General features: G+C 71.8%; 55 protein-coding genes (1 of these 55 only partly in view). 28 read left to right on the plus strand and 27 right to left on the minus strand.

Annotation, left to right across the window (positions count from 1 at the left end):
- The 7 genes from glmS to Bra3105_RS16230 all read left to right on the plus strand — a co-directional run.
- On the plus strand, nucleotides 1-1,701 hold the 3' portion of the coding sequence (glmS, locus tag Bra3105_RS16200) for a glutamine--fructose-6-phosphate transaminase (isomerizing) (RefSeq protein WP_228357699.1). The gene continues 168 nt to the left of window position 1, outside the view; 1,701 of the gene's 1,869 nt are visible here — the last part of the coding sequence; its start codon lies beyond the left edge, outside the window; it ends in the stop codon at nucleotides 1,699-1,701.
- A gap of 91 nt (nucleotides 1,702-1,792) precedes the next feature.
- Entirely contained in the window at nucleotides 1,793-2,227 is a 435-nt protein-coding gene (locus Bra3105_RS16205) for a holo-ACP synthase (RefSeq protein WP_228357700.1), read from the plus strand.
- Nucleotides 2,224-3,786, plus strand: a complete 1,563-nt coding sequence (locus Bra3105_RS16210) for an NAD(P)H-hydrate epimerase (RefSeq protein ID WP_228357701.1) — start codon at nucleotides 2,224-2,226, stop codon at nucleotides 3,784-3,786. The genes Bra3105_RS16205 and Bra3105_RS16210 overlap by 4 nt, the downstream gene beginning before the upstream one ends.
- Nucleotides 3,783-5,210, plus strand: coding sequence for an alanine racemase (gene alr, locus Bra3105_RS16215; protein ID WP_228357702.1), 1,428 nt, complete (start codon nucleotides 3,783-3,785; stop codon nucleotides 5,208-5,210). The genes Bra3105_RS16210 and alr overlap by 4 nt, the downstream gene beginning before the upstream one ends.
- Complete coding sequence (gene tsaE / locus Bra3105_RS16220) at nucleotides 5,210-5,812, plus strand: tRNA (adenosine(37)-N6)-threonylcarbamoyltransferase complex ATPase subunit type 1 TsaE (protein WP_228357703.1); 603 nt, start codon at nucleotides 5,210-5,212, stop codon at nucleotides 5,810-5,812. The genes alr and tsaE overlap by 1 nt, the downstream gene beginning before the upstream one ends.
- Nucleotides 5,809-6,516: a tRNA (adenosine(37)-N6)-threonylcarbamoyltransferase complex dimerization subunit type 1 TsaB gene (gene tsaB / locus Bra3105_RS16225; protein ID WP_323188829.1), complete on the plus strand. Its 708-nt coding sequence runs from the start codon at nucleotides 5,809-5,811 to the stop codon at nucleotides 6,514-6,516. Before tsaE ends, tsaB begins: the two co-directional genes overlap by 4 nt.
- Nucleotides 6,513-7,094, plus strand: a complete 582-nt coding sequence (locus Bra3105_RS16230; protein ID WP_228357704.1) for a GNAT family N-acetyltransferase — start codon at nucleotides 6,513-6,515, stop codon at nucleotides 7,092-7,094. The genes tsaB and Bra3105_RS16230 overlap by 4 nt, the downstream gene beginning before the upstream one ends.
- 15 nt (nucleotides 7,095-7,109) lie before the next feature.
- On the opposite strand, the gene Bra3105_RS16235 is transcribed toward Bra3105_RS16230, so the two are convergent.
- Both Bra3105_RS16235 and Bra3105_RS16240 read right to left on the minus strand, forming a co-directional pair.
- A complete protein-coding gene (locus Bra3105_RS16235) occupies nucleotides 7,110-8,900 on the minus strand; it encodes a hypothetical protein (RefSeq protein WP_228357705.1) in 1,791 nt (596 codons plus the stop codon).
- Complete coding sequence (locus Bra3105_RS16240; RefSeq protein ID WP_228357706.1) at nucleotides 8,885-9,724, minus strand: ABC transporter ATP-binding protein; 840 nt, start codon at nucleotides 9,722-9,724, stop codon at nucleotides 8,885-8,887. Before Bra3105_RS16240 ends, Bra3105_RS16235 begins: the two co-directional genes overlap by 16 nt.
- 284 nt (nucleotides 9,725-10,008) lie before the next feature.
- Here Bra3105_RS16240 and Bra3105_RS16245 point away from each other — a divergent pair, with 284 nt between their 5' ends.
- Entirely contained in the window at nucleotides 10,009-11,331 is a 1,323-nt protein-coding gene (locus tag Bra3105_RS16245; protein WP_228357707.1) for an AI-2E family transporter, read from the plus strand.
- A 130-nt stretch (nucleotides 11,332-11,461) separates the two neighbouring features.
- Here Bra3105_RS16245 and greA read toward each other — a convergent pair whose 3' ends face one another.
- Both greA and Bra3105_RS16255 read right to left on the minus strand, forming a co-directional pair.
- Nucleotides 11,462-11,953, minus strand: a complete 492-nt coding sequence (gene greA / locus Bra3105_RS16250) for a transcription elongation factor GreA (protein ID WP_228357708.1) — start codon at nucleotides 11,951-11,953, stop codon at nucleotides 11,462-11,464.
- Between the two features lie 235 nt (nucleotides 11,954-12,188).
- On the minus strand, nucleotides 12,189-12,605 hold the full coding sequence (locus Bra3105_RS16255) for a DUF4307 domain-containing protein (protein ID WP_152351838.1): 417 nt from the start codon (nucleotides 12,603-12,605) through the stop codon (nucleotides 12,189-12,191).
- 289 nt (nucleotides 12,606-12,894) lie between these two features.
- On the opposite strand from Bra3105_RS16255, the gene mca reads away from it, so the two are divergent.
- Both mca and Bra3105_RS16265 read left to right on the plus strand, forming a co-directional pair.
- The gene (gene mca / locus Bra3105_RS16260; protein ID WP_228359680.1) at nucleotides 12,895-13,743 is read left to right on the plus strand and encodes a mycothiol conjugate amidase Mca; all 849 of its coding nucleotides are present in this window, start codon (nucleotides 12,895-12,897) and stop codon (nucleotides 13,741-13,743) included.
- 11 nt (nucleotides 13,744-13,754) lie between these two features.
- Complete coding sequence (locus tag Bra3105_RS16265) at nucleotides 13,755-14,192, plus strand: hypothetical protein (RefSeq protein WP_228357709.1); 438 nt, start codon at nucleotides 13,755-13,757, stop codon at nucleotides 14,190-14,192.
- Nucleotides 14,193-14,273: 81 nt separating this feature from the next.
- Here the strand turns inward: Bra3105_RS16265 and trhA are convergent, their stop codons facing one another.
- Nucleotides 14,274-15,101 (minus strand): PAQR family membrane homeostasis protein TrhA, encoded by an 828-nt coding sequence (gene trhA, locus Bra3105_RS16270; protein ID WP_228357710.1) that lies wholly within the window; start codon nucleotides 15,099-15,101, stop codon nucleotides 14,274-14,276.
- A 180-nt stretch (nucleotides 15,102-15,281) separates the two neighbouring features.
- On the opposite strand from trhA, the gene Bra3105_RS16275 reads away from it, so the two are divergent.
- Together Bra3105_RS16275 and Bra3105_RS16280 are read left to right on the plus strand one after the other, a co-directional pair.
- Complete coding sequence (locus Bra3105_RS16275) at nucleotides 15,282-16,040, plus strand: isoprenyl transferase (protein WP_228357711.1); 759 nt, start codon at nucleotides 15,282-15,284, stop codon at nucleotides 16,038-16,040.
- Nucleotides 16,041-16,293: 253 nt separating this feature from the next.
- On the plus strand, nucleotides 16,294-17,808 hold the full coding sequence (locus Bra3105_RS16280) for an RNA 5'-3' helicase PhoH2 (RefSeq protein WP_228357712.1): 1,515 nt from the start codon (nucleotides 16,294-16,296) through the stop codon (nucleotides 17,806-17,808).
- 109 nt (nucleotides 17,809-17,917) lie between these two features.
- Here Bra3105_RS16280 and Bra3105_RS16285 read toward each other — a convergent pair whose 3' ends face one another.
- Nucleotides 17,918-19,315: a class II fumarate hydratase gene (locus Bra3105_RS16285; RefSeq protein ID WP_228357713.1), complete on the minus strand. Its 1,398-nt coding sequence runs from the start codon at nucleotides 19,313-19,315 to the stop codon at nucleotides 17,918-17,920.
- Between the two features lie 206 nt (nucleotides 19,316-19,521).
- On the minus strand, nucleotides 19,522-20,463 hold the full coding sequence (locus tag Bra3105_RS16290) for a carbohydrate kinase family protein (protein ID WP_228357714.1): 942 nt from the start codon (nucleotides 20,461-20,463) through the stop codon (nucleotides 19,522-19,524).
- 54 nt (nucleotides 20,464-20,517) lie between these two features.
- Here Bra3105_RS16290 and Bra3105_RS16295 point away from each other — a divergent pair, with 54 nt between their 5' ends.
- Complete coding sequence (locus Bra3105_RS16295) at nucleotides 20,518-21,240, plus strand: DUF4245 family protein (RefSeq protein ID WP_228357715.1); 723 nt, start codon at nucleotides 20,518-20,520, stop codon at nucleotides 21,238-21,240.
- Nucleotides 21,241-21,317: 77 nt separating this feature from the next.
- Here the strand turns inward: Bra3105_RS16295 and Bra3105_RS16300 are convergent, their stop codons facing one another.
- The gene (locus Bra3105_RS16300) at nucleotides 21,318-21,593 is read right to left on the minus strand and encodes an exodeoxyribonuclease VII small subunit (RefSeq protein WP_228357716.1); all 276 of its coding nucleotides are present in this window, start codon (nucleotides 21,591-21,593) and stop codon (nucleotides 21,318-21,320) included.
- A complete protein-coding gene (gene xseA, locus Bra3105_RS16305; protein WP_228357717.1) occupies nucleotides 21,590-22,990 on the minus strand; it encodes an exodeoxyribonuclease VII large subunit in 1,401 nt (466 codons plus the stop codon). Before xseA ends, Bra3105_RS16300 begins: the two co-directional genes overlap by 4 nt.
- A gap of 227 nt (nucleotides 22,991-23,217) precedes the next feature.
- On the opposite strand from xseA, the gene Bra3105_RS16310 reads away from it, so the two are divergent.
- Together Bra3105_RS16310 and Bra3105_RS16315 are read left to right on the plus strand one after the other, a co-directional pair.
- A complete protein-coding gene (locus Bra3105_RS16310) occupies nucleotides 23,218-24,765 on the plus strand; it encodes an APC family permease (protein WP_228357718.1) in 1,548 nt (515 codons plus the stop codon).
- Entirely contained in the window at nucleotides 24,762-25,679 is a 918-nt protein-coding gene (locus tag Bra3105_RS16315; RefSeq protein WP_228357719.1) for a universal stress protein, read from the plus strand. Before Bra3105_RS16310 ends, Bra3105_RS16315 begins: the two co-directional genes overlap by 4 nt.
- A 51-nt stretch (nucleotides 25,680-25,730) precedes the next feature.
- Here Bra3105_RS16315 and Bra3105_RS16320 read toward each other — a convergent pair whose 3' ends face one another.
- Nucleotides 25,731-26,948 (minus strand): DNA recombination protein RmuC, encoded by a 1,218-nt coding sequence (locus Bra3105_RS16320; protein WP_228357720.1) that lies wholly within the window; start codon nucleotides 26,946-26,948, stop codon nucleotides 25,731-25,733.
- A gap of 48 nt (nucleotides 26,949-26,996) precedes the next feature.
- Nucleotides 26,997-27,365, minus strand: coding sequence for a winged helix-turn-helix transcriptional regulator (locus Bra3105_RS16325; RefSeq protein ID WP_228357721.1), 369 nt, complete (start codon nucleotides 27,363-27,365; stop codon nucleotides 26,997-26,999).
- Nucleotides 27,366-27,536: 171 nt separating this feature from the next.
- Here Bra3105_RS16325 and Bra3105_RS16330 point away from each other — a divergent pair, with 171 nt between their 5' ends.
- Nucleotides 27,537-28,220: an NAD(P)-dependent oxidoreductase gene (locus Bra3105_RS16330; protein ID WP_228357722.1), complete on the plus strand. Its 684-nt coding sequence runs from the start codon at nucleotides 27,537-27,539 to the stop codon at nucleotides 28,218-28,220.
- A 144-nt stretch (nucleotides 28,221-28,364) separates the two neighbouring features.
- On the opposite strand, the gene Bra3105_RS16335 is transcribed toward Bra3105_RS16330, so the two are convergent.
- The gene (locus Bra3105_RS16335) at nucleotides 28,365-28,808 is read right to left on the minus strand and encodes a DoxX family membrane protein (RefSeq protein WP_228357723.1); all 444 of its coding nucleotides are present in this window, start codon (nucleotides 28,806-28,808) and stop codon (nucleotides 28,365-28,367) included.
- A gap of 195 nt (nucleotides 28,809-29,003) precedes the next feature.
- Between Bra3105_RS16335 and ychF the strand changes: the two genes are divergently transcribed.
- Both ychF and Bra3105_RS18515 read left to right on the plus strand, forming a co-directional pair.
- Nucleotides 29,004-30,089: a redox-regulated ATPase YchF gene (gene ychF / locus Bra3105_RS16340; protein WP_228357724.1), complete on the plus strand. Its 1,086-nt coding sequence runs from the start codon at nucleotides 29,004-29,006 to the stop codon at nucleotides 30,087-30,089.
- Between the two features lie 452 nt (nucleotides 30,090-30,541).
- On the plus strand, nucleotides 30,542-30,673 hold the full coding sequence (locus Bra3105_RS18515; protein ID WP_264674020.1) for a hypothetical protein: 132 nt from the start codon (nucleotides 30,542-30,544) through the stop codon (nucleotides 30,671-30,673).
- Nucleotides 30,674-31,048: 375 nt separating this feature from the next.
- Here Bra3105_RS18515 and Bra3105_RS16345 read toward each other — a convergent pair whose 3' ends face one another.
- From Bra3105_RS16345 to Bra3105_RS16355, 3 genes are all read right to left on the minus strand, one after another.
- Nucleotides 31,049-31,360, minus strand: a complete 312-nt coding sequence (locus tag Bra3105_RS16345) for a putative quinol monooxygenase (RefSeq protein ID WP_228357725.1) — start codon at nucleotides 31,358-31,360, stop codon at nucleotides 31,049-31,051.
- A 7-nt stretch (nucleotides 31,361-31,367) separates the two neighbouring features.
- Nucleotides 31,368-31,916: a type 1 glutamine amidotransferase domain-containing protein gene (locus Bra3105_RS16350; protein WP_228357726.1), complete on the minus strand. Its 549-nt coding sequence runs from the start codon at nucleotides 31,914-31,916 to the stop codon at nucleotides 31,368-31,370.
- Between the two features lie 572 nt (nucleotides 31,917-32,488).
- Nucleotides 32,489-35,170 (minus strand): excinuclease ABC subunit UvrA, encoded by a 2,682-nt coding sequence (locus Bra3105_RS16355; protein WP_228357727.1) that lies wholly within the window; start codon nucleotides 35,168-35,170, stop codon nucleotides 32,489-32,491.
- Nucleotides 35,171-35,395: 225 nt separating this feature from the next.
- Between Bra3105_RS16355 and Bra3105_RS16360 the strand changes: the two genes are divergently transcribed.
- Nucleotides 35,396-36,589: an alcohol dehydrogenase catalytic domain-containing protein gene (locus tag Bra3105_RS16360; protein WP_228357728.1), complete on the plus strand. Its 1,194-nt coding sequence runs from the start codon at nucleotides 35,396-35,398 to the stop codon at nucleotides 36,587-36,589.
- A 618-nt stretch (nucleotides 36,590-37,207) separates the two neighbouring features.
- Here the strand turns inward: Bra3105_RS16360 and hxlA are convergent.
- On the minus strand, nucleotides 37,208-37,831 hold the full coding sequence (gene hxlA, locus Bra3105_RS16365; RefSeq protein ID WP_228357730.1) for a 3-hexulose-6-phosphate synthase: 624 nt from the start codon (nucleotides 37,829-37,831) through the stop codon (nucleotides 37,208-37,210).
- Nucleotides 37,832-37,884: 53 nt separating this feature from the next.
- Nucleotides 37,885-38,457, minus strand: a complete 573-nt coding sequence (gene hxlB / locus Bra3105_RS16370) for a 6-phospho-3-hexuloisomerase (RefSeq protein WP_228357731.1) — start codon at nucleotides 38,455-38,457, stop codon at nucleotides 37,885-37,887.
- 92 nt (nucleotides 38,458-38,549) lie between these two features.
- Here hxlB and Bra3105_RS16375 point away from each other — a divergent pair, with 92 nt between their 5' ends.
- A complete protein-coding gene (locus Bra3105_RS16375; protein ID WP_228357732.1) occupies nucleotides 38,550-39,401 on the plus strand; it encodes a helix-turn-helix transcriptional regulator in 852 nt (283 codons plus the stop codon).
- A 324-nt stretch (nucleotides 39,402-39,725) separates the two neighbouring features.
- Here Bra3105_RS16375 and Bra3105_RS16380 read toward each other — a convergent pair whose 3' ends face one another.
- The gene (locus Bra3105_RS16380) at nucleotides 39,726-41,483 is read right to left on the minus strand and encodes an oleate hydratase (protein ID WP_228357733.1); all 1,758 of its coding nucleotides are present in this window, start codon (nucleotides 41,481-41,483) and stop codon (nucleotides 39,726-39,728) included.
- An 87-nt stretch (nucleotides 41,484-41,570) separates the two neighbouring features.
- On the opposite strand from Bra3105_RS16380, the gene Bra3105_RS16385 reads away from it, so the two are divergent.
- Nucleotides 41,571-42,218 carry a TetR/AcrR family transcriptional regulator gene (locus Bra3105_RS16385; protein WP_228357734.1) on the plus strand — a complete coding sequence of 216 codons (648 nt, stop codon included), beginning with the start codon at nucleotides 41,571-41,573 and terminating at the stop codon, nucleotides 42,216-42,218.
- Nucleotides 42,219-42,384: 166 nt separating this feature from the next.
- On the plus strand, nucleotides 42,385-42,516 hold the full coding sequence (locus Bra3105_RS18520; RefSeq protein WP_267061898.1) for a hypothetical protein: 132 nt from the start codon (nucleotides 42,385-42,387) through the stop codon (nucleotides 42,514-42,516).
- 61 nt (nucleotides 42,517-42,577) lie between these two features.
- On the opposite strand, the gene Bra3105_RS16390 is transcribed toward Bra3105_RS18520, so the two are convergent.
- The 4 genes from Bra3105_RS16390 to Bra3105_RS16405 are packed head-to-tail and all read right to left on the minus strand — an operon-like array spanning nucleotide 42,578 to nucleotide 44,750.
- On the minus strand, nucleotides 42,578-42,814 hold the full coding sequence (locus Bra3105_RS16390; protein WP_228357735.1) for a VOC family protein: 237 nt from the start codon (nucleotides 42,812-42,814) through the stop codon (nucleotides 42,578-42,580).
- 30 nt (nucleotides 42,815-42,844) lie between these two features.
- Entirely contained in the window at nucleotides 42,845-43,417 is a 573-nt protein-coding gene (locus Bra3105_RS16395; protein ID WP_228357737.1) for a DapH/DapD/GlmU-related protein, read from the minus strand.
- A 41-nt stretch (nucleotides 43,418-43,458) separates the two neighbouring features.
- Nucleotides 43,459-44,316 (minus strand): aldo/keto reductase, encoded by an 858-nt coding sequence (locus Bra3105_RS16400; RefSeq protein WP_228357738.1) that lies wholly within the window; start codon nucleotides 44,314-44,316, stop codon nucleotides 43,459-43,461.
- Nucleotides 44,313-44,750, minus strand: coding sequence for a cupin domain-containing protein (locus tag Bra3105_RS16405; protein ID WP_228357741.1), 438 nt, complete (start codon nucleotides 44,748-44,750; stop codon nucleotides 44,313-44,315). Before Bra3105_RS16405 ends, Bra3105_RS16400 begins: the two co-directional genes overlap by 4 nt.
- Before the next feature lie 154 nt (nucleotides 44,751-44,904).
- On the opposite strand from Bra3105_RS16405, the gene Bra3105_RS16410 reads away from it, so the two are divergent.
- The gene (locus tag Bra3105_RS16410; RefSeq protein WP_228357742.1) at nucleotides 44,905-45,801 is read left to right on the plus strand and encodes a helix-turn-helix transcriptional regulator; all 897 of its coding nucleotides are present in this window, start codon (nucleotides 44,905-44,907) and stop codon (nucleotides 45,799-45,801) included.
- Between the two features lie 5 nt (nucleotides 45,802-45,806).
- Here Bra3105_RS16410 and Bra3105_RS16415 read toward each other — a convergent pair whose 3' ends face one another.
- Nucleotides 45,807-46,241 carry a hypothetical protein gene (locus Bra3105_RS16415; protein WP_200501797.1) on the minus strand — a complete coding sequence of 145 codons (435 nt, stop codon included), beginning with the start codon at nucleotides 46,239-46,241 and terminating at the stop codon, nucleotides 45,807-45,809.
- A 234-nt stretch (nucleotides 46,242-46,475) separates the two neighbouring features.
- Here Bra3105_RS16415 and Bra3105_RS16420 point away from each other — a divergent pair, with 234 nt between their 5' ends.
- The gene (locus Bra3105_RS16420; protein WP_228357743.1) at nucleotides 46,476-46,856 is read left to right on the plus strand and encodes a cupin domain-containing protein; all 381 of its coding nucleotides are present in this window, start codon (nucleotides 46,476-46,478) and stop codon (nucleotides 46,854-46,856) included.
- Between the two features lie 140 nt (nucleotides 46,857-46,996).
- On the opposite strand, the gene Bra3105_RS16425 is transcribed toward Bra3105_RS16420, so the two are convergent.
- Entirely contained in the window at nucleotides 46,997-47,743 is a 747-nt protein-coding gene (locus Bra3105_RS16425) for an SDR family oxidoreductase (protein WP_228357744.1), read from the minus strand.
- Nucleotides 47,744-47,990: 247 nt separating this feature from the next.
- Here Bra3105_RS16425 and sigJ point away from each other — a divergent pair, with 247 nt between their 5' ends.
- Nucleotides 47,991-49,013 (plus strand): RNA polymerase sigma factor SigJ, encoded by a 1,023-nt coding sequence (sigJ, locus tag Bra3105_RS16430; RefSeq protein ID WP_228357745.1) that lies wholly within the window; start codon nucleotides 47,991-47,993, stop codon nucleotides 49,011-49,013.
- Nucleotides 49,014-49,147: 134 nt separating this feature from the next.
- Here sigJ and Bra3105_RS16435 read toward each other — a convergent pair whose 3' ends face one another.
- Nucleotides 49,148-50,008, minus strand: coding sequence for an NAD(P)H-binding protein (locus Bra3105_RS16435; RefSeq protein ID WP_228357746.1), 861 nt, complete (start codon nucleotides 50,006-50,008; stop codon nucleotides 49,148-49,150).
- A gap of 156 nt (nucleotides 50,009-50,164) precedes the next feature.
- On the opposite strand from Bra3105_RS16435, the gene Bra3105_RS16440 reads away from it, so the two are divergent.
- Nucleotides 50,165-50,824: a TetR/AcrR family transcriptional regulator gene (locus Bra3105_RS16440; RefSeq protein ID WP_228357747.1), complete on the plus strand. Its 660-nt coding sequence runs from the start codon at nucleotides 50,165-50,167 to the stop codon at nucleotides 50,822-50,824.
- A 37-nt stretch (nucleotides 50,825-50,861) separates the two neighbouring features.
- Here Bra3105_RS16440 and Bra3105_RS16445 read toward each other — a convergent pair whose 3' ends face one another.
- Entirely contained in the window at nucleotides 50,862-51,794 is a 933-nt protein-coding gene (locus Bra3105_RS16445) for an NAD-dependent epimerase/dehydratase family protein (RefSeq protein WP_228357749.1), read from the minus strand.
- Nucleotides 51,795-51,920: 126 nt separating this feature from the next.
- On the opposite strand from Bra3105_RS16445, the gene Bra3105_RS16450 reads away from it, so the two are divergent.
- The gene (locus Bra3105_RS16450) at nucleotides 51,921-52,703 is read left to right on the plus strand and encodes a TetR/AcrR family transcriptional regulator (RefSeq protein ID WP_228357751.1); all 783 of its coding nucleotides are present in this window, start codon (nucleotides 51,921-51,923) and stop codon (nucleotides 52,701-52,703) included.
- A gap of 37 nt (nucleotides 52,704-52,740) precedes the next feature.
- On the plus strand, nucleotides 52,741-53,931 hold the full coding sequence (locus tag Bra3105_RS18590) for an alpha/beta fold hydrolase (protein ID WP_323188830.1): 1,191 nt from the start codon (nucleotides 52,741-52,743) through the stop codon (nucleotides 53,929-53,931).
- Here Bra3105_RS18590 and Bra3105_RS16465 read toward each other — a convergent pair.
- Nucleotides 53,928-54,371: a hypothetical protein gene (locus Bra3105_RS16465; RefSeq protein ID WP_228357753.1), complete on the minus strand. Its 444-nt coding sequence runs from the start codon at nucleotides 54,369-54,371 to the stop codon at nucleotides 53,928-53,930. The genes Bra3105_RS18590 and Bra3105_RS16465 overlap by 4 nt on opposite strands.
- Nucleotides 54,372-54,431: the final 60 nt, after the last annotated feature.

Consider the following 54,431-nt stretch of genomic DNA (forward strand, 5'->3'; position numbering starts at 1 on the left):
CTGCAGAACCTGCGCGACGCGCTCGCGGGCGAGGAGGACACCACCTCCCCGGTCGCGATCGGCCACACCCGCTGGGCCACCCACGGCGCGCCCACCGACGACAACGCCCACCCCCACCTGGGCGGGAAGCACGACGAGGTCGCCCTCGTGCACAACGGCATCATCGAGAACTTCGCGGCCCTGCGCGCCGAGCTCGAGGCCGAGGGCTTCGCCTTCCGCTCCGAGACCGACTCCGAGGTCGCGGCGCACCTGGTCGCCCGCGAGATGCAGGGCACCGGTGACCTCACCGACGCGATGCGCGCGGCCGTCGCCCGCCTCGAGGGCGCCTTCACGCTCCTCGCGGTGCATCGCGACGCCCCCGACCGCGTGGTCGCCGCCCGCCGCAACTCCCCGCTCGTCGTCGGCCTCGGAGAGGGCGAGAACTTCCTGGGCTCCGACGTCGCCGCCTTCGTGGACTCCACCCGCGAGGCCCTCGAGATCGGCCAGGACCAGATCGTCACCGTCACCGCGGACGAGGTCGTCGTCACCACCTTCGAGGGCGAGCTCGTGCCCGAGCCCAAGCGCTTCACCATCGAGTGGGACGTGACCGCGGCGCAGAAGGGCGGCCACGACTCCTTCATGGCCAAGGAGATCCACGAGCAGGCCACCGCCGTCGCCGACACCCTGCGCGGACGCATCGAGTCCGGGAAGCTCCACCTCGACGAGATGAGCATCGACCCCTCGGTGCTGCGCAGCGTCGACAAGATCATCGTCGTCGCCTGCGGCACCGCCGCGAACGCCGGCAACGTCGCGAAGTACGCGATCGAGCACTGGTGCCGCATCCCCACCGAGGTCGAGCTCGCCCACGAGTTCCGCTACCGCGATCCGATCGTCACCGAGAAGACCCTCGTGGTCGCGATCTCCCAGTCCGGCGAGACCATGGACACCCTGATGGCCATGCGCCACGCGCAGGAGCAGGGGGCCAAGGTCGTGGCCATCTGCAACACGCACGGCTCGACCATCCCGCGCGAGGCCGACGCCGCGCTCTACCTGCACGTCGGCCCCGAGATCGCTGTCGCCTCCACCAAGGCGTACCTGGGGCAGATCACGGCCTGCTACCTGCTGGGCCTCTACCTCGCGCAGGTGCGCGGGAACCTGTACCCCGACGAGATCGCCGCGCTCATGGAGGACCTCGACCAGCTGCCCGCGCAGGTGCAGCGCGTCCTCGACGACGCCGAGCAGGTGGGCGACCTCGCCCGCGCCATGGCCGACGTCTCCAGCGTGCTGTTCCTGGGCCGCCACGTCGGCTACCCGACCGCCCTCGAGGGTGCGCTCAAGCTCAAGGAGATCGCCTACATCCACGCCGAGGGCTTCGCCGCCGGCGAGCTCAAGCACGGGCCGATCGCCCTCGTGGAGGAGGGGCAGCCGGTCTTCGTGATCGTGCCCTCGCCGCGCGGCCGCGACTCCCTGCACTCGAAGGTCGTCTCGAACATCCAGGAGGTGCGCGCCCGCGGGGCCCGCACCCTCGTGATCGCCGAGGACGGCGACGACGACGTGCTCCCGTACTCCGACGTGGTGCTGCGCGTGCCCGAGACCCGGACCCTGTTCGCGCCCCTGCTCACGGTGATCCCGCTGCAGATCTTCGCGTGCGAGCTCGCCGCCGCCAAGGGCCTGGACGTCGACCAGCCGAGGAACCTCGCGAAGTCCGTCACCGTCGAGTGAGGCGCGGGGCCGGGCTCCCGCTCTGCTGCTGCACTGCTCCCGCACGGCGCCCGCTCCGCTCCCGCGCACGTTTCGATGTGATACTGCCGGGGTGACCCCCGCACAGCTCCCGCCGTCCTCGCGCGCCTTCGCGCCGCGCGAGGACGGCGTCGTCGTCGGCGTGGGCGTCGACGTCGTGGGCATCGCCCGTCTCGACGCCCTCGCCGCTCGCACGCCCGCCCTGCTCGATCGTCTGCTCGCGCCGTCCGAGCGCGGGCTCTCGCCCGCCTCGCGCGCGGCCCGCGTCGCCGCGAAGGAGGCGGTGGGCAAGGCGCTCGGCGCCCCCGGCGACTACTCGTGGCAGGACGTGACCGTCGAGCGCACCACGGCCGGTCGCCCCTACCTGGTCCTCACCGGGGCGACCCTCGCCGCGGCCGAGCGCCAGGGCGTCGCCCACCTGCACCTCTCCCTCTCCCACGACGCCGACGTCGCGACCGCCGTGGTCGTCGCCGAGCGCGGCGCCGCACCCCGGACGGTGCCCGCATGATCCGCGCGTTCACCGCCGACCAGGTGCGCGCCGCCGAGGCCCCGCTGCTCGAGGCGGGGGAGCCGCTCATGCAGCGCGCGGCGTTCGCGCTCGCCCAGCGGGCTCTCGCGCATCTGCGCAGGGGGCGCGAGGGCAGTGCGGGACAGAAGGACGCGGGGCCGACGAGGGCCCGGACCGTCGCCGGCGCGCGCGTGCTCGTGCTCGCCGGGGCGGGGGACAACGGCGGCGACGGCCTGTTCGCCGCCGCCCTGCTGCGCCGCCGCGGGGTCGCCGCCGACGCGCTCGCCGTCCTCGGACGCCACCACGAGGAGGGGGCCGCGGCCCTGCGCGCGAGAGGCGGGCGTGTCTTCACGCGCCTCGACGAGCTCCCCGTGCGGGGCCCGATCTCCCTCGTGCTCGACGCGATCACCGGCATCGGAGGGCGTCCCGAGCTCTCGCCCGCGCTGCGCGAGCTGCTGGACACGGTGCGCGACCTGGACGCTCCCGTGCTCGCGGTCGACGTGCCGAGCGGCATCGACGCGACGACCGGCGCCGCCGATCCCGGTGCGCTCGCCGCCCGCGAGACCGTCACCTTCGGGGCCGTGAAGACGGGTCTGCTGCTGCCCGGCGGCGCCGACCTCGCCGGGAACGTCCACCTCGTGGACATCGGCCTGGGCCCGCACATGCCCGAGCGTCCCGCCCTCGAGCGCCTGGAGACGGCCGATGCTGCGGCGCTCTGGCCCACCCCGGGGCGCGGGGACGACAAGTACTCGCGCGGCGTCGTCGAGATCGCCGCCGGCTCGGAGACCTATCCCGGTGCCGCGGTGCTCTCGGTCAGCGGCGCCGCCCGGGCGGGAGCGGGCATGGTGCGCCTGGACGCCCCGCGCAGCGTGCTCGACCTCGTGCTCGCCCGTCGGCCCGAGGTCGTCGGGGGCGAGGGGAAGCACCAGGCCCGCGTGGTCGGCTCCGGCGTTCCCGAGGACGATCCGCGCCTCGCGCGCGCCCTCGCGGACCTGCGCACCGGGCACCGGCCCCACGAGCGGACGCGACTGCCCGGCGTCGTCGACGCGGGGGCCCTCGGCGCCGTGGGCACGGGCGACGGCGGCGCGCTCGACGGGTTCCACCCCGGCGTCGTGCTCACCCCGCACGCCGGGGAGGCCGCGCGGCTCGCACGGGCGCTGGGCATCGACCCCGAGCAGCCCGCGCCGGATCTCGCCCGCGCGCTCGCCGAGGCCACCGGGGCGACCGTCCTGCTCAAGGGAGCTGTGACGATCATCGCCCCGTCGGACCCCTCGGAGCCCCTGCTGAGCCAGGACGACGCGACCTCGCAGCTCGCCACCGCGGGCGCCGGCGACGTGCTCGGCGGAGTGCTCGGATCCCTGCTCGCGGCGGGTCTGCCCGGACCTCGCGCCGCCGCGCTCGCCGCCCTCGTGCACGGCCGCGCGGCCCGTGACGCGGCCCTCGGAGGAACGGCTCCGATCGCCGCCCTGGACGTCGCCGAGCACCTCCCGCGCGCCGTCGCGACTATCCTTGCCGGGGCCGACCGGAGACCGCCGGCCGACGAGGCAGGAGGAGCATGAGCATCCCGATCCCCGCAGAGGATCCTCGGCACGTGCCCAACAGGGCCGTCGTGGACACCTCGGCGATCACGCACAACACGCGTGTGATCGTCGATTCGCTGCGCGAGCACACCGCGCTGATGGCCGTGGTCAAGGCCGACGGCTACGGGCACGGCATGCTCAGCGCCGCCCGCGCGGCCGTCGCCGGGGGAGCGACCTGGCTGGGCGTCGCCCATCCGGCCTCCGCCCTGGCGCTCTCCCGCGCCGGCATCGAGGTGCCGATCTTCAGCTGGCTGTACGAGCCGCGCACCGCCGCCGAGATCCTCCCCGCCGTCGTCGCCGAGGGCGTCGAGATCTCCGTGGGCAGCCTCGCGATGCTCAAGATGGTCGCCGACGCCGCCCGTCAGGCCGACCGCCGCGCCCGCGTCCACGTGAAGATCGACACCGGCATGGGGCGCAACGGCGCCCTGCCCGCGAAGCTCGCCGCCATCGGCTCCGCCGCCAGGGAGGACGAGTTCATCCGCCTCAGCGGGGCATGGACGCATCTCTCCGCGGCCGACGACCCCGAGGACCCGATGACCGACCAGCAGGTCGAGATCTTCGACTCCGCCTGCGAGGCCCTCGAGGAGGAGGCGGGCCCGATCCCGCTCCAGCACCTCGCGAACACCGCGGCGACCCTCACCCGGCGCGACCTGCACCGCGACATCGTGCGACCGGGCATCGGCCTGTACGGCTACCCGCCCGTCGCCACCGATCTGGATCTGCGCCCGGCGCTCACGCTCACCAGCAGGCTCGCCCTGGTCAAGGACGTGCCCGCGGGCCAGACCGTCGGCTACGGCCACCGCTTCACCACCCCCGCGCCCACCCGCCTGGGCCTGGTGCCGATCGGCTACGCCGACGGGCTGCCCCGCGCCGCCTCCGGCGGTGTCAGCGTGCTCGTGCGCTCCGACGACGGCGACCACCGCGCACAGCAGGTCGGGCGGATCAGCATGGACCAGATCGTGGTGGACCTGGGATCGGAGTCCCGGGCCCGCGCCGGCGACGAGGTCGTGCTGTTCGGAGCCGCCCAGGCGCTCGCGCCCCTGGACGACGATGCGTCCGAGGTCGCCGTGACCCCGCAGTTCGTCGCCTCCGCGCAGACGGAGGGGGAGCCGGAGCTGGAGCAGGAGCCCGCGCAGCAGCCGGATGCCGCAGCGGACGCGGACAGTCCGATGGAGCCTCGGGACGATGAGGAGCCGGCACCCGAGCTGGAGCCGGAGTCGACCGGGACGAGCGACGAGGCCCCGTCGGCCCCCGCCCTCGCGGACCTCGATGCCGCGGAGCCCACTCTCCCCGATGACCATCCCGGTGTCCCGACCGCCGACGACTGGGCGACCGCCGCGGGCACCATCCCCTACGAGATCCTCACCTCGGTCTCCAACCGCGTGCCGCGGGAGCAGCGCTGATGAGCGGCGCCGGGGCCGGACCGGGCGCCGCGTCGCTCACCTTCACCACGACCGGCGCCGCGAGCACCCGCGATCTCGCGCGACGGCTCGCCGGACGCCTCGGCGCGGGCGACCTGCTCGTGCTCGACGGACCGCTCGGCGCTGGGAAGACCACCTTCACCCAGGGACTCGGCGAGGGACTGGGAGTGCGCGGCCCCGTCGCGTCCCCGACCTTCGTGATCTCCCGGGTCCACCCGAGCGAGGCGGGCGGACCGGCCCTCGTGCACGTCGACGCCTACCGGCTCGGCGGTGGCGCGGACATCGACGACCTCGACCTCGACTCCGATCTCTCGGACGCGGTCATGGTCGTCGAATGGGGACGCGACGTCGTCGAGCAGCTGAGCGACTCGCACCTGCTCGTCGAGCTCTCCCGCGCGACCGGCGCGGAGGACGCGCAGCCGGAGCAGGGCACCGCCGCCGGCGACGGCGAGGAGTTCGACGAGCCCCGTGCTCTGACCCTCACCTTTGTCGGGCCGCGCTGGGACGACGCGCGGATCCGCGCGGTCCGCGAGGCGCTCGGGGACGCGGCATCCACCACGACCACGGAAGGGCGCGAGGCATGATGTGGCTCGGGATCGACACCTCGGGAGCCGTCGGCGTGGCCGTCGGGGACCGGGAGAGCGGGCGCGTGCTGGCCGTGGGCCAGGACGACCGCGCGCGGCATCACGACGAGGTGCTCATGGCCCTCATCGACGACACCCTCCGTCGGGCGGGCGGTGGACGCGCCGATCTCGAGGCCGTCGTCGCCGGACGCGGCCCGGGCCCCTTCACGGGCCTGCGCGTGGGTCTCGTGACCGCGCGCGAGATCGCGTTCGTCCTGGACATCCCGCTGCACGGCCTGTGCTCCCTCGACGCGCTCGCCCTGCAGGCCGCCGAGGAGACCCCCGAGGCCCGCAGCCTCGCGATCGCGCTTGACGCGCGGCGCCGCGAGGTCTACTGGGCGCGCTACGAGCGGGCCGACGGGCAGTCGCCGTCGGCGCCCGGAGCGCGGATCGAGCGGGTCGAGGGTCCCTCCGTCTCGGCCCCGGCGGACGTCGCCGAGGAGTTCATGGCCTGCGACGTCGTCGCGGGCTCCGGCGCTCTCCTGCACAGCGAGATCCTGCATCCGAACTCCGCGCTCGCCCACGTCGACGCGGGCTCCCTGCTGCGCGAGGCGTGGCGCCGGCTCGACGCGGGGGAGGACCTGTCCTCGACCGAGCCCCTCTACCTGCGCGAGCCCGACGCGAAGAAGCCGTCGGCGCGCAAGAGCGCCCTGGGGCGGCGGTGACCGAGCCCGCGCCCGAACCCGCCGCCGAGCGATCGTCCGCACCGGAGCCCGAGGACTTCCCCGAGCAGACGCGGCTGCCCGAGGGGATGCGCCTGCGCATCGCCACCCTCGAGGACGCCCTGCCGATCGCCGAGCTCGAGCTGCGGCTGTTCCCCGAGGACGCCTGGACCTTCGACATGGTGCGCGAGGAGATCGCGCACCCCTCCCGCCGCTTCGTCATCGTCGAGCGGGGGAGCGGGCCCCCGAGCGGCGGATCCGCCGACGAGCCCGATGCCCCCGGCGAGATCGTCGGCTACGCGGGCGTCATGCTCCTCGGCGACTCGGCCGACCTCCACACGATCGGCACCACCCTGCCCGGCCGAGGCATCGGTCGAGCCCTGCTCGACTGGTCGCTGCGCGCGACCCGCGAGGGAGGCGCGCGCGCCCTCGTGCTCGAGGTGCGCGAGGACAACGCGCGTGCCCGCTCCGTCTACGAGGCGGCGGGGTTCCAGGACATCGGCCGACGGCCCGGCTACTACCCGGGACCCCATGGCCCGGTCGACGCCCGCGTGATGATCCGCGAGGTCGCGGGGGACTGACCGGAGGGCCCGGGCTCACACGTGGTGGTGCACCCGCTGGAAGACGTCCACGTAGTGCGCCTCGAGCCGACGCTCGGCGAGCCGCAGGCCCACCAGCAGCACCACGACCCCGATCACCAGGGAGAGCACCCCGGCGCCGATCAGGATCATCGGCCCGTCGACGACGAGACCCCAGATCGCGACGCCGACCGCGGGCAGCTGCGGGACGAACACCGCGGCCGTCGCCAGCCCCATCGCGAGCATCGCGCTCGCGTTCGAGGACGAGCGGTCCTTCATCGGGTTCGTGCCGGGAGCGGCCGTCGGGTACGGCATGATCGTCCCGATCAGGGACGAGGCGCCCCAGCCTCCCATCATCAGCCCGAGCGCGCCGAGCAGGATCATGGGCACCAGATCCGGCCGACCCATGAGGATCGGGATCACGATCGCGGCGAGCACCAGGAACGGCACGGTGAACACAGCCATCGCGGCGATCCGACCGCGCAGGTTCGCACGGGCAGGGACCCCCGCGGTGATGTTCACCCAGCCCGCGGGCCCGTCGAAGCCGATCTCGTTCGCGAGCGTGATCCCGCTGATCGCCGCCACCAGCAGCACGCCCATGAACGGCGTGACGCGGTTGTTCTCGTTGATCAGGCCCATCGCCACGAAGAAGACGAGCATGACCGGCATGATCACGACCGAGGCGAGATAGCGGGAATCGCGCCGCCAGTAGCGCAGGGAGCGGCCCATGACCGCGCCGAACGCGCTCGAGCGCACGAAGCGCGGCACCAGGGCGGAGACCTTCGCGCTGCCGGAGGAGGCATCGCCGACCAGGGCCTCGCGCATCGCCAGATCGATGCTGCGGCGCCACCACAGCCACACCAGCACGATGGTGGCCGCTCCGATCACCGCGCGGACGAGCGCGGGGAGCACGGCGCCCTGGGCGAGATCGACGGGAACGGAGAAGAGCGCGCCGAAGGGGGTCCACGCCCCGATCTGCGCCCCGGTGGCGAGCACCTTCGACCACAGGGAGATGTTCGCGCCGTCGAGCGACTGCCCCAGCAGGCTGATGCCGTAGAGGGCGCCCAGCATGACGACGATGCCGATCACCCCGCCCACCTCGCGGCCGCGCCGCGAGGAGGAGCGCGATGCCTGGTGCGCGAGGACCGCGCGCGGCAGCAGCAGGCAGAGCACGATGCCGGCGAGATGGGCGGGGACCAGGGCGATGATCGCGAGGACCATCCAGATGGGCCCGGCCGCATGCATCGCCGCCCAGATGATGACGCCGACGCTCGAAATCGCGACCCCGAGCACGGTGAACAGGGTGGGCAGACTGATGGCCCCGGCGGCCAGCATCCCCGGCTGGAGCTCCCGTGCGGTGCGCGGGTACAGGGCCAGCTTGCGGGGGTCCAGGGAGTCGTCGACGCCGAAGGCGAACAGCGGCAGCAGCAGCCAGACCAGCACGAGCGCCGTGCCCAGCGCGCGGACGGCGGTGGGGAACACGGACCCGTCGGCGTCCATGACGACCGTCGCGACGACCAGGGCGACCAGGGTGGCCATCCCGCCCAGTCCGTAGAGGCCGCCGAAGACGGTGCCGACGATCTTGCCGACGTTCTTGCGGAACGAGCGGCGCCACAGGATCCACTTCAGCCGCATGAGCAGCCGCACGAGGGCCATGCCGCGCACGCTGCCGTGCAGGGAGCCTCCCGCGGTGGTGATGTCGGAGGTCCCGGAGGGCGCGGAGCCCCCGGAGGTGCGGGCGCTGTTCGCGGGGCCGAAGGGGCCGCCCGCAGGGGTCCCGTGCTCGTCGGTCCTCACGACTGCAGCCATGACAGGCTCCCCTCCTCGACCTCGCCCGCTCCGACGAGGTCCATGAAGCGTTGCACGAGGCTGCCGCCGGCGCGGACCTCCACGAGCGTGCCGTCGGCGAGGATCTCTCCGCGCGCGATGATCGCCACGTGCGAGCACAGCTCCTCGACGAGCTCCATGACGTGGCTCGAGAGCACCACGGTGCCGCCGCCGGCGACGAAGGCGCGCAGGATCTGGCGGATCCGCTGCCCGGAGACCGGGTCCACGGCCTCGAGCGGCTCGTCGAGCACGAGCAGGCGAGGGGCGTGGATGAGCGCGCAGGCCAGGAGGATCTTCTTCGTCATGCCGGCCGAGTAGTCGACGACGAGCTTGCCGTCCTCCCCGGCGAGGTCCATGGCCTCCAGCAGCGAGGTGCTGCGCTCGTCGACGACCGCGGGGTCCATGCCCCGGATCAGGCCGACGTAGGTGAGCAGCTCGCGCCCGGTGAGGCGGTCGAAGGTGCGCAGGCCGTCGGCCAGCACCCCCATCTGCGCCTTGGCGCGCTCGGGCTCGCTCCACATGTCGGCGCCCAGCACGTGCGAGCTGCCGCCGTCGGGCCGCAGCAGGCCGGTCGCCATCGACAGGGTGGTGGTCTTGCCGGCGCCGTTGGGGCCGACGATCCCGTAGAAGGCTCCGCGCGGGATCGACAGCGAGATGCCGTGCACGACCTCGGTGCCGTCGAAGGACTTGCGCAGACCGTCGACGTGCAGAGCGGGCTCTGCGCCGGGCGGGGCGGTGGATGCGGGGCTCGCGCCGCCGGTCGCGGCGGCACTCGGTTCGTGGACCGGGACTGTGGGCTGGCTCATGCTCGAAGACTACGGGGGAGGCCGCGGGAGGCTCGACCATCCGTCGGCGGTGCGCGCACCCGACCTAAGTCGGTGACGCCGCGTGCGACCGGGACGATCGACCGCGGTGCGGGGCGCGGGCATCGGCCGATCGTCTGAGCGCCGGGTCCGTGCGCCGGGTGCGAGCGCCGGGTCCGAGCGCCGGGTCCGAGCGCCGCCGCCGCTCACCGGCGGGACGCGGGCGGGGAGCGAGCAGATAGAGTGCAACCTGGCCGAGTGCCGACATCCGAGAGGGGAACCTTCCCATGACGACACCCCGTCGCCGATTCGCGGACGCCGAGGGCGCCGACGAATCACCGAGCACCCCGCGCGAGGTCGCGGAGATCCCGATCGGGATCCGACGCCTGGGGGCCTGGTCCTGGCGGCTGATCGTGATCACCGCCGCGGCCGCCCTGATCATCGGGGGCATCCTCAAGATCACGGCCATCGTGATCCCGGTGCTCATCGCGATCCTCGTCGCCTCGCTGCTCTCCCCGCTGGTGGGCCTGCTGACCCGGCACACGTTCCTGGGGCGGGCGGCCGCGAGCGGCGTCGCGCTCGTGGCGCTGATCATCGTGGTGATCGGCATGTTCACGCTGGCCAGCCGCCAGCTGTTCGCGCAGGCCGGCGACATCTACGCCAAGGCCCTCACCGGTGTGCAGACGCTGATCGACTGGTCGAACACCACGTTCAACCTCGACGACTCGATGATCAACAAGGCGACCGACGAGATCCTCGCGAAAGTGCAGGAGAACACGGACTCCCTGATCAGCGGCGCCTTCTCGACGGTCTCGACCGTGGGCAACGTGGTCACGGGCATCGTGATCGCCCTGTTCACCCTGTTCTTCCTGCTCTCGGGCGGCTCGACGATCTGGCGCTGGGTGGTGGGCCTGCTGCCCCCGGCCGCGCGCGTGCCCACCCACGAGGCGTTCCGCCGCGGCTGGAAGGCTCTGTCGGCATACATGCGCACGCAGATCATGGTCGCCGCGGTCGACGCGACCGGCATCAGCATCGGCATGATCGCCCTCGGCGTGGGCTCCTACGCCGTGCCGATCTGGCTGCTCGTGTTCCTGTTCTCGTTCGTGCCGCTGGTCGGTGCGATCCTCTCGGGCGCCATCGCGATCCTCATCGTGCTGGTGCTCAAGGGCTGGGTCTTCGCGATCATCATGCTCGCGGTGGTCATCGCCGTGCAGCAGATCGAGGGCAACGTCCTCCAGCCCTTCCTCATGGGCAAGGCCGTCGAGCTGCACCCGCTGGCCGTGTTCCTGGGCGTCGCCTCGGGCGCGATGATCGCCGGCATCGCGGGCGCCCTGTTCGCGATCCCCGTGATCGCCTTCGTCAACGCCACGCTGCTGTACATGACGGGGCGCGACCCCTCACCCGACCTGGGCCTCGACGAGACCGTCGACGCGCAGCTCACCGCCCCGCCGCAGCCCAAGAAGCACGAGGAGTCCCCCCGCGAGGCGAAGCGCCGCGCGAAGGCCGAGTCCTCGAAGGCGCAGGCCGCCGCGCTGCGCGAGGAGTCGGCCGAGGAGGTCGCGAGCAGCGCGGCCCCGAAGCACGGCGAGGAGCCCCGCGCAGGGGAGTGACGCCGCCGCACCGGACCGCCGGGTACGGAGAAGGCCGGGCCTGCCGTCGGAACCATGGGGTTCCGGCACGCAGACCCGGCCTCCGTCGTCCGGTCGTCCGTCGCGGCGCGCGGGGCGCCCGACGGATCGCTCAGGCGCGGTAGGGCTTCGCGGAGATGATCTCGATCGTCAGCGAGCGGCCGTTGGGCGCCTCGTAGTCGATGCTCTCGCCGACCTTCGAGCCGTTGATCGACGAGCCCAGCGGGGACTCGGTCGAGAAGACCTCGAGGTCCTCGCCGTCGTCCGCGATCTCGCGGTTGCCCAGCAGGAACGTGCGGTCCTTGCCGGCCATCGAGATCTTCACGACCATGCCCGGCTCGACGACGCCGTCGTCCTTCGGGGTCTCGCCGACGACCGCGTTCTTCAGCAGGTGGGTGAGCTCCGCGATGCGAGCCTCGTTCTTCCCCTGCTCCTCGCGGGCCGCGTGGTAGCCGCCGTTCTCCTTGAGGTCGCCCTCGTCGCGAGCCGCGGCGATGCGCTCGGCGATCTCGGTGCGACGGGGCCCCTCGAGCTCGGCGAGCTCCGCGGTGAGGCGGTCGTAGGCGTCCTGGGTGAGCCAGGAACCAGTGGGCTGGCTGCTCATGCGAACACTCCTGATGTCTTGTCGCGGGCGGCCGCCCTCGGCGGACGCCCGACACAGTTCACGGGGCACATGTTGCGCATGCGCCCCGTGTGCGGGTGATGAAGACCGACGCGCTGTCGGTATCAGAGCATCGTACAACGGATGCGACCGGCGCCCCCAACGGTGCGGCGCGTCGGACACCTGGGATCCGGGCCCGGTCGCGGGCCCCGGTGCCGCGATCCCGGCCGGTGGAGGATCAGGCCTTCTGGCAGCTGATGACCTCGGCGCTGACCGCCTCGCCCTGGGTGTCGATGTCCACGGTGCGCACGACCTGCCGCTCGGGGCCCCCGGGGATCTCCACCTCGCGGAAGCCCACCTGCGCACGACCCGCGTTCAGCGCCTGCACCGTGCACGTGGCGTCGACGCCGGGGCTGCGGGTGAGCTGGAAGGTCAGCGAGATCGTGTCGTCGTCGACGTGGTCGTAGCCGACGTCCTTCGCGGTCACGGGCTGGTCCGCGAAGCGGTAGCCGACGAACGCGAGCACGGCGAGGAACACGACGGCCCCGATCACGAACAGCACGCGCGCGGTGCGCCGGGGCACCAGTGGGCCACCGTAGCGGGAGGCGAGCGGATCGGTGGATCCCGTGGGGGTGCTCGGAGCGTGCGCGTCCATGCGTCCATCCTCCCAGATCGGACCTGGGCCCGACGCGCGAGTGGCGGGGGTCTCGGCCTCCGCCCCAGTCCGGGACCAGGCAGGTGGCGTACCCTCGGCTGGTGCGGAGACGCGCCCGATCCCGGGCCGTCGGCCCCGCCCGCGGCGAGGCCCTGAGCCCCGCCCGCGGAACCGTCCGAGCGACGGGACGAGACCCGTCCCGCCCGGCGGGACCAGAGCTGTCCGACCCCGACCCGGTGAAGGTGGAAACGTGCCCGACCTCGAGCCCGAGAGCGACGACCGGCTGCGCATGGTCGCCGTGCATGCCCACCCCGACGACGAGTCGAGCAAGGGGGCGGGGTCGATGGCCAAGTACGTCCGTGAGGGCGCGCAGGTCACCGTCATCACCTGCACTGGCGGGGAGCGCGGCGACATCCTCAACCCCAAGCTCGCCGACGACGAGGAGATCCTCGCGGACCTGCCCGCGGTGCGCCGCACCGAGATGGCCGCGGCGCAGAGGGTCCTGGGCGTGGACCACGAGTGGCTCGGGTTCATCGACTCGGGCCTGCCCGAGGGCGATCCCCGCCCCGAGCTGCCCGAGGGATGCTTCGCCCGCGTGAGCGTCGAGGAGGGCGCACGGCCCCTGGTCGCCGCGATCCGCCGGCTGCGTCCGCACGTGCTCACCACGTACGACGAGAACGGCGGCTACCCGCACCCCGACCACATCCAGTGTCACCGGGTCAGCGTGCTCGCCTTCGAGCGGGCCGCGGATCCCGAGTACGCGCCCGAGCTCGGCGAGCCGTGGGAGGTCTCGAAGATGTACTACATCAACGGCTTCTCCCGCAGCCGCTTCCAGGGCATCGCCGACTTCCTGCGCGGACGCGGCACCCCGGACGAGCAGCTCGAGGAGATGGCCCAGCGCTTCCCCAGCGGCGCCGACCGCCTGGTCACCACCCGCGTCGACATCAGCGACCAGCTCGACATCCGAGACGCCGCGCTGCGCGCCCACGCCACCCAGGTGGATCCCGAGGGCTTCTTCTTCCACATCCCCAACGACGTCCTGCGCGAGTCGCACTGGGCGACCGACGACTACGAGCTGCGCACCTCGCGCATCGGCGTGACCCTGCCCGAGACCGACCTGTTCGCGGGTCTGCGATGAGCGCGGGGCTGATGAGCGCCGGGCTGATGAGCGCCGGGACGATCGGGCTCGCGACGTTGGGCGGGCGGCTGCTCGCCGCGCCCTCGGACTCCGGGGACATGACCGCGACGACCGTCACGCCGGGCCTGCCGGCCTTCATCGTGATGTTCGTGCTGGCCGCCGCCATCGTGCTGCTCGCCCTCGACATGACGCGCCGCGTGCGCCGCATCCAGGCCCGCTCGCGCGCCGAGGGGCATCTCGCCGAGGAGGGCCGGGGCGAGGGCACCGGGTCTGCCGACGGGACCGAGCCTGCGGACTCGACCGAGCCTGTGGACGGGACTAAGCCTGCGGATGGGGCAGGGCCTGTCGACGGGGCAGCGCCTGCCGATGAGAACCGGCCCGCCGACGGGGAGGCGCCGTCGGACGACGGGGATTTCGAGGGCGGCGAAGGCGGTCGTCCGCGCGACTGAGCGGCCCGTCATCCCGTCGGCCCGTCGGCCCCGTCGGCCCGCGGCGTCCCGTCCGCCTCGACGGTCCGGGTGACCCGGCGATCAGATCACCGCGATCGCGACCGCGACGAAGTGGCAGACGAAGCCCGCGATCGTGAACGCGTGGAAGATCTCGTGGTAGCCGAACCACGCCGGTGACGGGTCGGGCCGCTTGAGGCCGTAGACGAGCGCGCCGAGCGTGTACGCGATGCCGCCGGCGATGATCAGCCAGGCCACGGCCCAGCCGCCGCCCGCGATGATCTGCGGCATGTAGAAGATCGCCACCCAGCCCAGCGCCACGTACGCGGGCACGTAGAGCCAGCGCGGGGCGCTCGTCCAGAAGATGCGGAAGCCCACGCCGATCAGGGCGCCCGCCCAGCAGATCACCAGCAGGGTGACTGCCGAGCGCGGTTGCAGCATCGACGCGGCGATCGGCGTGTAGGTGCCCGCGATGATGAGGAAGATGTTCGCGTGGTCGAAGCGCCGCAGCATGAGCGCGTGCTCGGCGCGCCAGGTGCCGCGGTGGTAGGTCGCGCTCACGCCGAACAGCAGGCACGAGGTCAGCACGAAGACCGCGCACGCGAGCCGGGTGGGCAGGTCGTCGCCGAGCGCGACCAGCAGCAGCCCGGCGATCAGCGCCGCCGGCAGAGCGAGCATGTGCAGCACGCCGCGCAGGCGGGGCTTGGGCAGGGCCAGTCCCAGCTCCTTCGCGCGGCGCGCCATCTGGCGGGTCAGCTCGCGCGGGGCGAAGGGATGCGTCGAGGCGGTCGGGATCTGATCATCCTCGAGCGCCGACGGCGGCTCGGCCGGAGTGATCGGGCGCCGAGCGGCCTCCGAGACGCTGTCGCGATGGGTCTCGGAGTCGGGGGAGCGGTGTGGTGCCAGGGCCATGCCGTGAGCGTAACCTACGGTTCCGTAAGTGGGGAGTGCGCCGTCTGTGGCGGTGCTGTGAAGAGCGGCCGCGCCCTTGCCGCACCACCGGTGCGCGTGGTCGATAATGGAGCGTCCTCGCCGTGCGGGCGCGGACACGGCGGGCAGACGAGTCGGGACGCGCGAGAGGGGGAGCTGGTCGTGGACGATGACGGGATCCTCTACCGCGTGTACGAGAAGCGGCTGATGAAGGAGCTCGACGCCTACCGGCTGCCCCAGCACCTCGGCGTCATCGTCGACGGGAACCGGCGCTGGGCCAAGGCCTCTGGCATCACCACCGCTGAGGGACATCGCCAGGGCGGCGCGAAGATCACCGAGTTCCTCACCTGGTGCGAGGAGCTCGAGATCCCGCTGGTCACCGTGTGGATGCTCTCCACCGACAACCTGCGCCGCGGCGCCGACGAGCTCGCGCTGCTGTTCGAGATCATCGCCGAGACCGTCGAGTCGATCGCGGGCGCGGGCTACACCGTGCGCCTGGCCGGATCCGTCGAATCCCTCCCGGTCGCGACCCGGGAGCGCGTCGCTGCCGTGCAGGAGCGCTCGACCCCATCGAAGTCCCTCACCGTGAACGTGGCGATCGGCTACGGCGGCCGCGAAGAGATCGTCGACGCGGTCCGCGAGCTGGTGCGCGACCTCGGCGCCGAGGGCCGCAGCCCCGACGAGATCGCCGAGGCCATCTCCATGGAGGGCATCGGCGAGCACCTCTACACGCGCGGCCAGCCCGACCCGGACCTCATCATCCGCTCCTCGGGCGAGCAGCGGCTCTCCGGGTTCCTCATGTGGCAATCCGCCCACTCGGAGTTCTGGTTCTGCGAGACGAACTGGCCGGGCTTCCGGCGCGTGGACCTGCTGCGCGCCCTGCGCGACTACTGCCAGCGCGAGCGCCGGTTCGGCGCGTGAGACGGGTGCCGCGCCGTCGGGTGGGGTCGACGGCGGACGGGCGTGACCCCTCGGCCGGCGCGTCGGCGAACGGACGATGACGGCCTCGTGAATGCTGCGGCGGCGCACACGCCGTCGGGCGCGTCGTGCCGCGCGTCACACCTCGCGCGGAGTAGGTTCGCGCCAAGCGCTCCGATCGGGCCGCATCCCCAGTCTTCCCCCTCCGAGGGGACGCGGCAGACCGCACGGGGCTGATCACGGACGGAGGCTCCCGATGACCGACACCACCACGACCGCCCCCCAGGGCACGACGGCGCAGGATCCGGGCGAGGCTCACCTCGTCGAGCAGGGCCCGACCACGATCGACACCGCGCGGCCCGCCGCGCGGGAGGCCGGGCAGGACCCGTTCGGGACGGAGGGGGACGGCGGTCATCCGGTGGCCGTGGTGCGATCTCTCGAACCCGGGGGCGCCCAGGAGGCCCTGCCGGACCTCGAGGTCGGCACCCTCACCTACGTGCTGGACACCTCCGTGCTGCTCTCGGACCCGCAGGCGCTGGTCCGCTTCGCCGAGCACGACATCGTCCTGCCGATCGTCGTCATCACCGAGCTCGAGTCCAAGCGCCACCATCCCGACCTCGGCTTCTTCGCCCGGCAGTCCCTGCGGATCCTCGACGACCTGCGCGATCGCCACGGCAATCTCTCCGTCCCGCTGCCGATCGGCGAGGACGGCGGCCATGTGCACGTCGAGCTCAACCACTCCTCCGACCGCTCGCTGCCCGACGGCTTCCGGCTCGGCGACAACGACACCCGCATCCTCGCCGTCGCCAAGAACCTGCAGCTCGAGGGCAAGAGCGTCGTGCTCGTCTCCAAGGACCTGCCGATGCGCATCAAGGCATCGGCCTGCGGCATCCACGCCGAGGAGTACCGCGCCGAGCTCGCCCGCGACCGCGGATACACCGGCATGGTCACCGCGAGCGTCGGCGAGGAGGAGATGACCGTGCTCTACGACGGCAGCGACGTGGAGATCCCCGAGGTCTCCCATCGCCCGGTCCACACCGGCGTCACCATGACCAGCCCCCGCGGCAGCGGCCTCGGACGCGTCACCCGCGAGGGCAGCGTGCGGCTCGTCCCCGGCGACCAGGGCGTCTTCGGCGTCCACGGGCGCAGCGCCGAGCAGCGCATCGCGATCGACCTGCTGCTGGACGAGTCCATCGGCATCGTCTCCCTGGGCGGCCGCGCCGGCACCGGCAAGAGCGCGCTCGCCCTGTGCGCCGGCCTCGAGGCGGTCCTGGAGAAGCGCACGCAGCGCAAGATCATGGTGTTCCGCCCGCTCTACGCGGTGGGCGGCCAGGAGCTCGGATTCCTGCCCGGCGACCAGGGCGAGAAGATGGGGCCCTGGGGCGAGGCCGTCTTCGACACCCTGGGCTCGATGGTCAGCCAGAACGTGATCGACGAGGTGCTCAGCCGCGGCATGCTCGAGGTGCTCCCGCTGACGCACATCCGCGGCCGCTCCCTGCACGACGCCTTCGTGATCGTCGACGAGGCCCAGTCCATGGAGCGCAACGTGCTGCTGACCATGCTCTCGCGCATCGGCCAGAAGTCCCGCGTGGTCCTCACCCACGACGTCGCCCAGCGCGACAACCTCCGCGTGGGCCGCTACGACGGCATCGCGAGCGTGGTCGAGGCCCTCAAGGGCAGCGAGCTCTTCGCCCACATGACCCTGCAGCGCTCCGAGCGCTCCAAGGTCGCCGAGCTGGTCACGCACGTGCTGGATGCGCCGGTGATGTGAGGTCGCGGGGGCGCGGGCGCGGGGCACGACCCGGCGGCCGTGATGCAGACGCGGGCCCGCGCTCCGAGGGGAGTGCGGGCCCGCGTTCTGCGTAGAGCCTCGGGGCGGATCAGGCCTTCGGGGCCGTCATCGAGAGCACGTCGAGGGCGTCGTCGAGCTGCTGCTCGGTGAGCTCGCCGCGCTCGACGAAGCCGAGCGCGATCGTGGCCTCGCGCACCGAGACCTGCTCCTTCACGGCGTGCTTGGCGATCTTCGCCGCGCTCTCGTAGCCGATCAGCTTGTTCAGCGGGGTGACGATCGAGGGGGACGCCTCGGCGTAGAAGCGGGCCTTCTCCTCGTTCGCGGTGAGCCCGTTGACCGTCTTGTCGGCGAGCACCGTCGAGGCGTTCGCGAGCAGGCGGATCGACTCGAGCAGGCTCGTGCCCATCAGAGGGATCTGCACGTTCAGCTCGAAGGAGCCCTGCGCCCCGCCCCAGGCGACGGACGCGTCGTTGCCGATGACCTTCGCGCACACCTGCAGCACGGCCTCGGGGATCACGGGGTTGACCTTGCCGGGCATGATCGAGGAGCCGGGCTGCAGGTCGGGGATCGCGATCTCCCCGAGGCCCGTGTTCGGGCCCGAGCCCATCCAGCGCAGGTCGTTGCAGATCTTCGTGAGCGAGACGGCGATCGTGCGGAGCGCGCCGGACATCTCGACGAGGCCGTCGCGCGCGGACTGCGCCTCGAAGTGGTCGCGGGCCTCCGTCAGCGGCAGCTCGGTCTGCTCGGCGAGGTTCGCGATGACCTTCTGCGGGAAGCCGGCGGGAGTGTTGATGCCGGTGCCGACGGCGGTGCCGCCCTGGGGGACCTCCGCCGTGCGGGGGAGCGCGGCCTGCACGCGCTCGATGCCGTAGCGGATCTGGGCCGCGTAGCCGCCGAACTCCTGGCCCAGGGTCACCGGGGTGGCGTCCATGAGGTGCGTGCGGCCCGATTTCACGACGCTCTTCCACGCCTCGGCCTTCGCCTCGAGGGAGGCGGCGAGGTGCTCGAGGGCGGGCAGCAGGGTCTTCACGACCGAGCTGGTCACGGCCACGTGCACCGAGGTCGGGAAGACGTCGTTCGAGGACTGGGAGGCGTTGACGTGGTCGTTGGGGTGGACCTTCTGGCCCGACGCCGTCGACGCGATCGTCGCGAGCACCTCGTTCATGTTCATGTTCGAGCTCGTGCCCGAGCCCGTCTGGTACGTGTCGATCGGGAACTGGTCGTCGTGCGAGCCGGCGATCACCTCGTCGGCCGCGGAGATGATGGCGTCCGCGATCGCGGCGTCGAGCACGCCGAGATCCTCGTTCGCGCGGGCCGCGGCCTTCTTCACCTGGGCGAGCGCGTGGATGTGGGCGGGCTCGAGGCCCTGGCCGGAGATCGGGAAGTTCTCGACGGCGCGCTGCGTCTGGGCGCCGTACAGGGCGTCGACCGGGACGCGCACCTCACCCATGGTGTCGTGCTCGATGCGGTACTCGGGCTGGGTCATGGAGGAACTCCTTCGTTCGTCGGTGCTGCGAGGGCCGGGCCCCGCGAGGTGATCGATGGTGACCCTCGGACCGTATCGGACCGAGGTGACGGCGCGGTGGCCGACGGGGCGTTCGGGTGACGCGGTGATCAGTGAGATCGGAGGGTGGAGCGCAATCGGTGAGTCCGGCGACCGGCGACCGGCGACCAGCGACCGGCGGTGCGCGGTCAGCGGGGCAGGGGACTGCCGTCGGCCCGGTCCTCGAGCTCGTCGGCCCAGGGCGGGTTCGCGCCGGGCCGCGAGACGGTGACGGCGGCGAGGGCGGCGGCATGACCGAGGACGTCCTGCAGCACCGCGGTGTCGGCCGCGGCGAGGGTCTCTCGCCGACGCGCGCCCAGCAGATCGCGGGATGCGAGGGCGTCGAGGATCCCCGCGGAGTAGGTGTCGCCCGCGCCCACGGTGTCGGCGACGTCGACGCGCACGGGATCCACCGGTATCCGGCCGTCGGGCCCGAAGCCGACCGCTCCGTCCCCGCCGCGGGTCATCGCGACGACGCTGGGGCCGAGGTCGCGCCAGGAGGCGGCGACGTCCTCGACGTCATCGGTGCCGTAGAGCCAGGCGATGTCCTCATCGCTCGACTTCACGATGTCGCAGCGGCCGATGAGCGCCTCGATCAGCGGACGCACCGTCGCGGGCTCGCCCATGAGGTCGGGCCGGATGTTCGGGTCGTAGCTGAGCGTCGCGGAGTCGCGGTATGCGTCGAGGACGTCCGCGACCACGCCGCTGCCCGGGGCGAGCACGGCGGCGATCGACGAGGTGTGGACGGCGTCGAGGCCGGAGGGGAGACCGGAGGGGTCCGGATCCCAGACCAGGTCGAAGGTGTACTGGGCCGCGCCGTCGGCCCCGACCCGCGCCTGCGCGGTCGAGGTGGGGCGATCGTCGATGCTGCCCGGGGTGAGCACGACGCGCGAGGACTCGACGTGCTCGCGGATGGCCCGCCCGCGGGCGTCGTCGCCGATGCGGGTGAGCAGGTGCGAGACGTGCCCGAGCCGGCCCAGCGCGACCGCGACGTTCATGGGCGACCCGCCGGGGTACTCGGCGGGCGGCTCGCCCGGGCGCAGGACGATGTCCGTGAGCGATTCTCCGACGGTGAGAAAAGTGGCCTTCACGGCATAGATCTTGGCATTTTTCGCGGCACGGGGCGAACGCGCGACAATGCGTGCATGCCGACACCGAAGGATCCGAGCGCCCAGGCCTCCGAGCACAGGTCCGAGCCTGTGCCCGAGAGCGCCGAGAGCACCGAGGGTGTCGAGAAGGAAGGCGCCGACGCCACGCCCTCGTCCGCTCCCGCGGCCGCGCCGGCTCCCGCGCCGCGCAAGCGCTCGCCGTACTCGATGAGCAAGGGCGACGCCTCGATGCGCAACATCGCCTGGGCGCTCGGCCTCACGCTCGGCTGCGTGGCCGTGGTCGGCGTGATCTTCTTCGGCGTGGGGCGCAGCGTGGACCGCGAGATCCCCGAGACCTCGCGCCTGGATGTCGGCGCGAGCGCGCAGCGTGCCCAGGAGCAGGCGCCGTTCCCCGTCGCGCAGCCCGCGCTCGACAGCAGCTGGACCCCGCGCGCCGCGGACTACACGGCGGGCGATCGTCCGACGTGGGAGCTGCGCTTCACCTCGCCCTCGAACTCGCTGGTCACGATCGTGGAGAGCGAGGAGATGTCCGCGGCGGACCTCTCCTCGCAGCTGCCCGGGGCCGACGTGACCGGCGACGTCACGATCGAGGGCGTGGACTGCCAGCGCGTGAGCGGGGAGGACGAGGAGCACGGCATCACGTGCCAGGGCGACGGCTGGGCCGTCATCGTCCACGGCGCCGCCGACGACGGCGACCTCGACACCGCGGCGAAGGCGACCGTGCGCAGCATCGAGGACGGCGGCACCGCGGGGTCCTGAGCGTCGGGTCGTCGCGAGGACGTGGCGACGCCGAGGGCGCGGTCCGCCCGATCCTCAGCACCGGACGGCCACCGTGCTCAGCGCCGGGCCTGGACTGCCTCGTCGAGCTTCTGACGGGCCCCGTCGAGCCACTGCTGGCAGCGGCGCGCGAGCATCTCGCCGCGCTCCCACAGGGCGATCGACTCCTCGAGCCCTCCCTGCCCGGACTCTAGGCGGCGCACCACCTCGACGAGCTGGTCGCGGGCGGCCTCGTAGCTGAGGGCGGCGACGTCCTCGGGCAGATCCTGTGCGGCGTCGGATGCCGGGTCGGCGGCGGGATCGTCCGTCGCGGGGTCCTCGGGCGTGGTGCTCATCGGTTCTCCTCGGGGGCATCGGGCTGGTCGGTGGGGCCGGTGGGGCTGGTGGATTCGGCGCGATCGTCGGCCGGGGCCGGGGCCGGGGCCTGCGCGGGGGCGCTGGATCCTGCGTCGTCGATCGCGTCCATGTCGGGCGGGGTGTAGGGATCGTCCTCGGTGCGCAGGGCGCCGAAACGGCCGCCCGCCACGCGCACGGACAGCGCGGTGTCCACGGGGGCGGATTCGGGGGCGCGCACGATCGTGCCGTCGGCCGTCTGCACCACGGCGTAGCCGCGCTTGAGGGTCGCGAGCGGGCTGAGCGCGCGGACCTGGCGGCCCAGGTGGGCGGTCTCGTCGCGCGCCCGGTCCAGGCGCGAGCCCACGAGGGTGCGGGCGAGCGCGATGCGCGAGCGGATCTCCTCGGCGGGAGCGGTGAGGATGCTCGCCGGGTTCTCGAGCACGGGCCGCGACCGGAAGGCGTCGAGGTTCGCCTGCTCGCGCTCCAGGCGGGTGCGCACCGCCGAGCGCAGACGCGTGCGGCCCAGGTCGAGCTGCTCGAGCTCGGCCTGGATGTCCGGCACCACGCGCTTGGCGGCGTCCGTGGGGGTCGACGCGCGCACGTCGGCCGCGAGATCCACGAGCGGGGTGTCGACCTCGTGGCCGATCGCGGAGACGATCGGGGTGCGGGCGCCCGCGACCAGGCGCACCAGCTTCTCGTCGCTGAAGGGGAGCAGGTCCTCGAGGGAGCCGCCGCCGCGGGAGATGATGATGACGTCGACGTCCTCGAGGGCGTCGAGCTCGGAGAGCGCCGCGGAGACCTCGCGCACCGCCTTCTGCCCCTGCACCGCGACCTCGCGGATGGCGAAGTCCACCGCGGGCCAGCGGCGGCGCGCGTTGACCACGACGTCCTTCTCCGCCGCGGACTCGCGCCCGCAGATCAGGCCGATCGTGCGCGGGAGGAACGGCAGTTGCTGCTTGCGGGAGTCCTCGAACAGACCCTCGGCAGCGAGGGAGCGCTTGAGCTGTTCGAGCTGCGCGAGGAGCTCGCCGAGGCCCACGGGCCGGATCTCGCTCGCCTCGAGCTGGAGGCTCCCGCGCTTGTTCCAGAACGTGGGCTTCGCGTGCACGACGACGCGCGCCCCCGGCACGAGCTCGACCGTCATCGCCCGCAGCACGTGCTCCCGGATCGGCACCGAGAAGGACATGTCCACCTCGGCGTCGCGCAGGGTCATGAACGCCAGACCGCTGCCCGGGCGGCGGTTCAGCTGCACCATCTGCCCCTCGACCCAGATCGGGGACATCCGCGCGACGTACTCGCCGACCTTCACCGAGAGCTGGCGCAGAGGCCACGGGTTCTCCGGTGTGGTCTCGGCGGCCGTCGGCGCGAGAGGCCGATGGGGCGGGGTCTCGGTCATGGGTCCACTCTGGCACGCCGCAGGGACGTTCGAGGACCGGGCCGACGGGTGTGGATGAACGACCTGTGGGGAGGGGCCGCGCCGCGCCGTCGGACGCTCCGCGTCCACGGATGTGATTGACAGCACACGGTTCGGGGTGGAGTGTTGCCCCAGCCCGCACGGCACCGCGCCCCCGCAGCCCTCTGCGCACCGCGGCGTCGGGCGGCCCGACACGAGGAGGCGGCTGCATGAGCGTGCTGCGACGCAAGAGCATCGAGACGGTCCTTCATCAGGACGACGACGAGGACCACGCGCACCTGAAGAAGGACCTCGGGGTCAAGGACCTCATCGGCTTCGGAATCGGCATCGTGATCGGGACGGGGATCTTCACCCTCACCGGTCTGCAGGCCAAGGAGAACGCGGGACCGGCCGTGATGATCTCCTTCGTGATCGCGGGCGTCGTCGCCCTGCTCGCCGCCCTCTGCTACGCGGAGCTCGCCTCCGCCGTCCCCACCGCGGGCAGCTCCTACACCTACGCCTACTCGACGATCGGGGAGATCTTCGCCTGGATCATCGCGTGGGACCTGATCCTGGAGTTCGCGCTCGGCGCCGCGGTGGTCTCGCGCGGCTGGTCGGGCTATGTGGCGGGCGTCTTCGGACTGCCCTCGAAGTGGTTCGCCGAAGAGGGGTCCGTGGTGAACCTCGGCGCCATCTTCATCGCGGTGCTGCTGGGCGTCGTCGCGATCCGCGGCATCCGCGAGTCGAAGTGGGTGACCAACGGGCTCGTGCTCATCAAGGTGCTGGTGTGCGTGTTCGTCATCGTCGTGGGCGTCTTCTACATCAAGACCGACAACCTGGTGCCCTTCATCCCGCCGGCCCAGCACTCCGAGTCCACCGGTTCCCGCCTCACCTCGCCGCTGTGGCAGGCGATCACGGGGATCGAGCCCTCCACCTTCGGGGTGGCGGGAGTGTTCGTCGCCGCGGCCGTCGTGTTCTTCGCCTACTCCGGGTTCGAGGCGGTCGCGAACCTCGGCGAGGAGACCAAGAAGCCGGCCCGGGACATGCCGCTCGGCCTGCTCGGGACGCTCGCGATCTGCACGGTCCTGTACGTCGGCGTGTGCCTCGTGGTCACCGGCATGGTCGAGTACTCCAAGCTCTCCGAGGGCGACGCCGTGGCCGACGTCTTCCACCAGGTCGGCCTGCCCTGGGTGGGCATCCTGGTGGGCATCGCCGCGGTCGCCGGGCTCAGCTCGGTGATCCTCGTGGACATCGTGGCGATGGGCCGGATCGGCTTCGCCCTCGCGCGCGACGGGCTGCTCCCGCCGGTGTTCTCGCGCGTCCACCCGCGCTGGGGGACCCCGGTGCTCATGACCTCGCTGACGGTGGGTGCGGTCGCGCTCCTGGCCGGGTTCATCCCGATCTCCGTGCTCGCCGAGATGGTCAGCATCGGCACTCTGTTCGCCTTCGTCGTCGTCTCCATCGCCGTGGTCGTCCTGCGCCGCACCGACCCGGGCATGGAGCGCCCCTTCCACACGCCGCTGGTGCCGATCCTGCCGATCGTCAGCGTGCTCGCCTGCGCCGGACTGATGGCGAGCCTCGCCGTGGAGACCTGGCTGCGGTTCCTCGCCTGGCTGCTGCTCGGCCTGCTCGTCTACGGGCTGTACGGGTACGGGCATTCGCGGCTCAGCCCGCGGCGGAGCGCGCCGCCCCTGGAGCCGACGCCGTTCATGGATGCGCCCAGCTCGCCATCGGTCGACGGGGCCCCGCACGACGACGGACGAGGAGGCCGACGATGAGCATCCTGGTCGGCTTCGGCCCCGACACCCGCACCGGGTCGGGCCTGCGCCTGGGCGCCGCGCTCGCGCGGTCGCTCGGCGAGGGGCTCGTGCTGTGCTGCGTCGTCCACGACTCCTTCGGCTCCCCGTCGCTGCGCGACTTCTCCGGGGTCGACGACGACTGGCGCAGGGAGATCACCGGCCTCGCGCGCGAGGCCCTCGCCGAGGCTCGCTCCCGCCTGCCCGAGGACCTCGAGGTCGAGACCGTGATGCGCGTCGGCCGCTCGGTGCCGCAGATCCTCGAGCGCGAGGCCCGCGAGCGCGGATCGCGCATGCTCGTGGTCGGATCGGCCGACGGGGTGGTCGGCCGCATCGGACTGGGCAGCACGAGCGACCGGCTCGTGCACAGCTCACGGGTGCCCGTCGCCCTCGCCCCGCGCGGCTTCGACCCGGGCGACGGCGAGGTCACGCGGATCGTGCTCGCCGTGGACCCGTCGGACGCCGACGCGGCGCTCGTGCCCGGTGCGGTCGGTGTGCTCGAGGCGCTCGGCGCCTCGCTCACGGTGGTCACGTTCGCCGTGCGCAGCGGCACGCGCGGCGCGCTCTCGGCCTTCCGGGAGAGCGGCTTCTATGCGCAGTGGCGACGCGATGTGCGGCGCACCCAGCGCACGATCCTCGACGAGGTGCGCGCCGCGAGCCCCGGGACCGAGGCCGACGCGGGCGAGGTGGTCGAGGGGGACCGCTGGTCCGCCGCGGTGGGCGGGTTCGAATGGCGCAGCGGCGATCTGCTCGTGATCGGCTCGAGCTCCCATGCCGGTCTGGCCCGGGTGTTCCTGGGGTCGACGGCCGCGCGGATCCTGCGTCATGCACCCGTCCCCGTGCTGGTCCTGCCGCGACCGCGGGGGAGGGCGGGCCGACGGGGCGAGGCGGGGTAGCGGGGCCGGCCGACGGAGCGAGGCGGGGTAGCGGGAGGGGAGGGTCGGGTCTCACCCGGCCGCGCGCGCATCGGGGCCCGCGGAGCGCGGGAGCGCGTCGCCGCGAGCGAGGTCGGCGATCTGCTCCTCGTCGAGGCTGCGGGCGCGGCGGGTGAGCTGTTCGACGTCCTCGACTTTCTTCGAGGTCAGCTCCATCTCCTCGAAGCGGCGGGCGGTCACCAGCACGCGGGACTGCAGAGAGCCGACGGCGTCGTTGTAGGCGGCGACGGAGGAGTCCAACGACCGCCCCACCTTCCCGAGGTGCCCGGCGAGGGTGCCCAGGCGGTGGTGGAGCTCGCGGCCCGCGTCGAGCACCTGGCGGGCGTCGCGGTTCAGGGAGTCGGTGCGCCAGGTGTGGGCGACCGTGCGCAGGAGCGCGACGAGCGTCGCGGGCGAGGCGATGACGACATCCCGGGAGAATGCATGCTCGAGCAGCTCGGGGTCGGACTCGAGGGCGGCGGCGAGCACGCCGTCGCTGGGCACGAACATCACCGTGAACTCGGGGGTGTCGCCGAGCGCGGCCCAGTAGGACTTCGTGCCCAGGCGGTCCGCGTGGCCGCGCATCGCCTTGGCGTGGGCGCCGCGGCGGGTGCGGGCGCGGTCGGGATCCTGCTCCTGTACCGCGTCGAGGTAGGCGTCCATCGGGGCCTTCGCGTCGACGACGACGCTGCGGCCGCCGCTCAGGCGCACCACCATGTCGGGCCGCTGACCTGCCTCGCCGCTCGCACCGCGGCCCGCGTGCTGCTCGCTGAAGTCGACGTGCTCGAGCATGCCGGCGGCCTCGACGATGCGGCGCAGCTGCACCTCGCCCCAGCGCCCGCGCGAGGTGGGGGCGCGCAGGGCCGCGGTGAGGGCATGGGTGCCGCGGTCCAGCTCGCGGGTGCGCTCGCCGAGCTCCTCGAGGTGGGCGCGCAGCGCCCCGTCGGACCGGGCGCGGGCGCTCTCGCTGCGCGCGACGTGCTGCTCGAGCTGCGTGAGCGCGTGGCTGATGGGGGCGAGCGTGCTGCGCAGATCGGCGTCGCGCTGGGCGGCCTGGGCCTCGCGGCGCTCGGCCTCGCGCTCGAGCTGCAGCTGCACGAGGTCCGGAGCGGGCTCGCCTGCGGGGTCGAGCCGCCCGGCCGCGGTGCGCGAGGCGCCGCGCGAGCGCGGGTCGCGCATCACGAGGTACGTGATGAGCGCGCCGAGGGCCGCGCCGACCAGGAGGACGAGGATCACGGTGAGGGTGTCCATGCGCTCAGCACACCACAGGGCACCGACATCCGAGCGGACGCGGGGTGCTCAGGCCGCGGCGGCGGTGCGGGCGGCGGCGACCTCGTCCATGTGGTCGACGGCCCAGGCGCGCAGGATCGCGAGCGGCTCGAGGAGGGTGCGGCCCAGCTCCGACAGCTCGTACTCGACATGCGGCGGCACTTCGGGGAAGACGGTGCGGGTGACCAGCCCGTCGGCCTCGAGCGAACGCAGGGTCTGGGTGAGCATCTTCTGGCTGATCCCGTCGATGCGCCGGGAGATCTGCGAGAAGCGCTGGGGGCCGTCCTCGAGCACGCCGATGATCAGCACGGTCCAGCGGTCGCCGATGCGGTCGAGCAGCTGTCGGGAGGGGCAGACCCGGTAGGGGTCGTAGATCTCCGGGGCGGTGGTCGTGGGCATGGCGGAATCCCCTTCGGACGACGGCGGGACGGTTACTGCAAGGTGCCTACTTCCCAAAGGGTACTCACTTACCTACAGTGAGCGTCGTGGGTGCGGCGCACGTCGCACCGGCCCGTCGGACCCGACGGGCATCAGATCGATCCGGGCGCGGAGCGCCCGCAAGGAGACACCATGACCAGCACGTCGACCAGCACCCCGACCGGCTCCTCCCGCCTCGTCGTCCTCGGCGGCACCGGCTACGCCGGCTCGCTCATCGTCGAGGAGGCCGCGCGCCGCGGCCACGACGTCGTCTCCGTCAGCCGCACGGCTCCCGCATCCCTGCCCGAGGGCGCGTCGCACCGCGCGGGCGACCTGCGCGATGCGGCCTTCCTCGCCGACGTGCTCGACGGGGCCGACGCGGTCGTCGCGACCAGTTCCCCGCGCGGAGAGCTCGCCGAGGCGGGCGTGCTGCGCGCGGCCTACGCCGAGCTCGCCCGGATCGCCGAGAGCAAAGGCGTGCGCCTGGGCGTGATCGGCGGCGCCGGCTCCCTGCACGTGAGCGAGGGCGGCCCCCTGCTCGTGGACACCCCCGACTTCCCGGACGCCTTCCTCACCGAGGCTCGCGAGCTCGGCGCCGTGCTGGAGGACCTGCGCAGCGCCGACGCGGGCCTGGACTGGTTCTTCCTGAGCCCCGCCGCGGGCTTCGGCGGATACGCGCCGGGCGAGCGCACCGGCTCCTACCGCGTGGGCGGCGACGTGCTCGTCTCCGACGAGAACGGGGAGTCCTTCATCTCCGGCGCCGACCTCGCGATCGCCGTGGTCGACGAGATCGAGGAGCCCGCGCACCGTCGTGCGCGCTTCACTGTCGCCTACTGAGCCGGCAGGCGCGCGCCAGTCGATCGGCCCGACGGAACATATGAGCGTGGCGAGCCAAGACGGTCGTTCTTGGCGCGCCACGCTCATATGAGTTCTGGTCGCGCGCGGGGTGGGGCGCCGGGCGCGACGCAGGGTGCGCGGAGGTCAGTCCTTCGCGACCCCCTTGACCTTCACCTTCTTCGAGCCGGCGCCGCGCACGAGGAGCGCGAGAGCGATCGCGGCGAGCCAGAGGTCCTTCGACAGCGGAGTGCCCGCGTGGGAGGGGCGGATGCCGTCGTCCTGGGTCATCTCGGGGTTGCGGAAGTACATCGAGAGCATGCCGGCGCTGAAGGCACCGAGGCTGAGCCCCGCCACCCGCGTCGGCACGATCGGCAGCAGCAGCGCCGAGCCGACGGCGATCTCGCCGAGGCTCACGAGCCAGCCGAACTGCTTGGGGGACAGGCTCTCCACCTGCGGGATGCCCTGCGAGGCCATCTGCTGGAGGCCCGTGGCGGCCTCCTCGGGGAGGCCGAGCTTCCCGATCCCCGAGTTCAGGATGTAGGCGCCGGTGACGCCGCGCAGGATGGTGTTGCTGAGGCTGAAGGCCATGGGGACTCCTTGATCGAGAGCGGTCCGTGCAGGACGAGAGTAGTGAATCGGGTCGGCAGCGGGGGAGGGATGTCCGGCGGCGGTGCGCGAGGACTCACGGGGATGCCGCGGGAGGCCGCTGCGACGGCGTGCTCTCGCCCACGACTGCCGCGCGCGGCGGGCATCCGGGCGCGTCGGCCCGTAGACTCCGATCCCGTGGCTCTCACCATCGGAATCGTCGGACTGCCCAACGTCGGCAAGTCCACCCTGTTCAACGCCCTCACCCGCGCGGAGGTCCTCGCGGCGAACTACCCGTTCGCCACGATCGACCCGAACGTCGGCGTCGTGCCGCTGCCGGATCCGCGGCTCGGCACGCTCGCCGAGATGTTCGCCAGCGAGAAGCAGGTCCCCGCGACCGTCTCCTTCGTGGACATCGCCGGCATCGTCAAGGGAGCGAGCGAGGGCGAGGGACTGGGCAACAAGTTCCTCGCGAACATCCGTGAAGCCGATGCGATCTGCCAGGTCACCCGTGCCTTCTCGGATCCCGATGTGATCCGGGCCGAGGGGTCCGACGGTCCCTCGGGCGACATGGAGACCATCACCACCGAGCTGATCCTCGCCGACCTCCAGACCCTCGAGAACGCGCGCCCGCGCGTCGAGAAGGAGGTCAAGCGGAAGCTCACCGAGGCCGCCGTGCTCGACGCGATGGACGCCGCGAAGGACCTGCTGGAGACCGGCACGACACTGTTTAAGGGCGCTGCCGGAGCCGGGATCGATGTCTCGCTGCTCCGCGAGCTGCAGCTGATGACCGCGAAGCCCTTCATCTATGTCTTCAACACCGACGAGGAGGGGCTCGCGGACGAGGCCTCCCAGCAGGCGCTGAGCAACCTCGTCGCCCCGGCCGACGCGATCTTCCTGGACGCCAAGTTCGAGTCAGAGCTCGCCGAGCTCGACGAGGACGAGGCCCGCGAGATGCTCGAGAGCACCGGTCAGGAGGAGTCGGGCCTGGACCAGCTCGCACGGGTCGGCTTCCACACGCTGGGCCTGCAGACCTACCTCACCGCCGGCCCCAAGGAGTCCCGCGCGTGGACCATCCCGCAGGGCGCGACCGCCCCGCAGGCCGCCGGCGTCATCCACACGGACTTCGAGCGCGGCTTCATCAAGGCCGAGATCGTCAGCTTCGACAAGCTCGTCGAGGCAGGCTCCATGGCCGACGCCAAGGCCCACGGCTGGGTGCGCATGGAGGGCAAGGACTACGTGATGGCCGACGGGGACGTGGTGGAATTCCGGTTCAATGTCTAAAACAGGCTTCTGACCAGGGCTTTTATCTTCGCAGCTTCCGAACCGTCTCGGCAGACGAGTTCCGATTCAACATCAGCTGCTACGCGTTTTCCCTGCTGACCTGTGACTTTGATCGGCCCCTGCGGAGCTTCTGCAGGGGCCGAGTCTTGCTTTTGCGGTGCGTGGGCGGAGCGGGCACGCCGCGTCGGGTGGCCCGTTTCGGGGTGGGTTCGAGTCGTTCGACGCCCGATCTCTCGGCAGGTGTGCTGACTCAAGAATCAGTATGACTCAAAACTCGGTTGCTTCAGCAGCATCGAGGTTCACCGGGCTCGTTGGGACTGCTGCACGGATAGGTGACACGTTGACCTGACCTACGGTTGGGTCAAACTGGGGCAAGGAGCACAGGGCCTGGCTTCGGGGTATACGACGTGACCAACTGGGTGGTGCCGGCGTCGGAACGCTGATGACGTTCGATGACTGCGACGACACCGTCCAGCACGCGTGACCGGCTCGACGCCGCGATCCTCGAGCTCGCCGAGGACAGCGAGTTCACCTCCCGAGAGCTGGCCTCCTGGTGCTGGTCACCGGCGACGATGGAGGCATAGCCCGTAGAGACCGCGTTCATGGGCGATCCCGAGCGCCTGGGGACGCAGTGTGAGGAGGAGACCGGAGAAAGGGCTGTGACCAGACCGCACCGGCGACGCTGGATCTCGGACAAACTCCGCTCCTCCTACCGAAACAGCGTCATGCGGTAACCAACCCGCGCATATCAGGCTGACCACGCGTCGAACTGACACGCGACATCCCCAGGCGCACCCCGCGAACGCCGAAGCGGGGGCACCCACCGGCCGGTGGACACCCCCGCTTCACCCTGCCCACTTGAGAGGAAGCCCTACATAGCAACCCTGTGTCAGCGGAACGCTGATCGTCGTGGGAGAACCTCGCGGTTCCTGGCCGCCGAGGCGATCGAAGCTGTTCCTCTAGGCGGTCTCGCCGGGCAGCTTGTACGCGATCACGTCGACGTTCTGGATGCTCGGCTCGGTGCTGAACAGATCAGCTCCCTGCGCAGCGAGTGCCTGACCGACGCCACCCGAGAGGTGGGTCTGGCGGGCCTCGTCGTCGGGGAACACGTCGAAGATCCCGAAGGTGGATTCGTCGAACTGCAGGGCGAACCAGGCTCGCGTACCCTCCTCCTGCTCGACGATGGGGCGGGCGCTGCGGAGGAAGTCCGCGACGTCCTGCTCCTTCCCCGGCTTGGCGTGAACGATGACTGACAATGCAGTGTTGATCATGGTTTCCTCACTTGTCCTGGCTGAACAGCTCGACCATCGCGGCGTTGAAGGCCGGGAGATCCTCGGGCGAGCGGCTGGTGATCAGGTTCCCGTCGCGCGCCACCTCTTCGTCGACGACGTTCGCTCCGGCATTGCGCAGGTCGGTGCGGATGCTCGGGTACGAGGTCAGCGTCCGACCCTTCGCGACACCGGCCTCGATCAGCGTCCACGGTCCGTGGCAGATCGCGGCGAGCGGCTTGTCGGCGACCATGATGTCGCGCACGAATCCGACGGCGTCGGTGTCCATGCGCAGCTGATCGGGGTTGACCGTGCCGCCGGGAAGCAGCAGGGCGTCGTACTCGTCGGCCGAGGCGGACTTCACCAGGGCATCGACCGAGAATGTCCCGGCCTCGTCCAGGTCGTTCTCGCGGGCCTTGATCTCGCCCTCGTGCAGCGATAGCAGCACGGTCGTGGCCCCGGCGTCCTGAAGAGCCTGTCGCGGCTGCTCGAGCTCCACGCGCTCGACGCCGTCCGCGGCCAGGATCGCGATCCGCTTGCCATGCAATTCGTCTGCCATGTTCTGCTCCGTTCTGCGAGAGATGACGGCTTGCCCGTGGGGCGAGCCGCAGGCTGTCCGTACCGGGCAGCGTGGTTCGGGTGCAGGACGACTCGGGTGCAGTCGTCGTTGCGCTCATCGAGGTCCCGGCAGGTGGTGGCTGCCGACTCTCGGGCCGGGTCCTGGGGGACGGAGAAGAAGCTTCGGCCCGGAGGTCGTCGCTGACGTTCCGCCATCGACGGTGGGCCTTCTTCGCCGGGGCCTGGCCGAATGTGAGCGCCTGCCCCTTGGCCAGTGTAGACCTCGTACGTCAGGGACAGGGCGCACGTGGCCATCTCATCCGGGACGCCGGGACGCCGGGACGCCGGGACGCCGGGATGCCGGGGGCACGAGGACGTCGACGCCGCCGCAGGGCGTCCGGTCAGCGTCGTTCGAGGGTCACCGGTTCCCGACCTCATCCGCAGACAGGGCGGAGCGCCTGCTGACCGCGCGGGGAAGGCACACGGCGAGGGGCACCGATCAGGTGACGCAGCCTGCTCGTCCGATGCGCCCCCTGCGACGAGGTCATCGCCCTCGTCGCAGCCGTACGACACTCACGTCCGGGAGGAGGCGGCCTCCCGGAGCGCGGCCTCGAGGTACGGTGCCGACGCACCGGCTCCGGACGAGGCGACCTGCGCGGGCGTGCCTGAGGCGACCACCGTGCCGCCATCGTCCCCCGCCCCGGGCCCGAGGTCGATGACGTGGTCGGCCACGGCGACGATGCGCATGTCGAGCTCGACCGCGACGACGGTGTTGCCTGCGTCCACGAGGGTCTGGAGATGCGTCACGAGCCGATCGGAATCGGCGCTGTGCAGCCCGGACGTCGGCTCGTCCAGGACGTAGAGGGTGTCCCCGCGCTGGGATCGTTGGAGCTCGGAGGCGAGCTTCACCCGCTGCGCCTCACCTCCGGACAACTCGGTGGCCGGCTGTCCGAGACGGAGATATCCGAGGCCGACGTCGACCAGTGCCGCGAGCGACCGCATGATGTCGAACTCGCCCTGGAAGAAGTCGTGGGCCTCCTCGACGCTCATGGCGAGGATCTCCGCGATGTTGCGGCCACGCCAGGCGATCTCCAACGTGCTGGACTGGTAGCGGGTCCCGTGGCAGTCGGGGCACGCGGTGTAGACCGAGGGGAGGAAGAGCAGCTCCACCATGACGGATCCTTCGCCCTTGCAGGTAGGGCAGCGACCGCCGGTGACGTTGAAGGAGAACCTGCCCGCTTTGTACCCGCGAGCGCGGGCCTCGGGCGTCTCCGCGAACCTCCGCCGCACGTGGTCGAACAGGCCCGTATAGGTGGCGACGTTCGAGCGCGGGGTGCGACCGATGGGCTTCTGGTCGATGCTCACGACGCGGCGCACCCCGTCGACGTCGCCGCGGATCTCACCCTCGAGCTCGTCGGGCTCGTCCGACAGCAGGAGCTCGTCCCCTTCGGCGGCGTCAGCGTCCTCCGCCTGGTCAGCCCGTCCCTGCCGTTCGTCGAGCAGTGCGGGGAGGGCCTGGCTGACCAGGCTGGACTTGCCTGATCCCGACACTCCGGTGACGGCCGTGAACACCCCGAGCGGGAAGGAGATCGACACGTCGCGCAGGTTGTTGCGCGTGACGTGCTCGAGCTTCAGCCATCCCTGCGGCTCGCGAGGCGTGCGGTGGGGCAGGCCGCTGCCCCCGAAGACGTATCCGCGGGTGACGGACTCCTCCACCTCGGCGAGCCCTTCGTAGGGCCCGCTGTAGACGACGCGGCCGCCGCGCTCACCCGCGCCGGGCCCGATGTCGACCAGCCAGTCGGCGTGCCGCATCACGTCCACCGAGTGCTCCACCACGAACAGACTGTTGCCCCGGCGCTTGAGCCCGTCGAGGATGCCGAGCAGCGCGCTGACGTCCTGCGGATGGAGCCCCGCGGACGGCTCATCGAGCACGTAGACCACGCCGAACAGCTCGGAGGTCAGCTGGGTCGCGAGGCGCAGACGCTGCAGCTCCCCGCCGGAGAGGGTGGGAGTGGTGCGGTCCAAGGACAGGTACCCCAGACCGAGATCGATGATCGGCCGCGATCTGTTGACGAGTTCCGCGCCCAATCGCGCTGTCGCGGCCAGCTTCTCGACCGAGCGGTCAGGCGCCGCGCTCACGTCGTCGGCGGCCGCGGGGGCTGATCCTGCGGAGTCGGCCCGCTGCCCGGCGTCGCGTCGGGCAGCCCGGCCACCGGTGCTGCCCGACGATTCGGCCCGGTCGAGAGCGCTGGTGGCCCGTTCGACCGCCCGGTCGATCAGCGTCGAGAGCTCCGCGAGGGGCAGAGCGGAGAGATCCGCGATATCGAGGCCGTCGAACGTCACGGACAGGGCCTCCGGCTTCAGCCGCTTCCCATGGCAGGCAGGGCAGGGAGCAACCGTGAGGAACTCCGCCACGCGCCGTTTCATCGAACCGCTCTTGGAGTTCGCGAACGTGTCCAGGACGTATCGACGAGCTCCCACGAAGGTGCCCGAGTAGCTCGGTTCGACGCCTGCAGCGGTCGCGGCCTGCGCCTCGGAGAGCGTGAGCCGCGAGTGGACCGGGACGTACGGCGTCTCGTCCGTGTAGAGGATCCAGTCCCGATCCTCCTTCGGCAGATCCTTCCAGGGCACATCGACGTCGTAGCCGAGCGCGACGAGCACATCGCGCAGCTGATGACCGTGCCAGGCCGTCGGCCAGGAGGCGATGGCCCGCTCGCGGATCGTCAGTGAGGGGTCCGGCACCATCGTGTCCTCGGTGACCTCGTACACGCGGCCGATGCCGTGGCACTCCGGGCATGCGCCCTGCACGGTGTTGGCGGAGAAGTCCTCGGCGTAGAGCATCGGCTGGTCATCGGGGTAGTGGCCGGCCCGGGAGTAGAGCATGCGCACCAGCGAGGAGAGCGTGGTGATGCTGCCCACCGAGGACCGCGCGCTGCGGCCCCCGCGCTGCTGCTGAAGAGCGACGGCCGGCGGCATGCCCGTGATGGAGTCGACGTCCGGGACGCCTGCCTGGTCGATGAGGCGACGGGCGTAGGGGGCGACGGACTCGAGATAACGGCGCTGGGACTCCGCGAACAGGGTTCCGAACGCCAGGGAGGACTTCCCCGAGCCGGAGACCCCGGTGAACACCACCAGTGCGTCGCGGGGCACCGTGAGGTCGATGTCCTGGAGGTTGTGCTCGCGTGCGCCGAGAACCTGCACGTCGGGCTGAACAGGTGTGGAGTCCGACGGCGCGGACCTGCGTGCTTCGGCCATGCCGGCGACACTAGCAACGCGTTCCACCGATCGGTCGGAGCATGGCCCCGTCCTCCACGGTTGACCTGCCCGTGGCGTCTGTCGCCGCAGCGGCGGCGGGCACCTCGGTGGAGCACGAGCTTCCGTCTGTCGTATGCTCGAAGAGAGCCGAGGTCGCGGGCGACGGGCATTCGGATGACCGTGGCACTTCCGCGACCGGGCCATCCACAACTGGAGGAGATCGTCATGGCAAGCAGCAACCGCGCCGTCGTGTTCCAGAACGTCAAGGACATGCGCGTCGAGACCCTCGACTTCCCGAAGCTCGAGATGCCGAACGGCAAGAGCGCCCCGCACGGCGTCATCCTCAAGATCGTCGCCACCAACATCTGCGGCTCCGACCTGCACATCTACCGCGGTTCCTTCCCCGTCCCCCAGGGCATGGTGATGGGGCACGAGATGACCGGCGAGGTCGTCGAGATCGGCTCCGACGTCGAGTTCCTCTCCGAGGGCGACCTGGTCTCGGTTCCCTTCAACGTCGCCTGCGGCCGATGCCGCAACTGTCGTGCCCGCCATACCGAGGTGTGCGAGACCGTGAACCCCGACGTGTCCTGCGGCGCCTACGGGTTCAACCTGGGCGACTTCCAGGGTGGGCAGGCGGAGTACCTGTTCGTCCCCTACGCCGACTTCCAGCTGCTCCGCTTCCCGGACAAGGACCAGGCCATGGAGAAGATCCGTGACCTCGCCCTTCTCTCGGACATCCTGCCCACCGCGTTCCACGGCCTCGTCGAGGCCGGGGCCAAGCCCGGCTCCACCGTCTACATCGCCGGCGCCGGACCTGTGGGACGCTGCGGCGCCGCGGCGGCCCGTCTTCTGGGTGCGTCCTGCATCATCGTCGGTGACTACCACCAGGACCGGCTGGACCTGATGAAGAACAACGGCTGCGAGACCATCGACCTGAACCAGGACGTGCCGCTGACCGATCAGATCGAGGCCATCCTCGGCGAGCCCATGGTGGACTGCGCCGTCGACTACGTCGGCAACGAGGCACACGGGATCGGCCGCGAAGCCGATGACATGAACCCCGCCCACGCCATCAACCAGGTCATCGACGCCACCCGCGCAGGCGGCGCCACCGGCATCGTCGGCGTCTACGGCCCCGACCCGCTGGCCTCCTCCAAGGCCGAGCAGGAGGGCACCTACCCGCTCGACTTCGGCAAGGCGTGGATCAAGTCGCCTCGGATCTCCGGCGGCCAGGCCCCGATCATGCACTACAACCGTGAGCTGATGATGTCGATCCTCTGGGACCGCATGCCCTACCTCAGCGACATGCTCAACACCAAGGTCATCAGCCTCGACGAGGCCCCCGACGCCTACGCGAAGTTCGATACCGGTGTCTCGGAGAAGTTCATCATCGATCCCCACGGCATGATCCCCGCCTGATCCCAGGCCGTCATGCACCCGGCCCGCGATCGTCGCTCCAGCGGCGGTCGCGGGCCGGTTCTGTGCACGGATCCTTCGCCGATCCCGTCCTGGACGATGCCCGGGGCGGGCCTGGCGCCGGTGGGGCCGGCATGCCGGAGGTCAGCGGCGGTGACGAGTGCGCAGGGGGTGTGATCGGGGGAGACGGGTGCAGGTCGCTGCGACGCTCCTGACGCCCCTCACCTCCCGATCCGGATCGCGTCGCGGGGCGAGGGGGACGATCACTGGTGCCGGGGCCGCCGGCGCGCGCCCATCGCGGAGGGACCGGTGTCACCGGCGCCGGTCCTGGCGGGGAGCTCCAGCGGGGGTGTCACGCGGACGAGCGCCGGTCCACCACGGGGGCCGGCGCGGAGAAGGTCCGAGGGGGCCGCAGCGACATCGCCCACGGCGGGGCCGTCGGGATGCGCCGCGGCGCCGCCCGGCGCCGATGCCGGGCACGCCCTGCGGGGAGGAGGATCACGTGGCGCTCTGCGCCGCGCGGGGATCGACTGCGGCACAGTCCACCGCATCCGGTGGGAGGGGACAGGGGCCGGGCGTGCCGTCACCTGCCCCCTCACCACGGGATGCGGTGGGCGATGGTCACCGGATGGCGGAGCGCATGGCGGCGGCCGCGGCGGCGACGTCCGATGCGCTGTAGATGGCGCTGCCCGCGACGGCCACGTCTGCTCCCGCCTGCTGGACGGCCTCGACAGAGTCCGCACTGACGCCGCCGGCGACGGAGAACGGGACCTCGCCGGCCTTGCCGGCGGCGAGCAGGGCGTCGAGGCTGTAGCCGTCCTCCGCCTGCTCGTCGAGGCCGGCGTGCATCTCCACGAAGACGGCGCCGAGGGCGACGACCTCCCGGGCCCGTGCGGCCTTGTCGGACACGCCGATCAGATCGACGACGACGCCCTTGCCGTGCTTGGTCGCCGCGGCGACCGCTCCGGCGATCGTGCTGTCACCGGCGACGCCGAGCACGGTGACCAGATCCGCTCCGGCAGCGAAGGCGATGTCAGCTTCCAGCTCGCCGGCATCCATGGTCTTGAGATCGGCGAAGACGGTCTTGTCGGGGTGGGCGGCCTTGACCGCCGTGATCGCCGCGAGGCCCTCGCTCTTGATCAGAGGGGTGCCGAGCTCGAGGATGTCGACGTAGGGGGCGGCCTTCGCGGCCAGGTCGAGGGCGGACTCGGTGGTCAGGGTGTCCATGGCGAACTGCAGTCGCATGTCAGGGTGTCTCTTTCTTGTGGTGGTGTCGATGGTGGAACGGGGAAGAAAGGTCATTCGAAGTTGGCATGACGGGGCCAGAGCGCATCCGCGCTCTGTCCGCTCTTCTGCCACAGGACGTCGAAGAGAGCGTCGCCGACGAGGACGAGGAGCTGCTCGAAGAGGCTGCCGGCGTACTGGGCCGACTGCTGTTCGGACCGGTCCGTCTTCGTCGCCGCCCGGATGACCAGGACGGCGTGGGACAGCTGAGCAAGGGGTGACTCGGGGTCGGTCGTGATCCCGATGACGCGGGCACCGACGGATCGCGCCGTCTCAGCCGCGCTCACCACCCCCGAGGTCGTGCCGGAACCGCTGGCGGTCAGGAGCAGGTCGCCCTCTCCGATCGCAGGGGTCGTCGTCTCACCGACGACGTGGACCTGCAGCCCGAGGTGCATGAGGCGCATGGCCGTCATCCGCAGCGCGAGCCCGGACCGTCCAGCGCCGTGGACGAAGACTCGCCGGGCGTCCGCTGTCAGCTCGACGGCGGCCGCGAGCGCGGGCGCGTCGGGAAGGGCAGCTGCCCCCTCGATCTCGTTGACGATCCGCGTCAGCGAATCCTGGATACCTCGTTCTTCCATGTCGACCATCGTGGGCCGGTCCGCGGCGGTCCGCTGCTGCCCGATGAGCGGGGCGCCCCCTTCGATCGGGTGGGCCTCCCGGATCGAGCTAGAGTAGGGGGGTGAGCGACCTCCCGACCCCGCTGGAACGTGCCCGCTCCCTGTCGCGGGACCGTGCCCTGACCGAGCAGGCCGATCAGCATGCGATCACCCTCGAATCGATCCTTGCCGTGCTCCGCTCCGGCCGACTCGCGGATGCGGCCGCGCGCAGGGAGGCCACGGAGATCGCCTCCTCCGCGCTCATCCGTGCTCGTTCGGTCCATGCGCAGCAGGAGAGCGTGCTCGAGCCGGTAGCCGAGGCCTTCTCGCGCCTGCGCACCGAACTGCGTCCTCTGATCCGCTCCGGGCCGTTGCACGTCCAGTTCGCCGAGCCTCCTGCCCGAGGACGGGCGCTGCCGGGCCCGGTCGCTCGGGAAGCCCGCGCCATCTCCCGCACAGCAGTGCTCTCGCTCATGGACCGCGCGGACGCTGCACGCGCCCGGATCGGCTGGGACTGCGATGGCCGCCACCTGCTGATGGAGGTCCGTGACGACGGGGGAACCGCGGTGACGGCGCACGACGACTCCTTGCGTCCGATCGTGGAGCGAGTGGTGGCGCTCGACGGAACCATGGACGTGGAGACGACCCCGGGCTGGGGGACGACGCTGCGGATCGAGATTCCACTGGACCCACCCAGCGCAGCGCTCACCGTGGAGGGCGCCGAGGAACTCACCGACCGCGAGAAGCAGGTGCTGCGCCTGGTCGCGACCGGGATCTCGAACCAGCGCATCGGCGATCAGCTCGGGATCACGGCCAACACGGTGAAATACCACGTGGCCAACCTGCTGCGGAAATACGGTGCCCGCACGCGCGCCGAGCTCGCAAGCATCGCTCACTCCCATGATGCGCACTCTCCGAGCGCCCAGACTCGATAGCGGGCCTCGGTCCGGACGGTGACTGCGGTGCCCCGACCTGGCACCCGGCGCGGCAGATCCCACCATCGCCGGTCGGCCGGCACTGCGAGCCGTGGCGTACCCGCAGCATGGGCGTGGGTCCGGGCTGTCGAGCGAAGGTGACCACCAGCGGACAGGGTGCGCATCCTTCTGGGCCGCCCATCGGCCACGCCAGAAGAGTCACCTATCCGTGCGGCGGTCCCCCTTCTCAGGCCTTGAGCACGCGGCACCGACATTCTGCCGACCAACCCCTGGGCGCGCCTCGGGGCCGGGCCGAGGCGCACTCCGGGTGGGTGGGCGCGAGGCTCAGATCAGGCCGTGCTCCTCGAGGAGCTGGCCGATCTCTCCGTGCTCGAGCCTGTCGCGCAGGTAGCTGCGCAGCGCGGCCGGGCCGGGGATCTCCACCTTCTTGCCGTCGCGCATGCGCGCCGAGGCCTCGAGGAGGTCGCGCACGTCGTACGTGGAGCCCCAGGTCTCCGGCACGCCGCGCTCCACGTCGAGGAGCTCGTAGACGGCCTCCATGCCGGTGCGCACCGAGTACTCGGTGGTGAAGATCGTGTCGCGGCCGGTCTCCGCGAACTGCCCGAGGAACGCGAAGTTCTCGGCACCCTCCGGGACGACCCGAGGCCGATCCCCAGCGCGGCGGGGCATGAAGAAGCTCGTCACGTAGGGCATCATCACCGGCACGCACCGGGCGCCGGTCGCCGCGAGCTCAGGGATCTCCTCCACGGGCACACCCAGGTGGTAGAGCCACTCCTGGGTGATCTCCTCTCCGGTGCACTGCGACAGGGGCTTCTTCACGTAGTCGCCCTCGACGTCGACGAACAGGCCGTAGACCCAGACGACGATCTGATCCTTCGGCTGCTTCTTGAAGTGCGGCTGGCGATTGACCGTCCAGCTCAGCAGCCAGGAGGAGTCCTCGGCGGTGACGATGCCGCCGGTGACCACGCGGCCGCTGAACGGATCGCGCTGGGCGATGCGCTCGATGAAGGCCGGGATGCGCTGATCGAGCGTCGTGACCGTGGCCGATTCCCACTTCGTCTCCTCGATCGAGGAGCAGAAGACCTCCGGGCGCCCGAACGACGGGTCCTTCTTCGCGATGCGCTTCCACAGGTCCCAGGCCGGGGCCGGGCCCTCATGGAGCACAGCGGGGGTGTGGTGGTCACCGTCATCGGAGTTGTCCACGAGCGACCCGATCGTCATCAGCGCGAGGTCGTGCTCACCGAGCTCGATGGTCTCCTCGGCGCCGTCGCGGCGGCAGCGGATCGCGGTGGCGCGGATCTCGCCGTTGCGGTGGGCGAAGTCCACATCGAGGACCTCGGTGTCGGACTGGAAGACGACGCCGTGTTCGGTGAGGTAGTGCATGAGCGGAAGGACGAAGGACTCGTACTGGTTGTACTTCGTGAACTTCAGCGCCGTGAAATCGGGCAGTCCGCCGATGTGGTGGACGAACCTGTGGAGATAGAGCTTGAACTCGAGCGCGGAGTGCCACTCCTCGAAGGCGAACATCGTCCGCCAGTACATCCAGAACGGCGAGTCGAGGAACTCACGGCCCATCACCTCGTCGATGCGCTTGCCCTCCATCTCCGCACGCTCGGCGAGAAAGATCCTGAGCAGGTCCTTCTGCGCCCGCTTCGGCAGGTCGAAGCGGCCCTCGTGGCCCGCGTCCTCGCCCTGACGGACGGTGGCCCGACGCAGCGAGTAGTTGGGGTCGTCCTTGTTGAGCCAGTAGAACTCATCGAGCACGGAGGCGCCCTCGAGCTCGAGGGAGGGGATGGAGCGCATCATGTCCCACAGGCACTCCATGTGGTCCTCCAGCTCCCGGCCGCCGCGGATGACGAAGCCCTTTTCCGGAACGTCGAGGCCGTCGAGCGCACCGCCGGCGACGTCGTCCTTCTCGAGGATCGTGACGTTGGCACCGGGGACCCCGGCGTCGCGGATCAGGAAGACGGCCGCCGCGAGCCCGGCCAGCCCGCTGCCGACGATGTAGGCCTTCGTCTCCTGGGCGTGCTGTGCGGGGCGGGGACGCGCGAACGCCTCGTAGTTACCTGCCGTGTGCTGCATGGTCCATCCTTCCCGACGCGTGCCGGACGGCGGTCATCCGGCCTCGTAATCGAGTGTACTCAATAATGAGTCGACTACAATCGGGGTGTGAGGACTCAGGATGCCATGCGGCACGGGCGAGCGGCGGCGCTGGGCAGGCGCGAGCGGGCGAAGGCGGAGAAGCGCGCCCGCATCCTCGCTGCGGCGCGCGCGCTGTTCGAGGAGCGCGGTTTCGAGCGGACCTCGATGAGCGAGGTCGCGCGCGCGGCTGATGTGGCCGAGGGGACTGTCTTCCAGTACGCGGCGACGAAGGTGGAGCTGCTCATGATGGTCGTCGATGCGCTCTGGGGAACCCACGAGCAGGCGAACACGGCCCCGGCGCGCTCCGCGCCGGCGGCGGGGGAGACCGCGGCCCAGATCGCGGCCCTCATCTCGCCGTTCGTCGCCGCGATGCGCCGCTGGCCCGAGCCCACGACGTGGGTCGCCCGCGAGATCCTCTTCGGTGCGGATATGCCGCACCGCCAGCGGGTCCTCGGCCGCGTCGAGGGGCTCGAGGAGCAGATCGCCGCGCGCCTGCGCGACGACCGGGCCGGCGCCCCCGGCGCGGCTGCGGCAACCGGCGCCCGGCTCATCGTCACCGGGGTGCTCGCCGAGCTCAACCGCTCCCGGCAGGGGCGCATCGACGGCGAGGACGTCGATGTGGTGCTCCGCCGGCTCATCGACCTCGTGGTGGCGGGGGCGGGCGCCGCCCGGTGACCCGGAAGCCGTCCGGGCCGTTCGGGCCGCCGCTGGCACCGGCCGGCGCCGCCGCGATTGCCCACCGCGCGGCCGGACCTCGCCCGATCGGCGCACACGCTGGGACGGTGTCGCCCTGCGGTGAGGGCGCGTAAGGTCGGGAACCCGATTCTTGAGGAGGTCGACGATGCTGAACTGGTTGCGGAAGCTGCGACGGGTCCGCGGGGATGCCCGGGCCGTCGAGCAGGGCCCCGAAGCCGTGGGCAAGCGTGCCGGACGGCGCGCGATCAACAAGGCGGCACGGCGCGCGCTGCGTTGAGCCGCTCAAGCGACTCGGATGCGCGAGGCATCCCGCACGCACCTGGGGTGACACCAGCCCCTCAGCCCATGTGCGTCCCGACGTTGACCACTGACCCCGCGGAATCCCGGTAGAAGAAGCGCGTGACGCCCCAGTCCTCACGGGTCAGGGGATGGACGATCTCCACGCCGGCGGCGATCGCCGCCGTGTGCGCGGCCTCGATGTCGTCGACGATGATCGAGCATGCGGGATTCACCGTGGCCGTCGCGTCCTGGGTCATCAGGCTCAGCTGGTGGCCGCGGGTATCCGCGAGCGTCACGATCCAGCCGTGGTCCCGGGAATGCTCTGATCACTCGGCTTCGAACTCCCGGATCACCCGGGCCGGCACGCCCCCGACGACGGTCCGCGGCGGGACGTCCTTGGTGACGACCGCCCCCGCGGCCACCACAGCGCCCTTGCCGATCGTCACTCCCGGGAGCAGAGTCGCGTTCGCTCCGATCCATGCGCTCTCGCCCACGACCACGGGTCGGGGGATCGTGGTGGCGCGCCGGGAGGGATCCAGGTCGTGGTTGAGGGTGGCGATGACGACGTTGTGGCCGATGAGGCAGTCGTCGCCCAGGGTGATGCCGCCCTGGTCCTGGAACCGGCAGCCGGAGTTGATGAACGCCCGCTCGCCGATGCGGGTGTTCTTCCCGCAGTCCGTCGTGAACGGAGGGAAGATCCGGAACGAGGCCGGCACGTCGCGCCCGGTGAGGCGCGACATGATCTCCACCCGCTCGTCGAGCGTGGTGACGCGGGTGTTCAGCTCCATGCACAGGGCGATCGCCTCGTCGGCGAGGTCGTCCATCATGCGTGCCGCCGGGCCGCCCGGGAGCGCGGGCGCGCCGGCGTCCATCTGCGCGAGGAACGTCTCGAGGTCCATGCGTCGTCCTTCTCCGTCGTCCTTCGTCGTCGCCCTCCCGCTCACGTGCCGCTGAACACGGGGAAGGCACTGGACTCGCCGTAGTCCTGACCCTTCATGCTCCTCAGCGTCGTCATGTCCTTCTCCGAGATCTCGAAGTCGAGCTGCGCGTTGGAGCGCATGTGCTCCGGGTTCGCGGTCTTCGGCAGAGGCACGGTGCCCAGCTGGAGCGCGTAGCGGATGCACAGCTGCGGGACGCTCGCCCCGTACGTCTCGGCCATCTCCTGCACCTCGGCGTCGCCCAGGATCTCGCCGTGCGCGATCGGCGAGTACGCCTCCACGAGGATGTCCTTCGAGCGGCAGTACTCCAGCAGCTCGTGCGGGGTGTTCCCGGCGTGCACCAGCAGCTGGTTCACGTGCGGGACGACGTCCGCCGTCTCGAGCAGGCTCTCGAGGTCGGACTGCAGGAAGTTGGAGACCCCGATGGCGCGGATCCGACCGGACCGGTGCGCCTCCTCGAGGGCCTTCCACGCCTGACGGTTGCCCTCCGCGTAGTCGCCGCCGCGGAAGTCGTCCCAGGGCTGCGGGCTGTGGATGAGCATCAGGTCGATGCGGTCCAGGCCGAGCGTGCGCAGGGACTCGTCGATCGCGGCGACCGCGCCGTCGTAGTCCTTGATCTCGGCGGCGAGCTTCGTGGAGACGAACAGGTCGTCGCGGTCCGCTCCGGAGGTGCGGATGCCCTCCCCGACGCCCCGCTCGTTGCCGTAGGCCTGCGCGGTGTCGATGTTGCGGTAGCCGATCTCGACCGCGGATCTCACGGCCTCGGCGGCCTTGTCGTCGTCGATGAACCAGGTGCCCAGTCCCAGCTTCGGGATCTCGACGCCGTGGGCGAGTGTGAATGTCTGATCGAGGATGCTCATGCGCGCTCTCCGCTCGTCGGCAGCTGGTCGTAGAGGTCGTCGGCGACGGGCTCCAGCCATTCGTTGGAGACGTCGTCGCCCGGGGTGATGAAGGCGAGGTGGGAGAACCAGGCGTCGGCCTTCGCGCCGTGCCAGTGCTTGGTGCCCGCCGGGACCCGGATCACGGTTCCCGGCTCCATGCTGATGGGCTCCTCGCCGTCGGCCTGGTACCAGCCGGAGCCCGCGGTGCAGATGAGCACCTGGTCCCCGCCGCCGCTGCGGCCGTGGTGGATGTGCCAGTTGTTCCGGCAGGCAGGTTCGAAGGACACGTTGCTCACCGGCGCGCTTCCCTCGGTGAGCGGAGCCAGGTAGCTGCGGCCGATGAAGTACTGCGCGAAACCCTCGTTCGGTTCCCCGAGCGGGAACATCTGGTCGAATCCATCGTTCGTCGTCATGGGTGCCTCCTCATCATGGATCGCGCGGCCGATGGGGACCGCGCCGATCGTGTGGTCCCCACTCCAGCACGGTTCCTGCGCGCTGGGGAGTCCCCCGCGAGAGGGGTTCTGCGGGAGACTCCTTCGGTGCATCGCCCGCGCGTACCCTCGCTCCATGGACAATCGAGCCGAGGTGCGCGAGTTCCTCACCTCGCGCCGTGCCCACGTCTCGCCCGAGCAGGTGGGGCTTCCCGCCGGCAGGAACCGGCGGGTGGCGGGTCTGCGGCGCAGTGAGGTCGCGGCCCTGGCGGGGGTGAGCGTCGAGTACTTCACGAAGCTCGAGCGCGGTGCGATCAGCGGCGCCTCCCCGGAGGTCCTCGACGGCGTCGCGAGGGCGCTGCTGCTGGACGACGCGGAGCGCGCCCATCTCTTCGATCTCGCGCACGCCGCCAGCCCCGTCGCGCGTCCGCCCCGCAGGCACCCATCCCGGAGCTGGAGGCCGCACGAGAGTCTGCAGTGGATCCTCGACGCCGTGACCGCCGGCCCCGCGTTCGTGCGCAACGGCCGCATGGACATCATCGCGACCAACACGCTGGGCCGGGCGTTCTACCAGGACGTCTTCGACATGCCGGGCCAGGCCCCGAACATCGCCCGGTTCACGTTCCTCGACCGGCGCGCCCTCGATTTCTACCCCGACTGGAACTTCTTCGCGGGCGTCACGGTGGCGATCCTGCGCACCGAGGCGGGCCGCGACCCGCACAACAAGGAGCTGCACGACCTGATCGGAGAGCTGTCCACGCGCAGCGACGAGTTCCGACGGCTCTGGGGCACGCACGACGTCAGGCACCACGGCACGGGCTCGAAGACCTTCCACCACCCTGTCGCGGGCGAGATCACCGTCGCGTACGAGGGGATGGGGATGGAGTCCGAGCCCGGCCTCACGCTCACCGTCTATGCGGCTGAGCCCGGATCCGTGTCCGCCGAGCGCTTGCAGCTGCTGGCCTCCTGGGCGGCGAGCGAGGTCGGGGAGGACGGCGCCGTCATCCCGTCGGGCGGGGGAGCCGGGGGCTGAGGGGATCAGCTCCGCTGATCCCGCAGATTACGCAGATCCCGCCGATCTCGCTGATCCCGCACGATCACCAGGAGTACCACTCCGATCCCCAGCAGAGCGACGATCGCGTTCGCCGTGGTGAGGCCGACGGCCTCGGCGGGAGAGGCGCCCTCCAGATGCATCAGGTGGAAGATCGCGTGCGGAACGGCGAACACGGAGAAGGCCAGTGCCGCGGGGATCGCGAAGTGCGCCGTCGGGCGCACCAGCGCGATGCCGAGCAGCAGCGCGATCCCCAGGGTGGCGCCGCCGAAGTCCCGCGCGTAGTGCTCGCTGAACGGGGGCGTCAGGTCCACGGTCGGGAAGTGCCGGTAGAAGCTCGCGGGCACCAGCGCGTTCGATGCCCCGACGACGAGCTCGTCGAGGAACAGGATCGCCAGGGCCAGGCGGATGACGACGTTCACGGTGGAATCCTCTCGATGCGCCGCGGGCCGGCAGGCCGACCCGATCACCGCGACGGATGCGCAGCTCACCCCCTTGACCGCGCGGAGGCTCGTGATGTGAGGGCGGATGCCGGCCTGCGTCGCCACCCCGCGACGCCACCCCGCGTCGCCACCTCGCGGGGCCGCCTCACACGGGCGGCTCGCCCCCGGTCGTAGGGGCAGGGGACGGAGCACCCGTCCCGAGAGGAGAGCACCATGGACGCACCCATCCCCGACATCCGACTGCTGGATCAGGCCCACCTCGCAGGCGGCGTCGGACCGGCGCATGTGATGACCGTGAGCATCACGCTGGAACCGGGATCACCGGGATCGCCCCCGCACCGCCACTCCGGCCCCGTCTTCGGCTACCTCCTCGAGCTCGAGGGGGAGCCGGAACGCATCATCCGCACCGGCGAGGCCTTCTGGGAGCCCGGCGGCGACCTCATCCACTACCAGGCCGCCAATCATCTCGCCAAGGCCCCGACCACGTTCATCGCGGTCATGGTCTGCGCGCCCGGCGAGGAGATGATGACGTACGTGAGCGAGCAGGAGCTCGCCGAGCGCGCGCATCTGCGCCATCCCCGTTCCGGCAGCTGACCAGGCGGCGGGGGTGGATGCGGATCCGCCCCCGCCCGGCCGGCCTCGACCGCGCCCTGCCGGGCCCGCCCGGCCCGGACCGGCCTGGCCCGGACCGGCCCGCGCCGGAGCTCACCGGATGTTACGCGGGGCGGAGGCGATCAGGTGCGCCGACGGGCGAGCCATTGCGCGAAGCTCATCTCGCCGCGCCGGGTCCCCGGGGCGGGGAGCAGCGACCCGTCGCGCATGCCGCGACCCCACGCGCCGGGCAGCGGGATCTGGATCACGGGGCGTCTGCGCCCCTCGGATGCGAGCAGCCGCCGCACCAGATCGGCCATGTTCTCCTCCGTCGGCCCCGCGAGATCCGGCACGACTCCCTGCGGCGCCCCGGTCGCGATCCTCACCAGTTCGGCGGCGACCTCGCTCGTGGCGATCGGCTGCGAGCGCATCGTGGGGACCACCTGCAGGGGACCCACCGCGCCGTGGCCGATCAGCTGCTGGGCGAAGTCGTGGAACTGGGTGGTGCGCAGCAGCGACCATCCGCCGTCGCGGTCCCGGAGCAGATCCTCCTGGGCCGCTTTGCCCGCGTAGTAGTTCGCGCGCACCCGTGCAGCTCCGATGATCGAGATCGCGACGTGGTGCGGCACGCCAGCGATACGCTCGGCCGCCAGCAGGTGGTCGGTGACCGTGGTGAAGAAGTCGACGGACGTGGACGTCGAGGTGCTGCTGGTGGCCGAGGCGTCGATGACGGCCGAGGCGCCGTGCAGGGCCTCGACGAGCCCCGCGCCCGTGACGAGGTCGGTGCCCGTGCTGCGGCTCAGGGGCACGGGCTCGCAGCCCGCATCCCTCACCGCGGCGACGACATGGCGACCCAGCGTGCCGGTCGCTCCGGCGACGACGATCTTCATCGGACGTCCCCCTTGGTGGTGCCGATGATCGTGCACGGGGTCCCGGTGAACGGGGTGTCGTGGTCCTGTCGGCGGGATCGTGCCTGCGGTGTGCTGAGTAGTCTTCGCGTCATACCCCTGTGACCGGATGCGAGGCGGCGATGTGAGGCGGCGACGTGCCGACGACGGCGGAGTGCAGTCCTCGATTCCTCGTTGCGGCTCACATCTGGAGGCGCTGCTCGGTCCTGTGGGGTGAAGGGAGCTCGCCATGACACCGCTCGAGGACGATCACCACTCCACGCCGCCGGGACCGCACGGTCACGACCCCGATACCGCAGGCGCGGATGCCCCGGGCCCGAAAACCCGGGACCCGGATCCCCAGGGCCCGGATACCCAGGGCCCGGATGTCCAGGCCCCGGACGCCGAGGCGCTGGGGGAGAGGCGCCACCTCCTGTCCCTCGCCTTCCGGATGCTCGGCACGGTCGCCGAGGCCGAGGACGCCGTGCAGGAGACCTACATCCGCTGGTACCGGCTGCCCGAGGAGGAGCGCGCGGCCATCCGGGTGCCCAGGGCGTGGCTGACGCGCGCCGCCAGCCGGATCTGCCTGAACGTCCTGGGCTCCGCTCGCCGCCGCCACGAGAGCTACGTGGGTCCCTGGCTGCCCGAGCCCGTCCCCGCCTTCGCGTTTCCGACCGGGACGGCGACGGAGGACCCGCTGGACCGGGTGACCCTCGACGACTCGGTGAGCACCGCTCTGCTCGTGGTCCTGGAGTCGATGACGCCCGCCGAACGGGTCGCGTTCGTGCTGCACGATGTGTTCGCCGTGCCCTTCGCCGAGGTTGCGGAGACCGTGGGGCGCACCCCTGCCGCGTGCCGTCAGCTGGCCACCTCGGCCCGGCGAAGGGTCCAGGCGGACCGTGGTCGGCGCGCGGACCGCAGCGAGCACGACGACGTCGTCCGGGCATTCGCCGCCGCCGCGCGCAGCGGCGACCTCGCGGGGCTTGTCGCCGTCCTGGACCCCGACGTCGTGCTGCGCTCCGACGGCGGCGGCCGGGTGACGGCTGCGCGCAGACCCGTCCTCGGTCCGGACCGGGTCGCGCGATTCCTCTTCGGGGCGCTCACCAAGAATCCGAGGGCGACCGTCCTCGAGCAGGACACGCCCGACGGCCTCGGCTTCGCGCTCTGGGACGAGGCGCGGATCTTCGGCGTGGTCACCCTCGAGGTCGTCGACGGCGCCGTGAGCGAGGTCCGACTGATGATGAACCCCGAGAAGCTCACGCTCTGGAACTGAGCGCATTGCGCGCGTCGCCGATCAGGACGCCGCCGCGCCCCGTCCGACGTCGGCGGAGCCCTGAGCGGACCCGGCTCCGAGCGGATCCGGGTCTGGCGGACCCGGTCCCGAGCGGACCCGGGCCCCGGTCGCGCTCACGCGCCGAGATGGTCCGCCATCATGTCGGCAGGAGTGCGCGCCTCCCTGCCCAGCAGGCGGGTGAGCGTGGGGTCCGGGCCCGAGAAGTGCCCCTCGCGGGTGGCCCGGAACATCGACAGGCTGAAACGTGCTGCCGCTTCCGGCATGCCGGCATCGACCTCGCCGGCGACCCACTCCTCGTCATCGACGACGACGCGCTCGACGGGCTCGCCCGTGACATCGGATGCCGCCGCCGCGAAGTCCGCGAGCGTCACGGGACGGCCCGGGACGAGGTCCACGACGCCGTCGAAGTCGCCGTCGCCGTCGCCGAAGAGGATCGCCGCAGCCGCCTCCGCGGCGTCGCGGCGGTCCACCCAGGCGAACGGCCCGTCGGCCGGCCGGGCGATGGTGCGGGTGGTGCGCCACGGGCCGAGCAGCTGGTCGAGATCGCCGTAGAAGCCGTTGCGCAGCGAGGTCCAGGCGGCGCCGGATTTCGCGAGGTGCTGCTCCGTGGCGGCATGGAGCGCCAGCGGCGGGTAGGGGGTGTCGAAGCCGGCGCCGAAGGCGCTCGTGTAGAGGATCCGCCGTGCGCCCGCATCGACGGCCGCGTCGATGGCGCGGCGGTGCTGGGCGAGGACGTCGGCCGTCAGGTCGCTCGAGGAGACCAGGAGCACCTGGTTCGCCCCCTCGAACGAGCGCCGCAGGGCGTCGGGATCGTCGTACGTCCCCTGGCGCACGCGCACCCCGCGGCGCTCGAGGTGGGCCGCGCGCTCGGGGTCCCGCACGCTCACGCCGATCTGCTCGGCAGGAAGCTTCTCGAGGAGCCGTTCGACAGTGGCGCCGTTGAGGGTGCCTGTTGCTCCGGTCGCGATGATCACGTCGGTCGTCCTTCCGTCGGCGGTGCGCCCCTCCCGGTCGGAGGAACCAAGTTGACTCGGGTGGTCAACTTCCTGTGGGGTACGATCCTCGACGAAGTTGACCACGTAGGTCAAGTTCGTCAGGCATCAGGAGTGACGAAGGACGGAGGAGCCTGGATGGAGTCCCTGGATCCCGGTGCTCTGCGGGCCGATGCGCGCCGCAACCACGACCGGATCCGCGCCGCGGCGGTGGAGGTCTTCCGCGATCGCGGCCTGTCGGCTCCCCTCGAGGACATCGCCGCCGCGGCCCACGTGAGCAAGGCGACCGTGTTCAACAGGTTCGGAGGTCGGGCGGGCCTGATCGACGCCGTCATCGACGAGGTCGGCGCGCAGGAGCTGCTCGACGTCATCGAGCGCGCACGGTCGGTCGACGACACCGAAGAGCGGATCCGCTGGTACATCGCGGCGCTGCGCGATCTGCAGTACCGGCTGCCGGCCGTGAACGGCGTGATCCTGCGGCAGGTGCCCGGCTCCCGCGAGCTCATGGAGCTGTGCAGCCAGGGGGAGCGCTTCCACGACGAGCTCGTCGCCCAGGGCGTCGCGTCCGGGGTTCTCGCCGAGACGTTCGAGCCGGAGGACTTCCATGCCCTCGCGATCGAGACGGCGCTCGTGCTCGAGGAGCGCGGCAGGCCGCCGCGTCCCGGCTACGACCGACGCACGGCGTTCCTGCTCGACGGGATCGCCCGGTCCGCCCGGCCCGGCCGGCCCGCTCGGCCCGCCCGACATCCGTCCCGCGACGGATCGGGCGAGAGGACTGATCCCGGCGACGAGGCCTGACGGCGGCGGGCGGCCGACGTCCGCCCGCCGCCGCGGGTCAGCGCTGCAGCGACGAGAGGATGATCCGGTCCAGATCGGTCGGCTGCAGACCGAAGTCCTTGGTCAGCGTGCCCGGGTGGATCACGGCGCGGCGTCGCCACAGGTACAGCTGGTGCGTGAGCTCGCGGAACGTGGGCGAGAAGAGGCCGATCGCGCGCAGCAGCGGCGAGGGGATGCCCGCGGCCCCGTGCGAGCGCTCGCCGACCAGCGCCGCCGTGCGCTGCGCCAGCTCGCGCTGGCTCAGCGGTTCCGGCGAGGGTGCCATGAGGATCGCGTCGCCGTGCGGTGCGAGCTCGTCGGCGTGCTGAGCGGCGAAGGCCATCGCTGCCGTCATGTCCGGGATGGACGTGAGGGTGCGCGGCACGGACGGATCCCCGAGCACCCACGCGCGCTTGCCCGCGGCCGCGGGCTGGAGAACGAGTTGCAGGAAGACTGAGGTCTCGGGCACTGCCGTCGGCCCGAGAAGATCGGCCGCGACGACGGACAGTGTCGTCGCCGGGTGGGCGGCCCGGGTGCGCAGCAGCTCCGCGCGGACCTCGCCGAGCGGCGAGGCGGGAGCCAGGGGTGCGCCCTCGTGGAGATCCGCGGCCCCTTCGCCGAAGGCGTAGACGGACTCCGGGAAGACGATGGGGATGCCCGCTTCGGCCGCCGCATCCATGACCGCGCGCTCGCGCTGTGGCAGCTCCCGGCGCCACGCGGAGGCATCGTAGCTCGAGTGGATGCAGTGGAGGATCGCGTCGGCGGTGGCGCCGTCCGCATCCGTGAGTGCCGAGCGGAGCGTGGCCGGATCGCCCGCGTCGCCGCGCACCAGGCGGGCGCCGGGCTCCACGTCGGTGCCGCGCCGCAGCACCGTCACGTCGTGGCCGACGGCGAGGAGGTCGCGGGCCAGCTGGGTGCCGATCTGGCCGGCTCCGGTGATGAGGTATCGCATGAGGAACTCCTTCTGTGAGCACTGCTCGCTATATGACGAGGACGACGCTAGACCGGTGTGCGCAGAAAAACAAGAGCAGTGCTCACAGAATTGCTTCGACGGGCACGCGGTGCCAGACTGACCGGTATGGAGAAGCCGACGAGCGCGACCAGCGCGAACAGCGCGCAGAGCGCGCGGCCACGCCGCAGCCATGCCCAGGCGCGCGCCGAGATGCGCGAGGGCATCCTCCGCGTGGGCGGGGAGCTGCTGGAGAAGGACGGGCCCGCCGGGCTCTCCGTCCGCGAGATCGCGCGCGGGCTCGATGTCGCCTCGTCGGCCATCTACCGCCACGTCTCCAGTCGTGACGACCTGCTCACGCTCCTGCTGGAGGACGCCTTCACGGACCTCGCGGACCGCGTGGACGCGGCCCTCGCGGATGCCTCGACGGAAGGGGGCGCCGGGAAGGCGGCTCTCGCGGCGCTCGCCGGGGCCATGCAGACGTGGGCGATCGAGCAGCCCCAGCGGTGGGCGCTCGTCTACGGAACGCCCGTTCCCGGGTACGCGGCGCCGGCGGAGCGGACCACAGGACCGGGCACACGCGTGATGGCGAGGTTCATGACGATTCTGGTGAGAGGTGAGAGTGCGTCCTGGGCGTCGGCGCACGAGTCGGCGGCCGCGGATCGCCCGTGCCCCGCCCAGGTGAGCGCTCCGGGAGACGCGTACTCGACAGTGCTCACAGAGGGGGCGCGGGAGCTCGGGGTGGACGCGCCTCCCGCGCTCGTCGCGGCGAGCGTCCTGGCATGGACGGGCCTGGTCGGGTTGATCTCCGCACAGCTCTTCGGGCAGCTCGGGGCCGATATCGCGCCGCACGGCGACGAGATGCTCGCGCAGTGGGTCGACGTCACGGCAGGAGCGTTCGGACTGCGCTGATCCCCGCCGTGACCGGGCCGTTCGCTACTCTCGCACCGTGACTGTCCAGCCCCACCTCGTCCGACGCGGCTCCGGAACGCCTGTGCTGTTCGTCCACGGCAACGGCCTCGACCATCGGCTCCTGCTCGACCTCGACGATGTCTTCGCCGCCGACGGCGCCTGGGAGCGCTTCTATCCCGACCTCCCCGGATTCGGCGGCACCCCACCGCTCGAGGGCCGCGGAGGGCTGCCGGACCTCGCCGATCGGCTCGACGAGATCGTCGGCGAGCTGCTCGGCACGCGGCGGTTCGCCGTCGTCGCGAACTCCCTGGGCGGACTCCTCGCCCGCGACCTCGTCGCGCGCCGCAGCGGCCAGTGCCTCGGCATGGCGCTGCTCGCCCCCGTCGTCGATCCCGTGCGCGAGCACCGCACGCTGCCCGCGCGGACCCTGCTCGCGGAGGAGCCGGGACTGCTCGCCTCGCTTGATCCGGCCGATGCGGAGACCTACGCCGAGATGGCCGTGGTCCTCAGCAGGGAGAACTGGGAGCGCTTCCGCGAGACGGCGCTTCCCGGCATCCGCGGCGCCGACGTCGAGGCGATGCGCCGACTCGGGGACCTCTACGAGCTGGACTCCCTGCCCGACGCCGCGCTCGCGGCGGATCTTTCGATCCGCGACCTTCCGGTCCTCGTCGTCGCCGGCAAGCAGGACGACGTGGTCGGCCACGAGGACCAGGACGCGCTCGCGCGCCGCTTCCCCCGTGCGACTTTCGCCGCGCTCGACGGCGCGGGCCACAACGTCCATCTCGACCAGCCCGATGCGGTGCGCGCGCTCCTGCGCGCGTGGCTCACCGCGGTGCGGCGCGGGGCCGAGGAGCGCAGTGCAGCCGAGGAGCGCAGCGGCGCGGAGACGCTGAGCACGTCGGCTCCGGGCCGTGTCGAGCTGCACGGGACCCTCGTGTGCGCCGACGACCGGGAGGCGGATCTGGTCCGACGCCACCTCGCGCGGCACGTCGAGCTCACGCGTGCCGAGCCCGGCTGCCTCGCTTTCCATGTGGAACCGACGGAGGATCCGCTGGTCTGGACCGTCGCCGAGACCTTCGTCGACCGTGAGTCCTTCACCGCGCACCAGGCGCGGGTGGCGGCGAGCGCGTGGGGCCGGGCGACCGAGGGAATCCGACGCGACTACAGGGTGAGCGGGGCGAGCGAGGACCCGCCGCAGCCGCCCGCGGGCGGACCGACCTCTCCCTAGTCCCGAGGGTCCTGGTCCCGGGCATCGAGCATCCCCCGCAGCCATCCGACCCTCCGCACCTCGCCGCCGGCCGCCTCGATCCGCGCGCGCAGCTCGCGATCGTTGGTGACCGCGAGGACCGTGGAGCCGTCCGCGACCCGCCGCTCGACCTCGGCGACGATCTCGTCATCCCCGGATCCGGGCGCGCGCACCACGCGCACGGCGCCAATCTCGGGGATGTCCCGCGCCTTGCCCTCGACGACGAGCGCGACGAGAGGACGGATCGTCCCCGCCGGTTCGGCGGGGATCTCGAGCCCTTCGACGGGGATCTCGAGCCCTTCGAGGCGGTCGCGCAGGCGGACGGCGGCTCTGGCGCGATCGCGCCACCAGCCGTCGGGCACCGAGCCGACGACGTTCGCCCCGTCGACCACGAGCACGATCTCCTCCGCAGCGTCCGTCATCCCACCACCGTCGCACAGCAGGGACGGTCTGACCGCGTCACGCGCGCAGCAGACTGCTCC

The organism is Brachybacterium halotolerans subsp. kimchii, from assembly GCF_020792675.1.
In the GTDB taxonomy this organism is placed as follows: Bacteria; Actinomycetota; Actinomycetes; order Actinomycetales; family Dermabacteraceae; genus Brachybacterium; species Brachybacterium halotolerans.

Excerpts from the sequence above, each read along its gene's own strand:
- Bra3105_RS16210 (WP_228357701.1), top strand. The coding sequence starts at position 2,224 with ATGATCCGCGCGTTCACCGCCGACCAGGTGCGCGCCGCCGAGGCCCCG.
- alr (WP_228357702.1), top strand. The coding sequence starts at position 3,783 with ATGAGCATCCCGATCCCCGCAGAGGATCCTCGGCACGTGCCCAACAGG.
- tsaE (WP_228357703.1), top strand. The coding sequence starts at position 5,210 with ATGAGCGGCGCCGGGGCCGGACCGGGCGCCGCGTCGCTCACCTTCACC.
- tsaB (WP_323188829.1), top strand. The coding sequence starts at position 5,809 with ATGATGTGGCTCGGGATCGACACCTCGGGAGCCGTCGGCGTGGCCGTC.
- Bra3105_RS16235 (WP_228357705.1), bottom strand. The coding sequence starts at position 8,900 with ATGGCTGCAGTCGTGAGGACCGACGAGCACGGGACCCCTGCGGGCGGC.
- Bra3105_RS16240 (WP_228357706.1), bottom strand. The coding sequence starts at position 9,724 with ATGAGCCAGCCCACAGTCCCGGTCCACGAACCGAGTGCCGCCGCGACC.
- Bra3105_RS16245 (WP_228357707.1), top strand. The coding sequence starts at position 10,009 with ATGACGACACCCCGTCGCCGATTCGCGGACGCCGAGGGCGCCGACGAA.
- greA (WP_228357708.1), bottom strand. The coding sequence starts at position 11,953 with ATGAGCAGCCAGCCCACTGGTTCCTGGCTCACCCAGGACGCCTACGAC.
- Bra3105_RS16255 (WP_152351838.1), bottom strand. The coding sequence starts at position 12,605 with ATGGACGCGCACGCTCCGAGCACCCCCACGGGATCCACCGATCCGCTC.
- mca (WP_228359680.1), top strand. The coding sequence starts at position 12,895 with ATGGTCGCCGTGCATGCCCACCCCGACGACGAGTCGAGCAAGGGGGCG.
- Bra3105_RS16265 (WP_228357709.1), top strand. The coding sequence starts at position 13,755 with ATGAGCGCCGGGCTGATGAGCGCCGGGACGATCGGGCTCGCGACGTTG.
- trhA (WP_228357710.1), bottom strand. The coding sequence starts at position 15,101 with ATGGCCCTGGCACCACACCGCTCCCCCGACTCCGAGACCCATCGCGAC.
- Bra3105_RS16280 (WP_228357712.1), top strand. The coding sequence starts at position 16,294 with ATGACCGACACCACCACGACCGCCCCCCAGGGCACGACGGCGCAGGAT.
- Bra3105_RS16285 (WP_228357713.1), bottom strand. The coding sequence starts at position 19,315 with ATGACCCAGCCCGAGTACCGCATCGAGCACGACACCATGGGTGAGGTG.
- Bra3105_RS16295 (WP_228357715.1), top strand. The coding sequence starts at position 20,518 with ATGCCGACACCGAAGGATCCGAGCGCCCAGGCCTCCGAGCACAGGTCC.
- Bra3105_RS16300 (WP_228357716.1), bottom strand. The coding sequence starts at position 21,593 with ATGAGCACCACGCCCGAGGACCCCGCGACGGACGATCCCGCCGCCGAC.
- xseA (WP_228357717.1), bottom strand. The coding sequence starts at position 22,990 with ATGACCGAGACCCCGCCCCATCGGCCTCTCGCGCCGACGGCCGCCGAG.
- Bra3105_RS16310 (WP_228357718.1), top strand. The coding sequence starts at position 23,218 with ATGAGCGTGCTGCGACGCAAGAGCATCGAGACGGTCCTTCATCAGGAC.
- Bra3105_RS16315 (WP_228357719.1), top strand. The coding sequence starts at position 24,762 with ATGAGCATCCTGGTCGGCTTCGGCCCCGACACCCGCACCGGGTCGGGC.
- Bra3105_RS16320 (WP_228357720.1), bottom strand. The coding sequence starts at position 26,948 with ATGGACACCCTCACCGTGATCCTCGTCCTCCTGGTCGGCGCGGCCCTC.
- Bra3105_RS16325 (WP_228357721.1), bottom strand. The coding sequence starts at position 27,365 with ATGCCCACGACCACCGCCCCGGAGATCTACGACCCCTACCGGGTCTGC.
- Bra3105_RS16330 (WP_228357722.1), top strand. The coding sequence starts at position 27,537 with ATGACCAGCACGTCGACCAGCACCCCGACCGGCTCCTCCCGCCTCGTC.
- Bra3105_RS16335 (WP_228357723.1), bottom strand. The coding sequence starts at position 28,808 with ATGGCCTTCAGCCTCAGCAACACCATCCTGCGCGGCGTCACCGGCGCC.
- Bra3105_RS18515 (WP_264674020.1), top strand. The coding sequence starts at position 30,542 with ATGACTGCGACGACACCGTCCAGCACGCGTGACCGGCTCGACGCCGCG.
- Bra3105_RS16345 (WP_228357725.1), bottom strand. The coding sequence starts at position 31,360 with ATGATCAACACTGCATTGTCAGTCATCGTTCACGCCAAGCCGGGGAAG.
- Bra3105_RS16350 (WP_228357726.1), bottom strand. The coding sequence starts at position 31,916 with ATGGCAGACGAATTGCATGGCAAGCGGATCGCGATCCTGGCCGCGGAC.
- Bra3105_RS16355 (WP_228357727.1), bottom strand. The coding sequence starts at position 35,170 with ATGGCCGAAGCACGCAGGTCCGCGCCGTCGGACTCCACACCTGTTCAG.
- Bra3105_RS16360 (WP_228357728.1), top strand. The coding sequence starts at position 35,396 with ATGGCAAGCAGCAACCGCGCCGTCGTGTTCCAGAACGTCAAGGACATG.
- hxlA (WP_228357730.1), bottom strand. The coding sequence starts at position 37,831 with ATGCGACTGCAGTTCGCCATGGACACCCTGACCACCGAGTCCGCCCTC.
- hxlB (WP_228357731.1), bottom strand. The coding sequence starts at position 38,457 with ATGGTCGACATGGAAGAACGAGGTATCCAGGATTCGCTGACGCGGATC.
- Bra3105_RS16380 (WP_228357733.1), bottom strand. The coding sequence starts at position 41,483 with ATGCAGCACACGGCAGGTAACTACGAGGCGTTCGCGCGTCCCCGCCCC.
- Bra3105_RS18520 (WP_267061898.1), top strand. The coding sequence starts at position 42,385 with ATGCTGAACTGGTTGCGGAAGCTGCGACGGGTCCGCGGGGATGCCCGG.
- Bra3105_RS16395 (WP_228357737.1), bottom strand. The coding sequence starts at position 43,417 with ATGGACCTCGAGACGTTCCTCGCGCAGATGGACGCCGGCGCGCCCGCG.
- Bra3105_RS16400 (WP_228357738.1), bottom strand. The coding sequence starts at position 44,316 with ATGAGCATCCTCGATCAGACATTCACACTCGCCCACGGCGTCGAGATC.
- Bra3105_RS16405 (WP_228357741.1), bottom strand. The coding sequence starts at position 44,750 with ATGACGACGAACGATGGATTCGACCAGATGTTCCCGCTCGGGGAACCG.
- Bra3105_RS16410 (WP_228357742.1), top strand. The coding sequence starts at position 44,905 with ATGGACAATCGAGCCGAGGTGCGCGAGTTCCTCACCTCGCGCCGTGCC.
- Bra3105_RS16420 (WP_228357743.1), top strand. The coding sequence starts at position 46,476 with ATGGACGCACCCATCCCCGACATCCGACTGCTGGATCAGGCCCACCTC.
- Bra3105_RS16425 (WP_228357744.1), bottom strand. The coding sequence starts at position 47,743 with ATGAAGATCGTCGTCGCCGGAGCGACCGGCACGCTGGGTCGCCATGTC.
- sigJ (WP_228357745.1), top strand. The coding sequence starts at position 47,991 with ATGACACCGCTCGAGGACGATCACCACTCCACGCCGCCGGGACCGCAC.
- Bra3105_RS16440 (WP_228357747.1), top strand. The coding sequence starts at position 50,165 with ATGGAGTCCCTGGATCCCGGTGCTCTGCGGGCCGATGCGCGCCGCAAC.
- Bra3105_RS16445 (WP_228357749.1), bottom strand. The coding sequence starts at position 51,794 with ATGCGATACCTCATCACCGGAGCCGGCCAGATCGGCACCCAGCTGGCC.
- Bra3105_RS16450 (WP_228357751.1), top strand. The coding sequence starts at position 51,921 with ATGGAGAAGCCGACGAGCGCGACCAGCGCGAACAGCGCGCAGAGCGCG.
- Bra3105_RS16465 (WP_228357753.1), bottom strand. The coding sequence starts at position 54,371 with ATGACGGACGCTGCGGAGGAGATCGTGCTCGTGGTCGACGGGGCGAAC.